The 57,671-nt window shown below is 66.6% G+C and carries 41 protein-coding genes and 1 tRNA gene; 20 read left to right on the forward strand and 22 right to left on the reverse strand.

Annotated elements, in window-relative coordinates; all coding sequences use genetic code 11:
- A partial coding sequence (locus F1193_RS00005) for an Ig-like domain-containing protein (protein ID WP_150095627.1) occupies positions 1–7,219 on the reverse strand: 7,219 nt, incomplete at its 3' end.
- 250 nt (positions 7,220–7,469) lie between these two features.
- Positions 7,470–8,888: a polysaccharide biosynthesis/export family protein gene (locus F1193_RS00010; protein ID WP_150095628.1), complete on the reverse strand. Its 1,419-nt coding sequence runs from the start codon at positions 8,886–8,888 to the stop codon at positions 7,470–7,472.
- 1,331 nt (positions 8,889–10,219) lie between these two features.
- On the opposite strand from F1193_RS00010, the gene F1193_RS00015 reads away from it, so the two are divergent.
- The 3 genes from F1193_RS00015 to F1193_RS00025 all read left to right on the forward strand — a co-directional run bounded on the left by F1193_RS00015 (position 10,220) and on the right by F1193_RS00025 (position 15,829).
- The gene (locus F1193_RS00015; protein ID WP_150095629.1) at positions 10,220–11,566 is read left to right on the forward strand and encodes a glycoside hydrolase family 191 protein; all 1,347 of its coding nucleotides are present in this window, start codon (positions 10,220–10,222) and stop codon (positions 11,564–11,566) included.
- Between the two features lie 107 nt (positions 11,567–11,673).
- Entirely contained in the window at positions 11,674–13,836 is a 2,163-nt protein-coding gene (locus F1193_RS00020; protein WP_281287221.1) for a type I secretion system permease/ATPase, read from the forward strand.
- 19 nt (positions 13,837–13,855) lie between these two features.
- Positions 13,856–15,829 (forward strand): HlyD family type I secretion periplasmic adaptor subunit, encoded by a 1,974-nt coding sequence (locus F1193_RS00025; RefSeq protein WP_150095630.1) that lies wholly within the window; start codon positions 13,856–13,858, stop codon positions 15,827–15,829.
- A 131-nt stretch (positions 15,830–15,960) separates the two neighbouring features.
- Here the strand turns inward: F1193_RS00025 and F1193_RS00030 are convergent, their stop codons facing one another.
- Both F1193_RS00030 and F1193_RS00035 read right to left on the reverse strand, forming a co-directional pair.
- Positions 15,961–16,788 (reverse strand): Crp/Fnr family transcriptional regulator, encoded by an 828-nt coding sequence (locus tag F1193_RS00030; RefSeq protein WP_150095631.1) that lies wholly within the window; start codon positions 16,786–16,788, stop codon positions 15,961–15,963.
- A gap of 468 nt (positions 16,789–17,256) precedes the next feature.
- Positions 17,257–18,141 carry a glycoside hydrolase family 191 protein gene (locus F1193_RS00035; RefSeq protein WP_170263192.1) on the reverse strand — a complete coding sequence of 295 codons (885 nt, stop codon included), beginning with the start codon at positions 18,139–18,141 and terminating at the stop codon, positions 17,257–17,259.
- A gap of 943 nt (positions 18,142–19,084) precedes the next feature.
- Here F1193_RS00035 and F1193_RS00040 point away from each other — a divergent pair.
- The 8 genes from F1193_RS00040 (at position 19,085) to F1193_RS00075 (ending at position 28,445) form a co-directional block, all read left to right on the forward strand.
- Positions 19,085–19,945, forward strand: coding sequence for a nucleotidyltransferase family protein (locus F1193_RS00040; RefSeq protein WP_246164038.1), 861 nt, complete (start codon positions 19,085–19,087; stop codon positions 19,943–19,945).
- Positions 19,927–20,850 (forward strand): NAD-dependent epimerase/dehydratase family protein, encoded by a 924-nt coding sequence (locus F1193_RS00045; RefSeq protein ID WP_150095633.1) that lies wholly within the window; start codon positions 19,927–19,929, stop codon positions 20,848–20,850. Before F1193_RS00040 ends, F1193_RS00045 begins: the two co-directional genes overlap by 19 nt.
- A gap of 14 nt (positions 20,851–20,864) precedes the next feature.
- Positions 20,865–21,962, forward strand: coding sequence for a hypothetical protein (locus tag F1193_RS00050; protein ID WP_150095634.1), 1,098 nt, complete (start codon positions 20,865–20,867; stop codon positions 21,960–21,962).
- Entirely contained in the window at positions 21,959–22,921 is a 963-nt protein-coding gene (locus F1193_RS00055; RefSeq protein WP_150095635.1) for a hypothetical protein, read from the forward strand. The genes F1193_RS00050 and F1193_RS00055 overlap by 4 nt, the downstream gene beginning before the upstream one ends.
- A complete protein-coding gene (gene pelF / locus F1193_RS00060; RefSeq protein WP_150095636.1) occupies positions 22,922–24,412 on the forward strand; it encodes a GT4 family glycosyltransferase PelF in 1,491 nt (496 codons plus the stop codon).
- 26 nt (positions 24,413–24,438) lie between these two features.
- Positions 24,439–25,788: an exopolysaccharide Pel transporter PelG gene (gene pelG, locus F1193_RS00065; RefSeq protein WP_170263194.1), complete on the forward strand. Its 1,350-nt coding sequence runs from the start codon at positions 24,439–24,441 to the stop codon at positions 25,786–25,788.
- A gap of 144 nt (positions 25,789–25,932) precedes the next feature.
- Complete coding sequence (locus F1193_RS00070) at positions 25,933–26,919, forward strand: GDP-mannose 4,6-dehydratase (protein WP_150095638.1); 987 nt, start codon at positions 25,933–25,935, stop codon at positions 26,917–26,919.
- 146 nt (positions 26,920–27,065) lie between these two features.
- Positions 27,066–28,445, forward strand: coding sequence for a tetratricopeptide repeat protein (locus F1193_RS00075; protein ID WP_170263197.1), 1,380 nt, complete (start codon positions 27,066–27,068; stop codon positions 28,443–28,445).
- A gap of 33 nt (positions 28,446–28,478) precedes the next feature.
- Here F1193_RS00075 and F1193_RS00080 read toward each other — a convergent pair whose 3' ends face one another.
- The 3 genes from F1193_RS00080 to F1193_RS00090 all read right to left on the reverse strand — a co-directional run bounded on the left by F1193_RS00080 (position 28,479) and on the right by F1193_RS00090 (position 32,134).
- A complete protein-coding gene (locus F1193_RS00080) occupies positions 28,479–29,678 on the reverse strand; it encodes a 3-oxoadipyl-CoA thiolase (protein ID WP_150095640.1) in 1,200 nt (399 codons plus the stop codon).
- 3 nt (positions 29,679–29,681) lie between these two features.
- Positions 29,682–31,274 (reverse strand): benzoate-CoA ligase family protein, encoded by a 1,593-nt coding sequence (locus F1193_RS00085; RefSeq protein WP_150095641.1) that lies wholly within the window; start codon positions 31,272–31,274, stop codon positions 29,682–29,684.
- A gap of 368 nt (positions 31,275–31,642) precedes the next feature.
- Positions 31,643–32,134, reverse strand: a complete 492-nt coding sequence (locus F1193_RS00090) for a MarR family winged helix-turn-helix transcriptional regulator (protein ID WP_246164039.1) — start codon at positions 32,132–32,134, stop codon at positions 31,643–31,645.
- 261 nt (positions 32,135–32,395) lie between these two features.
- Here F1193_RS00090 and F1193_RS00095 point away from each other — a divergent pair, with 261 nt between their 5' ends.
- From F1193_RS00095 to F1193_RS00110, 4 genes are read left to right on the forward strand one after another with little or no spacing between them, the layout of a single operon-like run.
- The gene (locus F1193_RS00095; protein ID WP_150095643.1) at positions 32,396–33,436 is read left to right on the forward strand and encodes a branched-chain amino acid ABC transporter permease; all 1,041 of its coding nucleotides are present in this window, start codon (positions 32,396–32,398) and stop codon (positions 33,434–33,436) included.
- 3 nt (positions 33,437–33,439) lie between these two features.
- Positions 33,440–35,230: a branched-chain amino acid ABC transporter ATP-binding protein/permease gene (locus tag F1193_RS00100; protein WP_150095644.1), complete on the forward strand. Its 1,791-nt coding sequence runs from the start codon at positions 33,440–33,442 to the stop codon at positions 35,228–35,230.
- A complete protein-coding gene (locus F1193_RS00105; RefSeq protein WP_150095645.1) occupies positions 35,227–35,940 on the forward strand; it encodes an ABC transporter ATP-binding protein in 714 nt (237 codons plus the stop codon). The genes F1193_RS00100 and F1193_RS00105 overlap by 4 nt, the downstream gene beginning before the upstream one ends.
- A gap of 14 nt (positions 35,941–35,954) precedes the next feature.
- A complete protein-coding gene (locus F1193_RS00110) occupies positions 35,955–37,688 on the forward strand; it encodes an acyl-CoA dehydrogenase family protein (RefSeq protein WP_150095646.1) in 1,734 nt (577 codons plus the stop codon).
- A gap of 258 nt (positions 37,689–37,946) precedes the next feature.
- Here F1193_RS00110 and F1193_RS00115 read toward each other — a convergent pair whose 3' ends face one another.
- The 6 genes from F1193_RS00115 to F1193_RS00140 form a co-directional block, all read right to left on the reverse strand.
- Entirely contained in the window at positions 37,947–39,128 is a 1,182-nt protein-coding gene (locus F1193_RS00115) for an ABC transporter substrate-binding protein (RefSeq protein WP_150095647.1), read from the reverse strand.
- Positions 39,129–39,303: 175 nt separating this feature from the next.
- A complete protein-coding gene (locus tag F1193_RS00120) occupies positions 39,304–39,735 on the reverse strand; it encodes an acyl-CoA thioesterase (protein ID WP_150095648.1) in 432 nt (143 codons plus the stop codon).
- An 8-nt stretch (positions 39,736–39,743) separates the two neighbouring features.
- Positions 39,744–40,505 carry an SDR family NAD(P)-dependent oxidoreductase gene (locus F1193_RS00125; protein WP_150095649.1) on the reverse strand — a complete coding sequence of 254 codons (762 nt, stop codon included), beginning with the start codon at positions 40,503–40,505 and terminating at the stop codon, positions 39,744–39,746.
- 13 nt (positions 40,506–40,518) lie between these two features.
- Entirely contained in the window at positions 40,519–41,772 is a 1,254-nt protein-coding gene (locus F1193_RS00130) for a thiolase family protein (RefSeq protein ID WP_150095650.1), read from the reverse strand.
- A 13-nt stretch (positions 41,773–41,785) separates the two neighbouring features.
- Complete coding sequence (locus tag F1193_RS00135; protein ID WP_150095651.1) at positions 41,786–43,639, reverse strand: feruloyl-CoA synthase; 1,854 nt, start codon at positions 43,637–43,639, stop codon at positions 41,786–41,788.
- 130 nt (positions 43,640–43,769) lie between these two features.
- Complete coding sequence (locus tag F1193_RS00140; RefSeq protein ID WP_150095652.1) at positions 43,770–44,609, reverse strand: crotonase/enoyl-CoA hydratase family protein; 840 nt, start codon at positions 44,607–44,609, stop codon at positions 43,770–43,772.
- Positions 44,610–44,840: 231 nt separating this feature from the next.
- On the opposite strand from F1193_RS00140, the gene F1193_RS00145 reads away from it, so the two are divergent.
- Positions 44,841–45,323 carry a GNAT family N-acetyltransferase gene (locus F1193_RS00145; RefSeq protein ID WP_150095653.1) on the forward strand — a complete coding sequence of 161 codons (483 nt, stop codon included), beginning with the start codon at positions 44,841–44,843 and terminating at the stop codon, positions 45,321–45,323.
- Complete coding sequence (locus F1193_RS00150; protein WP_150095654.1) at positions 45,320–45,769, forward strand: Rrf2 family transcriptional regulator; 450 nt, start codon at positions 45,320–45,322, stop codon at positions 45,767–45,769. Before F1193_RS00145 ends, F1193_RS00150 begins: the two co-directional genes overlap by 4 nt.
- A 134-nt stretch (positions 45,770–45,903) precedes the next feature.
- Here the strand turns inward: F1193_RS00150 and fabG are convergent, their stop codons facing one another.
- A complete protein-coding gene (gene fabG / locus F1193_RS00155; protein WP_246164040.1) occupies positions 45,904–46,686 on the reverse strand; it encodes a 3-oxoacyl-ACP reductase FabG in 783 nt (260 codons plus the stop codon).
- 118 nt (positions 46,687–46,804) lie between these two features.
- Here fabG and F1193_RS16970 point away from each other — a divergent pair, with 118 nt between their 5' ends.
- Positions 46,805–47,266 (forward strand): GNAT family N-acetyltransferase, encoded by a 462-nt coding sequence (locus F1193_RS16970; protein ID WP_170263201.1) that lies wholly within the window; start codon positions 46,805–46,807, stop codon positions 47,264–47,266.
- An 8-nt stretch (positions 47,267–47,274) separates the two neighbouring features.
- Positions 47,275–47,775, forward strand: coding sequence for a GNAT family N-acetyltransferase (locus F1193_RS00165; protein WP_150095657.1), 501 nt, complete (start codon positions 47,275–47,277; stop codon positions 47,773–47,775).
- 175 nt (positions 47,776–47,950) lie between these two features.
- On the opposite strand, the gene bcrD is transcribed toward F1193_RS00165, so the two are convergent.
- The 7 genes from bcrD to had form a co-directional block, all read right to left on the reverse strand.
- Positions 47,951–48,793, reverse strand: a complete 843-nt coding sequence (gene bcrD / locus F1193_RS00170) for a benzoyl-CoA reductase subunit D (protein WP_150095658.1) — start codon at positions 48,791–48,793, stop codon at positions 47,951–47,953.
- Between the two features lie 125 nt (positions 48,794–48,918).
- On the reverse strand, positions 48,919–50,211 hold the full coding sequence (gene bcrA, locus F1193_RS00175) for a benzoyl-CoA reductase subunit A (protein ID WP_150095659.1): 1,293 nt from the start codon (positions 50,209–50,211) through the stop codon (positions 48,919–48,921).
- A 12-nt stretch (positions 50,212–50,223) separates the two neighbouring features.
- Positions 50,224–51,507 carry a benzoyl-CoA reductase subunit B gene (gene bcrB / locus F1193_RS00180; RefSeq protein WP_150095660.1) on the reverse strand — a complete coding sequence of 428 codons (1,284 nt, stop codon included), beginning with the start codon at positions 51,505–51,507 and terminating at the stop codon, positions 50,224–50,226.
- Between the two features lie 3 nt (positions 51,508–51,510).
- The gene (gene bcrC / locus F1193_RS00185) at positions 51,511–52,704 is read right to left on the reverse strand and encodes a benzoyl-CoA reductase subunit C (RefSeq protein ID WP_150095661.1); all 1,194 of its coding nucleotides are present in this window, start codon (positions 52,702–52,704) and stop codon (positions 51,511–51,513) included.
- A gap of 3 nt (positions 52,705–52,707) precedes the next feature.
- Positions 52,708–53,478: a cyclohexa-1,5-dienecarbonyl-CoA hydratase gene (locus tag F1193_RS00190; RefSeq protein ID WP_150095662.1), complete on the reverse strand. Its 771-nt coding sequence runs from the start codon at positions 53,476–53,478 to the stop codon at positions 52,708–52,710.
- Complete coding sequence (gene oah, locus F1193_RS00195) at positions 53,475–54,611, reverse strand: 6-oxocyclohex-1-ene-1-carbonyl-CoA hydratase (RefSeq protein ID WP_150095663.1); 1,137 nt, start codon at positions 54,609–54,611, stop codon at positions 53,475–53,477. The genes F1193_RS00190 and oah overlap by 4 nt, the downstream gene beginning before the upstream one ends.
- Positions 54,612–54,639: 28 nt before the next feature.
- On the reverse strand, positions 54,640–55,707 hold the full coding sequence (gene had, locus F1193_RS00200; RefSeq protein ID WP_150095664.1) for a 6-hydroxycyclohex-1-ene-1-carbonyl-CoA dehydrogenase: 1,068 nt from the start codon (positions 55,705–55,707) through the stop codon (positions 54,640–54,642).
- Positions 55,708–55,912: 205 nt separating this feature from the next.
- Here had and F1193_RS00205 point away from each other — a divergent pair, with 205 nt between their 5' ends.
- Positions 55,913–57,100 (forward strand): acyl-CoA dehydrogenase, encoded by a 1,188-nt coding sequence (locus F1193_RS00205; protein WP_150095665.1) that lies wholly within the window; start codon positions 55,913–55,915, stop codon positions 57,098–57,100.
- A gap of 216 nt (positions 57,101–57,316) precedes the next feature.
- On the opposite strand, the gene F1193_RS00210 is transcribed toward F1193_RS00205, so the two are convergent.
- A tRNA-Lys gene (locus F1193_RS00210) sits at positions 57,317–57,392 on the reverse strand.
- Between the last annotated feature and the right edge of the window lie 279 nt (positions 57,393–57,671).

Genomic DNA, 57,671 nt, shown 5'->3' on the forward strand with positions numbered 1-57,671 from the left:
TCGCCTTGCCGGTCAGCGTCAGGTTCTCGATGTCGCCGATGGCGTGAACAGCGTCGGCCAGACTGAAGGTCACCGAGGACTGCACCAGGTCGGTACCATCGCCGCCGGTCTCGTCGACCACGTCCTTGGCGCTGTCGACCATATAGATGTCGCTGCCGGTGCCGCCGATCATCGTGTCGGCGCCCGCGCCGCCATTCAGGATATCGTCGCCGCCAAGGCCGGTCAGCACGTTGGCGCCGGCATTGCCGATGATGATGTTGGCCAGGGCGTTGCCGGTGCCGCTGACGCTCGCCTTGCCGGTCAGCGTCAGGTTCTCGATGTCGCCGATGGCATGCGCGCCGTCCGACAGGCTGAACGCCACCGACGACTGCACCAGGTCGGTGCCATCGCCGCCGGTCTCGTCCACTACGTCCCCGGCGTTGTCGACCACATAGATGTCGTTGCCGGTGCCGCCGATCATCGTGTCGGCCCCGACCCAGCCATTGAGGGTGTCGGCACCGCCGCCGCCGGTCAGCACGTTGGCAACCTTGCTGCCCGTCAGCTTGTCATCGAATTCCGAGCCGGTCACGTTCTCGAAGCCGGAGAGCGTGTCGCGGCCGGCGCCGATCGTGTTCTGCGACTTTGTCGACGCAAGCGTCACCGTCACGCCGGCAGTGGCATGGGCGTAGGAGACGGTGTCGGTGCCGAGGCCGCCGACGAGATAGTTGTTGCCCGCATCGCCTTCCAGCGTGTCGTCGAACGCCGAGCCGGTGAGATATTCGATGCCGACGAGGGTGTCGCCCTCGGCGTCGCCGCCGCTGGCCGTCCCATTCATCAGGCTGACATTGACGCCCACCATCGAGGCCGCATAGCTCGCGGTGTCGATGCCGAGACCGCCGTCCAGACGGTCGGCGCCGCCGAGGCCGGCCAGCACGTTGTTGCCGATGTTGCCGGTGATCTCGTTGTCGAGCGCATTGCCGGTGCCGTTGATCTTCGCCTTGCCGGTCAGCGTCAGGTTCTCGATGTCGCCGATGGCGTGAACAGCGTCGGCCAGACTGAAGGTCACCGAGGACTGCACCAGGTCGGTACCATCGCCGCCGGTCTCGTCGACCACGTCCTTGGCGCTGTCGACCATATAGATGTCGCTGCCGGTGCCGCCGATCATCGTGTCGGCGCCCGCGCCGCCATTCAGGATATCGTCGCCGCCAAGGCCGAAGATCGAGTCGTTGCCGCTTCCGCCATTGATCTTGTCTTCCTCGTCCGTCGGCATCGGCTGGCCGGCGACCGGGGTCTTGCCATTGATGACATTGGCCGACGACGTTCCGTTGATCGTGACGCCAACGACGTTCGTCACCGAGACCGCGAGCGTCCGGACGCTCGCATTGACGCCATCCGAGGCGGACACCTCGACGACATAGACGTTGTCATGGTCGGCGTCGGTGGGGGTCTCGTAGTCCGGCGCCGTCTTGAACACCAAGCTGCCGTCGACGATGTCGAACAGGGCCGCGTCGGCGCCGCCATTGATCGAGAAGGTTGCCGGCGTGTCGTCGACCGTGTCCGCGTCGGACGCCAACAGCGTCGCCACGACCGTCGAGTTCTCGGCCACGTCGACCACCAAGTCGCCGGACGGGTCGTTCGGGCCGATGACCGGTGCGTTGTCGTTAATGTCAATGAGGGCGACGGTGATCGTCTTGGTGGTGGTGTTCACACCGTCATTCGCCGTGACCTCGACCACATAGCTGTGCGGATCAATCTCGAAGTCCGGCGCCGTCTTGAACGCCAGCTTGCCGTCGACGATCTCGAACAGGTCGGCATCGGCGCCGCCGGTGATCGACAATGTCGCGGGATTGGTGCCCACGGTGTCGGGATCGGTCGAGGTCAGCGCCGCGACAAGCGTCCTGTTCTCGGCCACCGACTGCGCCGCCGCCGTGGTGATGGTCGGCGCCACGTCGTTGAGGTCGGTCACGCCAACCGTGATGTCCTGCGTGTCGGTGCCGCCCTGGCCGTCCGACACCTGCACGGTGACCTGATAGCCGGGCGTCGTGCCGGCACCCGGCAGCGCCTCGAAGTTGGGCGCGGACTTGAACGCCAGGTTGCCGTCGACGATCTGGAACAGGTCGGCATCTTCGCCACCGGCGAGCGCGAAGGTGAGCGTCTGCCCCTGGTCGGGATCGGTCGCAGCGAGTGCCGCAACGACGGTCGTGTTCTCGGCCACCGACTGAGCCGCCGCCGTGGTGAGGGTCGGCAGCTCGTTGACGTCGGTGAGAGCGACGGTGATCGTCTGCGACGTGGTGTTCACGCCGTCATCCGCCGTGACCTGCACCTCGTAGCTGTGCGGATCGGTCTCGTAGTTCGGTGCCGTCTTGAACACCAGGTTGCCGCCGACGATCTGGAACAGGTCGGCGTCGGTGCCGCCGGTGATCGACAATGTCGCGGGATTGGTGCCCACGGTGTCGGGATCGGTCGACGCGAGCGCCGCGACGAAGGTCGTGTTCTCGGCCACCGACTGCGCCGCCGCCGTGGTGATGGTCGGCGCCACGTCGTTGAGGTCGGTCACGCCTACCGTGATGTCCTGCGTGTCGGTGCCGCCCTGGCCGTCCGACACCTGCACGGTGACCTGATAGCCGGGCGTCGTGCCGGCCGCCGGCAGCGCCTCGAAGTTCGGCGCCGCCTTGAACACCAGATTGCCGTCGACGATGTCGAACAGGTCGGCGTCCTCGCCACCGGCGATCGAGAAGCTTAGCGTCTGCCCCTGGTCGGGATCGGTGGCGGCAAGCGCCGCGACGACGCTCGTGTTCTCGGCCACCGACTGCGTTTCCGCCATGGTGATGACCGGCGCTTCGTTGACGTCGGTCACGTCCACCGTGATGGTGCGCGTGTCGGTGCCGCCCTGACCATCGGACACCTGCACGGTGACCTGATAGCCGGGCGCCGTGCCGGCACCCGGCAGCGCCTCGTAGTTCGGCGCCGTCTTGAACGCCAGGTTGCCGTCGACGATGTCGAACAGGTCGGCGTCCTCGCCACCGGCGATCGCGAAGGTGAGCGTCTGCCCCTGGTCGGGATCGGTCGCGGCAAGCGCCGCGACGACGCTCGTGTTCTCGGCCACCGACTGCGTTTCCGCCATGGTGAGGGTCGGCGCCTCGTTGACGTCGGTGACGTTCACCGTGATGGTGCGCGTGTCGGTGCCGCCCTGACCATCGGACACCTGCACGGTGACCTGATAGCCGGGCGCCGTGCCGGCACCCGGCAGCGCCTCGTAGTTCGGCGCCGTCTTGAACGCCAGGTTGCCGTCGACGATGTCGAACAGGTCGGCGTCCTCGCCACCGGCGATCGCGAAGGTGAGCGTCTGCCCCAGGTCGGGATCGGTCGCGGCAAGCGCCGCGACGACGCTCGTGTTCTCGGCCACCGACTGCGTTTCCGCCATGGTGAGGGTCGGCGCCTCGTTGACGTCGGTGACGTTCACCGTGATGGTGCGCGTGTCGGTGCCGCCCTGACCATCGGACACCTGCACCGCCACCTGATAGCCCGGCGTCGTGCCGGCCGCCGGCAGCGCCTCGAAGTTGGGCGCGGACTTGAACACCAGATTGCCGTCGAGAATGTCGAACAGGTCGGCATCTTCGCCACCGGCGAGCGCGAAGGTGAGCGTCTGCCCCTGGTCGGGATCGGTCGCAGCGAGTGCCGCAACGACGGTCGTGTTCTCGGCCACCGACTGAGTTTCCGCCATGGTGAGGGTCGGCGCCTCGTTGACGTCGGTGACGTTCACCGTGATGTCCTGGGTGTCGGTGCCGCCCTGGCCGTCCGACACCTGCACGGTGACCTGATAGCCGGGCGTGATGCCGGCCGCCGGCAGCGCCTCGAAGTTCGGCGCCGCCTTGAACACCAGATTGCCGTCGAGAATGTCGAACAGGTCGGCGTCCTCGCCACCGGCGAGCGCGAAGGTGAGCGTCTGCCCCTGGTCGGGATCGGTGGCGGCAAGCGCCGCGACGACGCTCGTGTTCTCGGCCACCGACTGAGTCGCCGCCATGGTGATCACCGGCGCCTCGTTGACGTCGGTCACCGCGACGCTGATCGTCTGGACGGTGGTGTTCGTGCCGTCGGTTGCCGTGAGCTGCACCTCATAGCTGTGCGGGCCGGTCTCGTAGTCCGGCGCCGTCCTGAACACCAGATTGCCGCCAACGATCTCGAACAGCGCCGCGTCGGCGCCGCCGGTGATCGAGAAGGTCGCCGGGTTGGTGCCGACGGTGTCGATATCGGTCGAGGTCAGCGCCGCGACAATGGTCGTGTTCTCAGCCACCGACTGTGTCGCCGCCGTGGTGATGGTCGGCGCCACGTCGTTGACGTCGGTCACGTTCACCGTGATGGCCTGCGTGTCGACGAAGCCCTTGCCATCCGACACCTGGACAGTGACCTGATAGCCGGGCGTCAAGCCGGCATCCGCCGGTAGCGCCTCGTAGTCGGGCGCGCTCTTGAACACCAGATTGCCGTTGTCGATGGCGAACAGGCCTGCATCCTCGCCGCCGACGATCGAGAAGGTCAGCGTCTGCGGGTTCAGCGCCAGCCCCAGGTCGGCGTCGGTCGCGACGAGCGCCGCAACCACCGTACCGTTCTCGGCAATGCTGGCCGCACCGGTGTCGCCGCCGCCAAGCGAGGTAATGGTGGGCGCGGCATCCTGGATGATGTTCACCGTGTGCGTGCCGTTGGCGCCGACATCCAGAACCAGGATATCGCCGGTCTGGCTCACCACCGTCGCGCCGCTGACGCTCAGCGTCCGGCCCGCCGTGCCGCCGAGATCGACCGTCAGCTTGCCCTCGCCGACCAGCGAGAAGGACAGGTTGACGCCGTCGCCGACGACGGAGGCCAGGTCCGCGCGCATCGGCAGCGCGGTGATGTGGGTCACGTCGGCGGCGGCGGTGCCGAGATTGATGGTGTAGGTGGCCGTGGCACCGCCGAGCGTCGGCGTGAACACGCTGTCACTGTCGTAGGCGTACCAGCCGGTGACGCTCGCGATCACCTTGCCGCTGAGATTGTCGAGGTCCAGCGCGAACTTGCCAGCGTCGGCGGAGGTCACGGTCGCGGTGATCGTATCCCCCGACACCGAGTAGGCAATGCTCGACTGCTCGAACGTCTTGATGCGATTCGCCAGATCGGCGAGCGTCACGAACTCCGCCCCGGAATTGTAGACGTACTCGATGAACTGGGTGAACATCTCTTCGGTGTAGCCGCCATTCTCCCAGTTCGTCGGGCCATAGTCGTGCCAGGGCCAGACGATGACCGCCGCCTCGGCGTGGCTGGTCAGGCTGTTGAACTCGCTCATCCACTCGGCGAGCGCGGCCTCGGGCGTGTAGTGTTGATATCCGACGAGCGTGAAGTCGAACTTCATGTTCGGGGCGAGATAGACCTTGCCCGCCTCGGCGTCGGCGGCCGACAGATAGCCGAACGCACCGGGATAGCCGGCGCCGTTACTCGAATAGCCGCCCGACAGATAGCTGTAGTACTGCAGGATCTGCTCGGCGGTACTGGCGTACTCGGTCGCGCCCGGAACCGCCGCACCAATGCTGGTGAGCGTCGTCAGGTGCTGCAGGATGGCGTCGCGCGACTGGCCGAACTCATACTCGAAGGTGCCGGGCCCCGTGCCGTCGGTCAGGATTCGGGTGTCCTCGGCGGGATCGAGATTCAAGAGATGGGTGAGCGAGTGGCTGCCGATCTCGCCGCCCAGCGCCAGAAGCTGCTGGTAGTAGGGCAGCGAGATGGTCCAATCCGTGTATCCACTCTCCCCCTGATTGTCGCCGATGTTGATGTAGTACGAACTGACGAAATTGTACGCGGCCTTCCACGACTCGACGATGGGAATCAGCTTGTCGTAGATGCCGGCGCTGCCGTCGGTCGGGTTCACCTGAGCGGCGAACTGCGACTGGTCCATGTCGGTCCGCGAGGCGAAGATCGAGTCCTGGCGGGTGAGCTGCAGCCCGACGGTGGGACCGCTTGCCCCTTCGACCGCGTATTGGATCGCCTGCGACAGCTGGTTGTTGTCGCCGAGCAGCGCCGTCGTCGAGAAGTGGACGTTGCGGTCGCCATTGACCGTGCTGGTGACGATGGCGTCATAGGTTCCGGCGCCCGTTCCCGTCACCGTCTGCGTGGCGATCACGGAGTGCGTCGTCGTTCCCGGCGTGGCATCCGTGAAGGCCTGCCAGCCGACGCCGGCGCTGTTGGCATAGGTGTTGATCACCTCACCGGCGGTGTAGCCGCCGACGCCGTCGAAGCCGGTGCCGGCCGAACTGACCGTCACCTCGGTCGTGCCCGTGAAGCCGAAGGCCTCCGGCGCGAGATCGAAGAATTGCGCCATGCGCGCATAGGCATCGGGTAGCGCCGCGCCGGTCTCGTCATTGGTCATGAAGTTGCCGGCGGCGATCAGGCTGACGTCGTAATTCTCGGCCAGCAGCGTCAGCGTGTTGGTGATCGCCGTGACGTCGGCCGAATTCACGTTCTCGAACGACGGGAACACAATGGCGTCGTAATTCACCAGCTTCGACAGGTCCTTGAGGTCGGCCTCGGTGATCACGTCGAAGGGGATGCCGGCCATCGCCGCCTGGTTCTGGGCGGCAAGGAAGAGCTGGGTGTAGGCCGTCTCGGCAGCGTCGCCGGTCAACCCGAAATAGTTCGCCGCCGTCGTCTCCGAATAGACGATCGCGACCTTGGTGGTCGTGCCGGCGTCCACCGGCAGGTCGGCGGTGTCGACGATGGTGAAGGAGTTGTTGTAGCTTCCCGGTAGAAACGTCGCGTTGTTGACGTCGATCAGCGCATTGAGGGCGGCGGGGCTGCCGATCGCAGTCTTGGGCACTGCGAACTCGATGGTGGTGCCGTCGCCGCTCAGACCGAAATCGAGAGTCTGGATGAGGGTGGCCACCTCATTGCCTGATGCGTCGGCGGCGACCGAATAGAGCGTCAGCGTGCTCCCGCTGAGTTCCACCTTGTACTCAACGCCGCCGGCGCTGCCCCAGATCTGATAGCCGGTGCTGCTGTCCTGATCGGTGTTGAGCCAGATGGTGGTGTTGTTGCCGATCGTGATGGCGTCACCGTTCTGGTCGACGGCGGACGCCTTGATCGCGAACACGTAGCTGTCGGCCTCGACCTTCCCGTAGACTTCGTAGTCCGCAACCGCATTACCGGTGTCGATCCGATCGCTCGGGGTCCAATCCGAGAGAGCCCCATCGAGCGTGACGCTTCCGACCGTGCCGGACATAACTCAACCTCCGAGATTAACGACGTGATCGTTTCGCGATCATTCCGGGAATGAATGTCCACCACGGTCTCAAACTGGCCGGCCCGAGCGGCACGGCAGCGTTGGTCTTGCGTCTCGGACACGGCTGGCTTCGGGCAATATCCGGCCGTGAGGGCGTGGTGCCCTTCGTGACCCATTCGCCGCTGGTGGACAGGCGGCGACAGGCCTCGGATGGGGACGCGTCCCCATCCGACCTGAAAAAGGGAAAGCTCTAGAAACCTTGCTTCAAAAGATTCGCCACCGGCTGTTCTGGCAGGATCGCATCCTCGTCTTCGCCGACCTTCAGCACGTCGCCCGGCATCAGCACCGACGTGTCGGTGGCGGGCACCATCTTCGGGCCGTCCTTCGTCTGCCGGACGATCGAGTGGCTCGGCGGCTTGCTGCCAAACGTCATGGCCACCAGCCGCTTGGCCTTGTCCAGCACGCCCGGGAGCATGTCGGCAGAGGCCATCACCGAGATCTGCACGTCGCCGATGGACTGCTTCACCTCGGCGATGGACTTGGTGAGCGTAGCCGTCCTCTCGGCAGCGAGGCCCGCCTTGGCACGCTCGGCCTGCTCCAGGCGGCTCTTTGCGTGCAGCACCGCGAGCAGGTGATCCTGCCAGCGAACCTCGATATCCGACAGCTCGGTGCGCAGCGTGACGAGCGTATTGCTCGACACCATCGCCCTCTCTTTGAGCTTCATGATGGTATCGATCCGCTCGAGCCGAAGCTCCTTCTGCTTTTCGATCTGCACCGACTTGCGCGCAAGCGTATCGAGTTCGTTCTGCACGGACTTGATGGCCGCCGCCGCCTCTTCCACCCGCTGCTGATGCTTGACGCGGTCGAGCTGGCTCGATGCCATCTCGGCGGCCAATGCGAGCCGCGCATCATTCTCGCCGACGAGCGACAGAAGCTGCTCGGGTGCGCGCGGCACGCCGCCATCGCGCTCCGCTTCCAGCACGGCTTGGCGTGCGAGGAGCCGCTTCAACTGGTCCGCCGCCCTGCGAAGCTTCTCGAACTCCTGGACGCGGTCGCCCCTGTCCGTGCCCATGAAACCCAATTTGTCGAGGCCGCCCGCAAGCGCGATGGCCTGAAGCGCCGTCATTCCGGGCGTGTGCTTGTAGGCGCCGGGGCTGCGAAGGGGCCCGACCACATAAACCGGAGCCCGCTCGATAATGGTGATGCTCACATCGGCGCCCCGGCCCATGGCCTTCGAGAACGCTTTCACCAGATCGCGCTGGATCTCGTCGAGTCGCCGGTCCTGAACGACGAATCGCCCGAGTCGCGGGAACGAGATGGAGCCGTCGACCTCGACGGCGTACTCGCCGGAGAAATCCATGCGCTGATAGAATGTGCGCAAGGCCGACCGCGCGCCGGCATCGAGCGACCCGTTCGCGGGAACGTCCATCGTCTCGAAGAACGAGATCTTGAGTCGGTCGCCGATCACCACGGTCGAACCGCCGAGAGAATCAGCGCCCGAGCGGGAGACGGGAATCGACGAGGTCGGACGTTCATCCGCGCCGGCACTGTACTCCTGTGCCTTTCCGCTCTCGCCAATGCCAAAAATGGCGACGAAGACTACAAGTGCCGCAGCGCTCCCAACGAGCGCTCCCCTGCCCGAAAGCCTGTGCGGATAGAACTCGAGCATAATTCCGGCTCCTCTTCTTCGAACGCCCGCGACCAACCCCCATGGTTCACACGAAGGTTCTTCACTTGCTTTCGCCAGATATGTCTTGATTGCGCCGTAGCGCGATGGTTAATTTTTCGTTAACTTACAATGTTCTACAAGAAACGATTGTATCAAACCGACTATGCGCGGGCTATTCCTAATGTCTGATCCGGATCAGACTTAGGCTTCAGCGGCGACCGATCGCAATCAGCGTTAACTTCGCAAAGTCTGACCTAGATCAGACTATGGCCACTTGAGTTACCTTTGGTCATCGACGTAGATTCGATGCTGGCACAGGTGGGTCGACGCAGCGCCAGGGTGCGCAGTCGAGTCGTTGGTTCCGTGCGAGTCGCTGGCTCCCTGAGGCGGGGGCCAGAGATGAGAATGCCGCGCGCGAGGTTGCGTCGGGTGGAGTGAGCGGCCGTCCGTCTTCGAGATGGCCCGGATGGAGGTGGTGCGGACGGAGCGGCCGGTTCGATGCGCCAACGCAGTGGCGTGACCTGATGTGACGGAGGAGAAAAATACCGTCAGACGGCAACTGGCGGCACGGTGCGATCTAACCGCTTATGTTGTGGACAATTTTCTGGTGTGGACCCGCTTCGCGGTGCGCCCTGCCCGCCGGCGGTTCGGCACTGAGGATCGGCCCGGGAATCAGCGTTTCAAGACATAACCGCCTTCGGGAATCACCGTCTTCAGGAGTCAGCGTGTCTGGAGTCGTCGTCTTGGCGGTCACGATCTCACTAGGCGTCCTGGGCGTCATCTGAGGGGGGCGTTATCCCTGGGCTTGGCTTCAAGAATCGTTGTCCGGAAGCTTATTGCGAGATCAATGATGCTGCCTCTACGGCCCGCAGCCCGTCGATCATGTCGATTGGCCGCTTGCGGCGTCGCATTCTCATTTTTGCCAGGATCTCGTTCACCATGCGGAAGCATCATTGCACGTAATTCTCAGCGATGCCCCGCCCATTGACGCCTTGTGCGCGCATCGATTTCCCGTTGACTTCCAGTTAGTTCACGACACCCGACCGTGACTTACTCTTGACTCGCGAATGCCGTTTCCAATTCGAGGCGTTGCTGAGAAGGCTGATCAGATGGCGGCGCGCCGGAACGCCACGCTCATTTAACAAAATATCTCGAAATACATTATGGTTAATAAAGTTAACGTATGTCTACTATTACATTATTTATTGGTGTACAGTCTGGAGGTTTTGTTATTTTAGACAATCAATGGCACACTTTTGACATTATACGAAAATAATTTTGCCCTACGCCTTCGCGACGATTGATCGCCATTCTTTGAGGGAGCCTCCGTTATGGCAGTGACAGGGATGTACGTTCTTCAAGGTGTCGTACCGTCCGAGGTGGCATCTGCACCGTTTGATGTGAAGGTCGTTGAAACATACAACGACAATGGCGTTGCTTTTTCCAAGACAAACGTCGCGACGATGACGGCCGGCGCCGGCTCCGTTCTTGGCTATTTCTGTCTTGGCGAGGCGGAAAATTACCGCACCTATTTCAAGTCTCTGCCGAAGTCGGTGTTGGGCCCCGTCGATCCCGACTGGGCCGGCAATTATCAGGTCGCTTATTGGTCGTCGGAGTGGAAGAGCATCGCGAAGGCCGAAATCGCTCGTATGGTCCAGGCTGGCTACGATGGCGTCTATTTCGACGTCATCGACGAATACGAGATGGCCTGGGCAAAGAAGAATGCTCCGGGCGGCGATGCTGCCGGGGCGATGAAGTCTCTCGTCAAAGAGCTGTCGGCCTATGCGAAAAGCCTGAACCCCAACTTCCAGGTCTGGGTCAATGGCGGGGAAGGCCTGCTGACGGACAAGACCTACGTCAACGCCATCGACGGCATGCTGAAGGAAAATCTGTTCTACGACTTCGACGGAAGCAGCAAAATCGCCGCTGCGGAGACGCAGTACTCGCTCAACCTGCTGAAGAACGCGATCAACGCCGGCAAACCGGTCATCGCCGTCGAATATGTCGCGGGCAACGCGACCAAGGTTGCCGACGTTCACGCCAAGGCGGCTGCCGCCGGAATCGGAAGCTACGTCGCCGAGCTCGAGCTCGATGGCATCAATTTGGTCGACAACCCGGTCACCACGTCTGGCGGCAGCACCGGCAGCTCGACCGGCACGGGCACCGGCGGCACCGTGACCACAAGCCCCGGCTCCACCGATTCCGGCTCGGACGGCGGCTCGACCGATGCCGGCTCGGGCACCGGCACCAGCGGCTCCAACTCCGGGCGCCGCACCGGCTCCGGTTCCACGAGCTTCGGCCGGCGCAACACCAATTCGGTCACCGACACGGACTCCGGCACGTCGTCGTCCGGAGGCGGCTTCTCCACGCGGCGAACCTCCCTCGGATCGTCGCGGAGCAGTGCGTCCGCCACGTCCGCCGGCGACAGCACCCGCACCTCCTCCGGCACCAGCCGCCGCCTGCTCGGCACCCCCACCACGCTGGGCTATTCGTCGGACGCCACGTCATCGGACACCACGTCGGCAGCCCGCGCCGGCACCAGCCACTCGCGCCTCGCTTTGCTGAACCAGTACGCGGCGTCGAGCTTCGACACGGCAGGCGCCTTCCAAAGCAGGACCGCGTCGCAGGACCGGGCCTCAGAGAGCCTGATCCAGATTACCCAGTCGCAGCACAGGTGACACGCCGGAGGCATCGCCGCCGCGGCGATCGCCGGCGGGGATTTTGACGGTGCGGCCCCGCCGGCCGCACCGCCTCCCGCCGGATCCGGAGGACGAGGCGCGTCGCAGTGATTGACAGCAACGAAGTGGCCTGCTCGTCCGAACCCGGGTTCGCCCACGATCCCGGCCTCATCGCGCTGGTCATGATGCTCGGGTTCCACGGGTTCGGGGTCGATCCCGAGCAGGTCCGCCATCAGTTCGGCGGCCGGCCGATCGGCGTCGCCGAAATGATCCGCGGCGCGCAGCAGTTCGGGCTGAAGGCGCGGGCGGTCCGCAGCAATTGGAGCCGTCTGGCGAAGACGCCGCTGCCGGCCGTCGCCCTGTTGCACGACGGCGGCTTCCTTCTGCTCGGCAAGGTGGGCGAGAGCGAGATCCTGGTGCAGGCGCCGGACCGCGCACGGCCGGCGATGCTGACGCGCGAGGAGCTGGAGCGGGTCTGGAGCGGCCAGCTCGTGCTGATGACCAAGCGCAGCTCGCTCACCGACCTGACCCGCCGCTTCGACATCACCTGGTTCTTCGGCGCCGTACACAAATATCGGTTCCTGCTGGGCGAGGTGCTGATCGCCTCGTTCTTCCTCCAGCTCCTGGCGCTGGTGTCGCCACTGTTCTTCCAGGTGGTGATCGACAAGGTGCTGGTGCACCAGAGCATGCGAACGCTCGATGTGCTGGTGATGGGACTCGTCGCCATCGCCGTGTTCGAGACGGTGCTCGGCATCCTGCGCACCTATCTGTTCGCGCACACCACCAATCGAATCGACGTGGAGCTTGGGGCACGGCTGTTCCGGCATCTGCTGGCGCTGCCCATCGCATATTTCCAGGCGCGTCGCGTCGGCGATTCGGTGGCGCGCGTCCGCGAGCTGGAGAACATCCGGAACTTTCTTACCAGCTCCGGGCTGACGCTGGTCATCGACCTGTTCTTCACCTTCGTGTTCATCGCGGTGATGTTCGTCTATTCGCCGTTGCTGACCGCGGTCGTGCTGGCGTCGATTCCCATCTATGTCGGCATCTCGGCGGCGGCGACGCCGCTGTTCCAGCAGCGTCTCGACGAGAAGTTCGCCCGCGGCGCCGAGAACCAGGCGTTCCTGGTCGAGAGCGTCACCGGGGTCGAGACGCTCAAGGCGATGGCGGTCGAGCCGCAGATGCAGCAGCGCTGGGAGGAACAGCTTGCGGCCTATGTCACCGCGAGCTTCAAGGTGCTCAGCCTCGGCAACACCGCCAGCGAGAGCGTCCAGCTCGTCAGCAAGCTGGTCACCGCCGCCCTGCTCTATCTCGGCGCGCAACTCGTCATCGAGGGCCGGCTCACGGTCGGCGAGCTGGTGGCGTTCAACCTGCTGGCCGGGCGGGTCAGCGCGCCGGTGCTGCGGCTCGCGCAAATCTGGCAGGACTTCCACCAGGCGCGGCTGTCCATCGCCCGCCTCGGCGACATCCTGAACACCGCGCCCGAGCCGCTCTACAGCCCCGGACGCATGACTCTGCCGATGATTCGCGGCGATGTCAGTTTCGAGAACGTCACCTTCCGCTATCGCATCGACGGACCGGAGATCCTGCACGACATCAATTTGCACGTTCCCGCAGGTCAGGTGATCGGCGTCGTCGGGCGCTCGGGGTCGGGAAAGAGCACGCTCGCCAAGCTTGTCCAGCGGCTCTACGTGCCCGAAACCGGCCGGGTGCTGGTGGATGGAATCGACGTGGCGCAGGTCGATCCCGCCTGGCTGCGCCGCCAGATCGGCGTGGTGCTGCAGGACAATGTGCTGTTCAATCGCACGGTGCGCGACAACATCGCGCTCGCCGACCCGGCGCTGCCGACCGGGCAGGTCATCGCGGCTGCGACGCTGGCGGGCGCGCACGACTTCATCATGCAGCTTCAGCAGGGCTACGACACCATCGTCGGCGAGCGCGGCAGCAGCCTGTCCGGCGGCCAGCGCCAGCGAATTGCCATCGCCCGCGCGCTGATCACCGATCCGCGCATTCTCATCTTCGATGAAGCGACGAGCGCGCTGGACTATGAGAGCGAGAGCATCATCCAGCAGAACATGGCGCAAATCGCCGAAGGGCGGACGGTGTTCATCATCGCCCACCGCCTGTCGGCGCTGCGGCATGCCGACCGCATCATCACCATCGAGCGTGGGCGGCTGGTCGAGGACGGCACGCACCATGAGCTGATGGTCAAGGCCGGCGGCCGCTATGCGACGCTGTACCGGCTGCAGGCCGGGCTGCACGAGGTGATGTGAGGGCAACGCCGAGGGCGACATGAAGACGAAGCCGCACGCCGCGAACGATCCGGGACTGCTCGTTCTCGGCATGCTGTTTCGCCTGCGCAACATCCCTGCCGATTTCGACGCGCTGGCGCATTCCGCTGGCGTGGTGGACGTGCCGGCCATGCTGCGCTTCGCCCGCGCGCACGGCCTCAAGGCCCGCGCCGCCAGGATGGGCTGGAAACAGCTCCTGGGCGCGCCCCTGCCTGCCATTGCGGCGCTGACGGATGGCGGCTTCCTGCTCGTCGGCCGGGTGGTGGATGACAGGGCGATCGTCGTGGCGCCGGGCGCCACGCGGCCGGTGCTGATGACGCGGGACGAATTCGAGGCGGCCTGGAGCGGGCAGATCGTCCTGATCACGGCGCGCAGCGCGGCCGACGCCCGCCTGCGGCGCTGGGCCGGCGCCGCCATCGCCGCGCCGATGCGCCTCGCCCGCGCCCTTGCCGGTCGCATCCGCTCCCTCGCCAATCCCGGGGCGGCGCGGGAGGCGGCGCAGCGCGGCGCGAATGCCGCGAGCGGCATCATCATCGATTTCGCCGACCGCGCCCGCAAGCTGCAGAACGCCGTGGCGACGAGGCCGCGCTCGCCCGCCCGCCGCACGGCCGAGGAACTGGCCTTCCTGCCGGCGGCGCTGGAGATCGTCGAGACGCCGCCCTCGCCGATCGGCCGCGGCATCATCTTCAGCCTGATCGCCATCATCGTCGTGGCGCTGGTCTGGTCCACCGCCGGCACCGTCGATATCGTCGCGGTCGCCCAGGGCAAGATCATCCCGAGCGGACGCACCAAGACGATCCAGCCGTTCGAGACCGGAATCGTGCGGGCGATTCATGTCAGCGACGGCCAGAGCGTGAAGGCCGGCGACGTGCTGATCGAGCTCGACCCGACGATGAACGCGGCCGAGCTGGGGCGCCTGGGGGCCGACCTCATGGCGGCGCGCCTGGAGGTTGCGCGCCTTCAGGCGGCGCTGAACGGCGGCGACGACCCGGTGGCGGCGTTCGCGCCGCCCGCAACCGCGCCGGCCGAGCTCGTGCAGATGCAGCGCCGCTTCCTGCTCAGCCAGGTCACCGAGCAGAGGGCCAAGATGGCCGCCCTCGACCGGCAGGTGGCGCAGAAGGAGGCCGAGCGCGCCACGATCCGCGCGTCGATCGACAAGCTCAAGGCGACCATGACGCCGCTGCAGCAGCGCGTCGAGATTCGCGAACACCTGTTCCAGAAGGAGCTGGGCTCGAAGATCGTCTATCTCTCCGAAATGCAGGAGCTGATCGGCCAGCGCCAGGAGATCCTGGTGCAGGAGAGCCGCTACGGCGAAGCGGAAGCCGCCATCGCCTCGCTGATCGAGACGCGCAACCGCGCCGTGGCGGAATACGAGCGCAGCCTGTTCGACGAGTTCGCGAAAGCCGAGCAGCGCATGGCTGGGCTCACGCAGGAGATCATCAAGGCCGAGCAGCGCACCAGCCTGCAGAAGCTCACCGCGCCGGTCGACGGCAAGGTGCAGCAGCTCGCCGTTCACACCATTGGCGGCGTGGTGACGCCGGCGCAGACCCTGATGCTGATCGTGCCGGCGGAAAGCCGGCTTGAGATCGAGGCCATGATCTCAAACCGGGATATCGGCTTCGTCGAGGTCGGCCAGGAGGTGGCGATCAAGGTCGACGCCTTCAACTTCACCCGCTACGGGCTGCTGCATGGCCAGATCCTGTCGATCTCGCAGGATTCCATCACGCGCGAGCGGGGCCACGACCGCGGCGATGCGGCGAGCGGCGAGCCCAGCAGCGAGCCCAAGGGACAGGAACTGGCCTACGCCGCCCACATCTCCCTCGACCGGACCGAGATGGACCTCGGCGACAAGCGCGTCAGCCTCTCACCGGGCATGGCGATCACCGCCGAGGTCAAGACAGGCTCGCGCCGGATCATCAGCTACCTGCTGTCGCCGCTGGTTCGCTACAAGCAGGAGAGCCTGCGCGAACGCTGAGCGCCGGTGCCGCACTTCGACTGCGGCCGGCGATGGCGGCGGGCCTGGAATGCGGGTTTTCTTTCAGGAAATCAGCGATTTCGCGAGAATCCGCGACCGGAACCAACGGTCGGCCATCGCTGCCGTTGGCATCAGTTCTCCTTCACGGCGCGCTTCAGGATGCCGGCAATCGTCGATGCTTGCATCAGCGCGTCGACATCCTTGACCAGAACGTCGTTGCGTCCGGCTCGTTCGATGATTCCAGATGTCGCGAGCTGGACCATGATCCGGCTCAGGGTATCGGCATTGATCGCCAGATAGCTTGCGATGTCATCCCGCGACGGAAGCTTGATGACCGGCTGCTTTTCATCATGGCGCAGGAACAGATAGAGCAGGAAGGAGCACACCCTCTGCTTGGAGTCGAGGACGCTGACAATGAGCTGATGCAGGAACGACCGATACAGATGCTGCTTCACGAATAGCTGGTTGGCGGTGAACACGTTGCGGACGAACGCGCTCTCGGAGCTGTCGTCATTGTCGAAATAGAACAACTGGACAGGAGTCGACGCCCGGAAGAAAAAATCCTTCCAGTATTGATATCCTGGGATAACCAAGGTGTCGTTCGGAAGCAAAAAGTCGATGATGTGAGACTTTCCTTCGCCGAACGTTGCACCAAAGGCGAGCATTCCCTTGCGAATGACGATGGTGCTCATGGAGGAGCTGGGAAGGATCGACAAGGACTGGTTCTTGCGCAGATCGAGAACGCGACCATACTTATCGATCGCCGCATCCAGGAGTGGCGCTTCCGGTGTGAGTTGAACCGTGTCGTCATCGAGCGACAGGTTGAGCGGCAGGGCCCGCTTGCCAACCTCCGGTTTGCCGGCATCTCCCTTTGGTTGTATAGCGCGCCGCTCCGCGACTGCCGCACCAGTCTTGGTTGTCTTGATGTGCTTATTTCCGTGGGTAGCGTGCGGACGCATCTGAGTGCCCCAAAATTGTTTCAAATTTTCTGAAAACAGAGAATGGGCACGTCGACTCAACCCGTAAAGGGCGTTGTCTGAACATCTCTGATGATACCTAACCACTGTACTTAAAATTTGAGATTAATTTGGCTCGCGCTACTATGTTTAACATTAATGCTTAACAGCGCGGGCGCTCCACTGACCGGTTGCACCGCCGGGCGGTCGCGACTGTAACCGCCCGACGGTGCCGGCTGCTTCGGTACAGCGGGACACCTGCGCGGGGTCCACCGCGAGCGCCTAAACAGAACGTGTCCGGGCAACCCACCCCAGCGGCTGCCGGCAGCGAGGCGCTTTCATCGCCGGCGGGTCGGTTTTTCCGGTGGCAAACTCAGACGGCTTCCGCTCGATCCCTTCGGGATCCCGGAAACGATCTCCCTGGATCGGCGGCGATGACCGGGCCAGGCTTCGTATCAAGGATCCGAAGCGTCACAGGCTGGCTTCGCACGCGGGCTTGGGCACGACCCGATCGAGGAGGCGTGTCGCCACGTAGGGGTGATGTCCCAGCGCGCGCTCCCGGCCATAGATCCTGCAGATCCCATCCCTGTCCGACAGGTCCCAGTAATCGAGGGTCAGGATGGGCAGGGCCGGATGGCGATTTCGCGCGGGCTCAAGCAGCCGCATCTGGAGCTCGACGCTCCGCCCGTCGGCAAGCACGAAGCCTGTTCCGGCAAGATTCGGCGTCGTGAGCAGGCTTTCGGCGATGATGGCGTCGATGCAGTCGACGAGGCGCGGGAGAATGGCGTAGCCGCGGTTGGCGATGATCGAGATATCCGGCCACCGCTTGCGGATCGACTGCACGATGTCGACCGCGGCCGTTGCCATGCCCTTGTAGCGGCTTGGGTTCGTCTCCTCGAGGTATGGCGGCGTATCGAGCGTGTCCAACATCAGCCCCTTGAAGCCCGCGGACAGCAGGGCGGGGATCTGCTGGTCGAGAAGTGAGGCGCTCCAGGAGGGATGCCGGATGTCGACCCGCCGCGTTCCCGGCCAACTGGGATTCTCCTCCAGCAGCGCGTCGCGATCCAGGCTCGCGAAAGCGGGACTCGCCGTGCGGATCTCGCCAATGCTGAGATAGCCGCAGACGGACGCGCTTGCCTTGCCGATGCGCGCCAGCGAACCTTTGAAAGCCGGGTCAAGAATGACGATGTCGTAGCCGGCGAGAACGTCTTCGTTGGCGGTCTGCCCGTAGAACACCACCCATCGCAGGGGTGATTCGCCGCCCAGGGCCACACGCGCGGCAGCCGGCCTGGGTGCGAGAATGGACGACATTGCCACCCCGGCACCGCCCCCCAGGATCGTCCGTCTGGTCAGCATGGAGGACACAGTCCTGCAACCTCTCATCGAGTTTCCAGATGATCGCGTCGCGATACCCGGCAACAGCCTCGCCGAAAATCCGCCGTTGAGAACGGGATTTACGGCGAATGGACAATGACGCTCCGGCCAGATCAGCCGAATTTCGTATCAATTCGCGCACACAATCCTGACGCGGCCCGCGCGTCCGCGGCCGAAACGTGCCCTCAAACGGCTGGCCCTGTCGACGGATTTGTCCTGACGCAGCAAGCCTTCTCGGTTCGCGATCCGGTCGGTGAGCCGGCCTCGAATTCCGCTGCAGAAGCGCTCGCGCCTTGCTTCGACGGGTGTTTCGCGCAGCGCGTGTCCCGGCCAAGGCTGGCCATACGCGCCTCGGCCCGCTCGTCTTCGATGCCCGTCATCACACGTCGCAGGGTATCCGGTCCGTCAAACCGTGACTCCGGAAGCACACTCTTTAAGAATCCGTGCCCGTTAACGGAGTTCTTGGCGATCGGAAAAAGAGATTTCGGCCCTCTTGACCGCCCCTTTCATCGCGCCCGGCAAACTTAACCTTCAGCGTTCCGACGCCCGAAACGGGCTCGTCCGGCGGCGTCACCATGTGTCGCGAAGCGCCCTGGCGCGCGTGAATTACAAATTATTTCAACCGGTTCCGCCGCCTATTCGGAATCGCCTCGGCCCCTCCCAGCCATCGGCTGCCTTGGACCTCCGCCATTAACGTTAGGATTGGAAAGGGCCCGTTTGAAGTGTGGGTATTGGCGTGAATGGCTGTTTCTCTGATCCATGTCAGCCTTTTGTGTTGGCGCGCCCTTACTGAGTTCTCTAAAATTAGTACAAATTCGAAGTATAAATAAGCTACTGCTTGGATTGAGCGACAAATTCTCGATCCCATCCACACTAGCGACTGAGTTCAGCTTTCAGATTACTGCGCGAGCAGGAGGAAATTGAAATGAACGAACATGCCTCGAGGCTCGGATCATTTACCCTTCTCGACCGGGAAGATGCTGCGCATGAGTTTGCGCCTGAACGCGGCGCGTCGGCTGTCCGCGGCGCCAAGGACTCCGAGGCGAAGGTTCGTCAGGCGGTGATCATGGCCGGCGGCAAGGGAACGCGGTTGCATCCCTATTCGGCCGTGTTCCCGAAGCCGCTGATGCCGCTCGGCGACATGCCGATTCTCGAACTGCTGCTGCGGCGGCTGAAGGCGGCGGGCGTGTGCGACGTGATCGTCGCCGTCAATCACCTCGGGCACCTGATCGAGACCTATTTCGGCGACGGGTCCAATCTCGGCATGCGCATTCGCTACTCCAACGAAAGCAAGCCGCTGGGGACCGCCGGCGCTCTCGGCAACATGCTCGACATGCTCGACGAGAACTTCTTCCTGGCCAATGGCGATCTTCTGACGACGATGGACCTGTCGCGCATGGCGCAGACCCATCTCGCGGACGACGCCGACGCTTCGGTCGGCATCTTCGAGCGCGAGAACAAGATCGATTTCGGCCTGATCGAGTTCGATCACACCAACCGCCTGTGCGCCTACCGCGAGAAGCCGGTAACCAAATATTATGTCAGCATGGGTATTTACGTGCTCCGTCGCGAGGCGATCCGTCAGCACGTGCGCGATGTCGACTATCTCGACATGCCGACGTTGCTGGTGCAAATGAAAGATCGAGACACCAACGTCATGTGCTTCCGGGACGATTGCGTGTGGCTCGACATCGGCCGTCCTGACGACTTCGCTCTTGCGCAGCAGATGTTCGAGCAGAACCGCAACATTTTCCTGGGACAGCCCGAATGCGGCGCGCCCTTGTAACCGGGGGGCGGGGATTCATCGGTCGGCATTTGGTCCGGTCTCTGAGAGGGCTCGGATGCAGGGTGGCGACCGTTGGCCGCTCCCCCGCATCGGACCCTTCGGATATCGTTCTCGACGAGGCGTCCTGGACGCCATCGGCGCTTGGCGACATCATCGAACGCGAAGCGCCGGACTGGATTTTCCATCTTGCCGGATCGGCGACCGGGACGCGCGAGCAGCTCGACCGTGCAAACGTGCGGACGACACTCGCGCTCCTGGAAGGTCTCGCCCGCACCGCGCGGACGCCGCTGCTGGTCTGCGCCGGCAGCGCGGCCGAATATGGCGCGGCAATCCGTGACGGTGAGCCGGTGGCGGAGACGCTGGCGTGCGCGCCCGTGTCGGACTACGGCATCAGCAAGCACGCGCAAAGCTGCGCGGCGCTGCGGTTCGCCGAGGAGACCGGGCATCGCGTGATCGTTGCGCGGGTGTTCAATCCCATCGGCGCAGACATGCCCGCGCATCTCGCCTTGGGAAGCTTCGCGCGCCAGATCGCAGCAAGTTCCGATAGGTCATGTTGCCTCCGGGTCGGGAATCTTAACGTCCAGCGGGATATGATTGACGTCGAACACGCGGCGAAAATTCTAATTGATCTGGCGTTTACCGAAAATGCACGTGGTGTTGTTAATGTCTGTAGTGGCCAGGCACCGCTGTTGCGGGATCTGGTAGACTGCATGATCTCGTCCAGCGGCCGAAACGTGTCGTTGGAAGTCGATCCTGCGCGCGTGCGGCCGGGCGAGATTCGCACCATTGTGGGAAGTACGGCGCGGCTTGCGGAGTTCGGCTGCCTGCCGCCGCCGACGGATTTCCCGGCGGTCGTCGCCCGAATCTGGGAGGCGGTTGTCGACAGCACGGGCTCCCCAAACTAGGCGACGATCGATCCATGTTTTTCCTTCGGACCTCCGGTGCCAGAGACGACAAGGCTCACAGCACGGGGGAGGTTGGTGTTCGCGCCGCCCATCCCCAGCCAAGCCTGATCGAGCTGCTGTCGATCGAAAGCTGGCGGCGGTTCGTGCTCGAAACGCTGCTGCTGGTGGCGGCCGCGACGGCGTTCCAGTTGCTGGTGTACGGCAGCACCGTCGTGCCGGCCGGCGCCTTCCACCCCTACTGGGTGCCGGTGCTGCTGATCGCCTGCCAGCACGGCATGATGGCCGGCATGTTCGCCACGGTCGTCTGCTGCGTCGGCTATTTCGGCTTCGGCCTGCCGACCTATATCGTTGCCGAGGATTTCCATGCCAATGCCGCGGCGATCGCCGCGCGGCCGGCGGCTTGGCTCGCCGCAACGCTGGTCCTTGGCGGCCTGCGGACCCTGCACATCCATCGCCAGACCGAGCTGGTCGACCGCCTGAATTTGGCCGAGCACCGGACCGAGGACTTCGCCGACGCGCTGGTGCGCGCAACCGACGAGATCCGGTCGCTCGAAGTGCGCATCGCGGCCCAGCTCGCCGACGCGGCGACGGTGTCTCGCACCTTGGCCAATCTCGATCTCGCCAGCCGGCAGCGTGCCGTCGCAAGCTTCTGCGACCTTCTGCGCTTCTGTGCCGAGGCCTCCACGTTCACGCTCTATCTGATCGAGGGGCGCGAAGCGGCCGCCGCTCTCGCCGTCGTCGATGACGTCGTCTGCCCGGTGGAGCAGTTCGCCCCGCTGGACGCCGCCGCGCTGCAAGCCGCGCTGGCGCGGTCCGGTGGTCGCCTCCCCGTCGGACAGGATCCGGCATCGGCCGGCCAGCCGGCGCACGTGTCCATCCTCGGGCTCGACGAGCCGGGGGCTCAGCCTCTCGGCCTCATCGTCTGCAGCGCGTTCCGCGCCAACGAGGATGTCGGCCACGCCCGGCAGCGGCTCGACGAGCTGGGCCGCGCCTTGGCGAAAATTCTGAGCGTGTGCCCGCCCGCCCAGGCCGGCGGATACGTTCGCGACCGGCTCCAGACCGACCGCCTGCAGACCGACCGCCTGCAGGTGGTCCGGGAGGCGTCGCGATGAGTCCGCGCCTGGAGCAATCCGGTTTCGCCGCGGCGGCCACGCTCGGGCGGCATGCGCTTTCCGCGCTGCCCGGCGGTGTCCTTGCCGGTATCGCGGCGGCGGCCTTCCTGCTCCAGTTGATGCTGCTCGTCGGCCTTGCACGGGGTGCCCTCGGACTGGCGACCTATGTGGCGCTGCAGTTCCTGGTCGGCCTCGCCGCCTGGCTGGCGTTTCGCCGCTGGCTGACGCCGGCCGACGCTCCGCAGGGGCGCCTGTTCGCGGCACTGCAGTTCCAGGTGATCGTCTGGTCGATCCTCGCCGGTCCGTTCGGGGCGCTCGTCATCCTCGCCTATGCGTTCGCGCGCAAGGATCCCGCCTTCTCGCTGGCCGGGCTGCACGACCTGGACGACCCGCCATCCCCTGAGGAAGATCGCGTCGAACACCTCTACAGCGCCCTGCTCGATCACCGGCTGCGCATTTCCGGCGTCCACACAATCCGGCCGCTCGGTGAAGTCATTTCGCAGGGAACGCAGATCGAGAAGCTTGCCGCGCTGAGCATCATCGCGCGGAACTACCGCGCGCCGTTCGCCGCCGTTCTCAAGCGCGCACTGGCCGACTCCGAGGCGCCGGTCCGCGTCCTGTCGTCGACCGTGCTGGCCGAGCTCAACAGCCGCTTCATGCGCGCCATCGGCCAGCGGCTGGCGGCGGTGGAGCAGGATCCCGGCTCGGCGGCGGCGTGGGGCGAGCTTGCAGACGCGCGCCTCGACTATGCCGCAAGCGGGCTGCTCGACCTGTCGCGTGCTCGCACGGAAACCGCGGGTGCAGTGGAGGCGCTGTCGCGCGCCGTTGGAATTGCGCCGAACGACCACGATCTGCACGTTCGTCTCGACGGCGTCCGCCAGCGCCTCGCCCGCTTTCCCGATCTGAACGCGGGATCCGACGGGGCCGACGTCGGCCGGCCGGCGACGGGGGCCCGGTAGATGACACAGGCTGCCGATGTCTGCCTGATCATCGAAGGCGGCTACCCCTATCTGCTGGGGGGCGTCGCCTCGTGGACCGACGCCTATATTCGCACCTCGCCGCAGCTCAAGTTCCATGTCGTCTCGATCATGGTTTCGAGCCAGCCGCGCGTGCCGCGCTTCAAGCTGCCCGAGAACGTCACTGGCGTCACCGACGTTCTCCTGGACAAGTGCCGTCCCGGCACTGCGCCTTCGCCCTGGGACTGGCGCCGCGTCGCCGACCTCAGCAGCGCGGCCGAGGAAACGCTGGCGACGGGCGACGTGGTGGCGTTTGCGTCCCTGGTCGCTGGCCTGAAGGAGACGGGCTACGGCCAGGAAGCCCTTCTCGACTCCCGCCCGGCATGGCGGGCCCTGGAAGGCGCCTACGACCGGTTCCTGCCGGGGGGGTCCTTCCTCGGCTTCTTCTGGTCGTGGCGGTTTCTGCTCCAGGCCCTTCTCTCCATTTCCTCCGCGCCCGTGGCGGATGCTCGGGTTTTCCACGCCCTGGGAACGGGGTTCGCGGGCCTGATGGGCAGCTACGCCAAGGCTGCGAGCGGGCGGCCTCTCGTCATCACCGAGCACGGCATCTACACCAATGAGCGCCGCATCGACATGGCGACCGCCGATTGGCTGTTCGATTCCGGCAAGGGCGGCTTCGATGCGGCGGCCCAGGCGCCCGAGCTGCGACGCGTCTGGCTGCAGGCCTACAATTCGCTGTCGCGCCTCGCCTACGCCAGCGCCGACATCATCACCTCGCAATACAAGGCGAACCAGCACATCCAGCGCCAGGACGGTGCACCCGAGGAGAAGCTGCGCATCATCCCGAACGGCATCGATGTCGAGCGCCTCGCCGCCCTGACGCGGGACACGCGGAGCCGGCGGCCGACAGTCCTGATGATCGGACGGATCGTGCCGATCAAGGACACCCGGACGTTCCTGATGGCCGTTGCCCAGCTCAAGGCGATGGTGCCCGATGTGATCGCCGTGGTGATCGGCCCGGAGGAGGAGGATCCGGCATACGCGTCGGAGTGCCGCCAGCTCGTGACCCAGCTCGATATCGAGTCGAACGTCAGCTTCCTCGGCCGGGTTCCCGACGTCTTCGAGCACCTCCTCGCCGCCGATGTGATCGTGCTGACCAGCATCAGCGAGGCGCAGCCGATCGTCATTCTCGAAGCGGGCGCGATCGGCGTGCCGGTGGTGTCGACCGACGTCGGATCCTGCCGCGAGGTGATCGAGGGGTTCGACGAGGATCCGGTCAAGGGCGCGGGCGGCATCGTTGTCGACCCCTGCGATCCCGTCGCGACGGCGAAGGCGCTGGCGACGATCCTGCGCGATACCGAGATGCGCCAGAGCATGGGCGACGTGATGCGGCGCCGGATGTCCTGCTACTATCACCGCAACCGGGTGAGGAAGCTGTACGAAGGGCTCTATGACGAATTGAACGCTGCAAGCGAACGGGGTCGGCCGCAATGACGAGCATCAACCAAACGCTCGAAGCGATGACCCGTCAGCCCACCTTGACGAGCATCGCCCTCGCCTATCTCTACAGCGCCCTCATCGTCGCCGGACCCTGGATCTTCACGGTTCTCGGATTGGTCGGCCTGTCGATGGCGCCTTGCGGATCGTTCTGCGACCAGCTTCCGGTGTTCCGCTCGATCGTCATCTACAATTCCGCATTCGCGCTCATCGCCACGAGCCCGCTCGCCTTTCTTTGCGGGCGATACGTGTCCGGAAACCTGCACGAGGGCCGGCATGAGACCATCATGTTCGCCCTTGCCTTCGGCCTCCTGGTTTTCGCCGTGGTTGTCATTGCCCTGGCCGCGCCGTTCTATCTGTTCGCAACCACGCTTCAGCCGTCCGAGAAGATCGCCGCCATCCAGAATGTCGCGCTGATCGGCGCGTCATGGTTGCTGGTGCCGTTCTGCAGCGTCCTGCGGGCCCACAACACCGTGCTCGTCGCGTTCGGCGTCAGCAGCGTCGCGATGTTCCTCGGCAGCGGCCTTTTGCACGATCCCTCGGTCACGTCGCTGCTGTCGACGCTCAACGCCGGCTTTGCGATCACCGACGCGATCATGCTGGTCGGGCTTGTCCGCCGGCTTGGCCCCCGCATGGCGCCCGACGAGGGTCTGGTCGTGTACCTGCGCCGGATGTGGGAGATTCCCGCGGCAGGGCTGGCCTTCGCGCTCGGCCTGTGGATCGACAAGATCATCATGTGGCACGCCGCGCCGGCCGACAATCTCATCGTCGCCAGCGTGCTCCGCACGATGCCAAGTTACGACACCGCGATGTTCTGGGCGCAGTTGTCGGCGATCCCGGTCATTTCGGTGTTCTTCGTCCACGTCGAGACCCGCTTCTCCTCCTCCGTCGAACGTGCGCACGAGCGTTTGCGAAATCATGCGAGCCTGCGTGAGATCAAGCTCCTGATCAGTCACGTCAGGACGGCGGCGCTGTCCGGCATCGTGACGATGTTCTCGGGGCTGGTGATCATCGGCATCCTTGTCATTCTGTCGTCGTTCGTCTTCATGAACGAACTGGGACTCCGCCCGAGCTACATGGGTGCGCTGCGAACGGCCGTGATCGCCACCACGTTCTACACCAGCGCGATGTTCTGCTTCTATTTTCTGATGCACTTCGATCTGCGCCGGCAGGCGCTGGTCGTCGTCGTCACCTATGCGGTGCTGAACGCCAGCCTGACGCTCGTCTTTGTTCGGGCGGGCGAGGATTTCTACGGTTACGGCAATCTCCTCGCCTCGGCGATCGGCTTCCTGTTCAGCTTCGCCGTGCTGTTGCGCGAGCTTTCGTGGCTGCCATTCCACGTCTTCGTCACCAACAACGCCTCAGTCCGATGATTGGGATGAACCATGATGCAGCAATCCTTCGTGCTCGGATACGCAAGAGCCTCACCTTTAGGTCGTTCACCTATATTGTTTCTCCACTGAGGGTGCTTGCACCCAGGTCGCCATAAGCTTGAAAACTGATCGGACAGGCAAAATATGTTGAACGGTAAGAAGGTCGTTGTGACCGGCGCGGGTGGTTTCATCGGCAGCCACCTTGTCGAAGCCCTTGTCGCCGCGGGCGCCAGCGTGACCGCCATGGTGCGCTACAACTCGTCGTCCTCGATCGGCAACCTCGCATTCCTGCCGCCCGACATGCGGCGCTCGGTGCGGATCGCCAGCGGCAATGTCGAGGACAGCGACTTCGTCTTCGGCGTCGCGAAGGGACAGGACGTCATCTTCCACCTCGCGGCGCTGATCGCGATTCCCTATTCCTACGAAGCTCCGCGCAGCTATGTCCGCGCCAATGTCGAGGGCACCCTGAACGTGCTCGAGGCGGTACGCCGGTTCGACATCGCCCGCATGGTCCACACCAGCACGTCGGAGGTCTACGGCACCGCGCTCTATGCGCCGATCGACGAGAAGCATCCGCTGCAGGGCCAGTCGCCCTACTCCGCCACCAAGATCGGCGCCGACAAGCTGGCCGAGAGCTATTTCCGCTCGTTCGAGACGCCGGTGGTCACCGTACGGCCGTTCAACACGTTCGGCCCGCGCCAGAGCGCGCGCGCGTTCATCCCGACCATCATCTCCCAGGCCCTGGCGCGCGACGAGATCCATCTCGGCTCGCTGACGCCCGAGCGGGACATGACCTTCGTGAGCGACACCGTCGCGGGCTTCCTGGCCGCGGCGACGGCGCCCGGCGTCCCCGGCATGACCCTCAATCTCGGGACCGGCGTCACGCACTCGGTAGGCTGGTTCGCAAAGCGGATTCTCGAACTTATGAAGCTGGACAAACCGATCGTTCAGGACGAAGACCGTCTGCGTCCGGCGCTCAGCGAGGTCATGAAGCTCGTCTCGGACAACGCGCTGGCCAAGACGGCCATGGGCTGGACGCCGACCGTGTCGATCGACGACGGACTTCTGCGAACCATCGAGTTCGTGACGAACAATCTGGGGCGGTACGACACGAGCGCGTACGTGCGTTGATCATCGGCCGGGGTCGTCCCGGCCCCGGCCTATCATGCGGTTTCCGGTTGACCCTTCGGGACACCGGAAACGGGCAAATCGGCCGACCGGTTCGGCAGAGCGGTGGAGGCGGCGACGTCTCGCATTCGGAAATCGAGGGCGCACTCATGAAGGCATCCGTCGCGTTCGGTGTTCTCGTTTTCACCCTGCTGGGCATCGCCGTCGCGACCCTGTCGCCGCGCGGCGACGAGCGCATCGCGATCCTGCTCGACAAGCACCGGTTCAGCGAGGCGGCCGCGGCCCTCGAGAAGAAGATCAAGGCCGATCCCAGCGATCAGGCGGCCCAGCGGGCGCTGGCCCAGGCCTATTCCGGCCTGGGCGATTACGAACGTGCCACGCCCCTGTTCGACAAGTACCTCGCCGACCACCCCGACGACGTCGCCGCCCGCGAGATGCTGGCCGAGGCGCTGCGGAAGCTCGGGGAGAGCGAGCGCCATATCGCCGAGCTTTCGCGCGTCGTTGCGACGCTGCCGACCGGCGCCCGCGTCGGCGCCCTCGCCGATGCCTATCGCGACGCCGGCCGGACCCAGGACGAGCTGACCCTCCTGCGCGCCCATGGGGAGGCGGATTTTCTCGATCTCGCGCACGCCGCGCGGCTTGGGCAGCTCCTGGCGGACGGCAACGAGCTCGAAGCCGCCCGGCAGCTTCTCGAACGCATCGACGCAAAGGCACCGCCGACCCTGAGCGGCCCGCGGCTCGTGCTGCTCGACGTGCTGGTTCGGCTGGACCGCACCGACGAGGCGGCGAAGAAGGCGACGGCGTGGCTGCAATCCTGGAAGACGCCCCATCTCGCGACCGGGGTTCTGACCCGGCTTGCCCGCTCCGACACGCGGTCGAAGGCCTATGAGGTCGCCCGGCTCTGCGCCAATGTCATGCCGGACAGCGTGTTCGACATCGTCGGGCAGCTCACGGCGGACGGCTATGGCGATGTGTCCCGCGAGATGCTGATCCGTTGGTCGGAGATCCATCCGAACCCGCATGGTCCGCAGCTAAGAACCTTCATGTTCGCGGCGGGCCAGGTCGGCGACGCGGCGCTGCCCTTCCGGATGTTCACGCGGCTGGTGAACATGGGCAAGGATCCGGCCGCCGAGGCGCAGATGGCGGAGGAGATCGCCGCGGTGTTCGGAATGGCCGCGGTCGAGCCGCTGCGGCCGATGCTGTCGTTCGAGGCGCTGCTGACGCGCCCGCTGTTCGCCGCGGAGCTCCTGGTCTTCGAACAGAGCCTCGAACTGGCCCGCTGGTATCTCGCCCAGGCCGATCCGTCGCAGCTCGACTCGCAAGGGCTGACCACCTGGCTCACGCTGTCGCAGCGCCTGGAGCCACGCGCCACCACGTTCGAGCGCATGGTCAAGCTGTGGCGGGCCGGCACCCTGCCCGTCGAGCTGTTGCGCCCGCTGGCAAACGAGGCGTTGAGCCTGGGCGACTACCGCACCCACGATCTGGTGCTGCACTCCATGGGCCGCCTGGAATCGACGCAGGAACACTGATCGCCGCCGCCCCGAGTGTTGGAGCCGGTTTGGTCAGCCGCGCTCGATGACCGCGGCAATGCCCTGGCCGACGCCGATGCACATCGCGACCAGCGCATAGCGGCCGCCGCTGCGGGCGAGCTGGCGCGCTGCGGTCAGCATCAGCCGCGCGCCGGTGGCGCCGAGCGGATGGCCGAGCGCGATGGCGCCGCCATTGGGATTGAGCCGGGAATCCGCCGCATCGAGCCCCATCAGCTGGCAGCAGCCGAGCACCTGGACGGCGAACGCCTCGTTGATCTCGATGACGTCCATGTCGGCCAGCGTGAGCCCGGCGCGGGCCAGCGCCTTGGCCGCGGCCGGCGCCGGGCCGATGCCCATGATGCGCGGCGGCACGCCGGCCACCGCGGCGGCGCGGATGGTGGCGAGCGGCGCGGCGCCCGATGTCTCGCCCAGCGCGCGCGAACCGATCACCAGCGCGCAGGCGCCGTCATTGATGCCGGAGGCATTGCCGGCCGTCACGGTGCCGCCCTCGGCCAGCGGCCTGAGCCTCATTAGCTGCTCCAGCGTGGTGTCGGGACGCGGGTGCTCGTCCTCGACGACTGTGACGGCCGCGCCCTTGCGCCCCGGCACCGCCACCGGCGCGATCTCCCCGGCGAAGAAGCCTTCGCGCCGAGCCTGCTCCACCCGCTGCTGCGAGACCAGCGCAAAGCGGTCGGCAGCATCGCGGCCGATTCCGAGTTCGCGCGCCACATTGTCGGCGGTCTCCGGCATCGAGTCGTTGCCGTGCGCCGCCACCAGTTGCGGATTGGCGAAGCGGGCGCCGATGGTGGTGTCGAACACCGCCACCTCGCGGCCGAACGGTGCCGGCGACTTGGCCATCACGAAGGGCGCGCGGGTCATCGATTCGACGCCGCCGGCGACGATCAGATCGGCCTCGCCCAACGTGATGGCGCGCGCCGCATCGACCACCGCGTTGAGGCCGCTGCCGCAGAGCCGGTTGACGGTGGCGCCGGCCACCTCGACCGGCAGACCGGCGAGCAGCGCGGCGTGACGTCCGATGTTGCGGCCGTCCTCGCCGGCCTGACAGGCGCAGCCGAGGATGACGTCCTCGACCTGATCCGGGGCGAACGGCACGCCGGCCAGCGCCGCGCGGATGATTTGGGCGGCCATGTCGTCCGGCCTCACCTGGGCGAGCGCACCGGCGTGGCGGCCGAACGGCGTGCGCACGCCGTTATAGATGCAGGCGTCGAGCACGGCTCACTCCTCGATGCGCAGGCGGAAGCGCTGGATCTTGCCGGTGGCGGTCTTGGGCAGCTCATCGACGAAGTGGAACTTGCGCGGGAACTTGTAGGGCGCCAGCCGCGACTTGCAGTGGACGACGAGGTCCGCCTCCAGCGCCGTGCTGGCCGGCACACCGCCGGCCAGGACGATCCAGGCTTCCGGCTTGACCAGACCTTCGCCGTCGCTGCGGCCGACCACCGCCGCTTCCAGCACGCTGGGGTGCTCGATCAGCGCCGCCTCGATCTCGAACGGCGAGCACCAGATGCCGCCGACCTTCAGCATGTCGTCGGAGCGGCCGCAGTAGAAGAAGAAGCCATCCTCGTCGCAGTAATAGGTGTCGCCGGTGTTGAGCCACTCGCCGAGCATGGTGGTCTCGGTCTTCTCCGGGCTGCGCCAGTAGCAGCGCGCCGTCGACAGGCCCTTGATGATCAGCCGCCCCGGCTCGCCCGCCGGCTGCGGCCGGTCCGCCTCGTCGAGGATCACCGCCTCATAGCCCTCCACCAGCCGGCCGCTGGAGCCCGGCTTGCAGTCGTCGACCCGGTTGGAGATGAAGATGTGCAACGCCTCGGTCGAGCCGATGCCGTCGAGGATCATCAGGCCGGTGCGCTCGCGCCAGCGCCGCAGGATGTCGGCCGGCAGCGCCTCGCCGGCCGACACGCACAGCCGGAGCGCGGTGAGGTCGGGCGTCGCGCTCTCCAGCGCATGAAGCTGCGCGGCATAAAGCGTCGGCACGCCGAAGAACAGCGTCGGCCGGAAGCGCTCGATGGTGGCGAATGTCGACTCCGGGGTCGGCCGGGCATCGAGCAGCACCGCGGTGCCGCCGACCCACAGCGGAAACGTCATGCCGTTGCCGAGGCCGTAGGCGAAGAACAGCTTGGCGGCGGAAAAGAACACGTCGTCCTCGCCGGCGCCGAGCGTGCGCACGCCGTAGAACTCGCTGGACACCACCATGTCGCGGTGGCGGTGCACCGCGCCCTTGGGATTGCCGGTCGAGCCCGACGAATAGAGCCAGAAGCAGTCGTCCTCGGCCGAGGCCGGCACCGCATCGAAGCGGTCGGACTGGGCGGCAAGCCGCGCGGCGACGGTGTCGCCCTCTCCCGCCGCGCGCAGCACCACCGACGGCTGGTGCGGCGATTGCGCCAGTCCCGCCTCGACCTCCGCGGCGAACTCGGGCGAATAGACCAGCGCCGCACATTCGGCGTTGGCGATCATGAAGGCGTAATCCTTGGCCCGTAGCATGGTGTTGAGCGGCACCGGAACGGCGCCGGCCTTGATCGCCCCCCAGAACAGGTAGAAGAACTCGATCGAGTCCTTCACCACCATCAGCACCCGCTCGCCGCGGCTGAGTCCGAGGGCGACCAGCAGATTGGCGCAACGGTTCACCCCGGCGGCGAGTTCGCCATAGGTCGTGTCGCCGGATGCCGTGCGCACCGCCACCTTGCCGGCGCGCCCCTCGGCCAGATGCCGGTCGATGAACACGGTGGCAACATTGAAGCCGTCCGGGAACGTCAAGACGCCCTCAAGGGCCGCGCCGCGTGCGCTGCCCCCCTCAATTTCGATCAACGTCATGGCCTTCCCCCCTCGTCGCTGTCCGCGCCATCCGCTATTTGCGCCATCCGTTATTCGCGCCATCCCTGGCGGAAAGGGAGGCGTCGCGCGGGTTCGGCGTGCCGGATGGTCGAGGCCACCGTCGCGCGAACCCTGCGAAGCGCATTCTGGTACTTTTTTGCTGATTTTCGCGACGGGTCGCCGCCCTGTCAAGCCGACGCTCGTCGGCCGGTGGCCGCCGCAGTCGGCATCGTCGGCCTCCGACCCTCGCCGGGCCTGTCGCCACGCCCCGAAAAAGGTTCGGCACGGACCGTATCAAAATCCTGCCACCGGCACCTTGAAGGCCCGCGCCCGTCGGCGATTTCCAGCCGGACAGGCCGGATTTCGCATCACATCAGCCGCTGCAGCAGCGCCACCAGCATCTCGCGGCCGCCGGGGCCAAGCTTTTGGGCGAGCTCGCGCTCCTGCTCGTCCTGCATCGCGCGGGCGCGGGCGAGCAGAGCGCTGCCGGCCTTGGTCAGCACCAGCGCGTGCGAGCGGCGATCGGTGGCGGACGGTAGGCGCTCGGCCAGCCCGCGCCGCTCCAACTCGTCGAGCATGCTGACGAAGTTCGGACGCTGGATGCCGAGCGCGGCGGCGATCTCGGCCTGCTTGCGTCCGGGATTGTTGCCGATCACCAGCAGCACCGAATATTGCGCCGGGGTGAGATCGAGCGTCGCGAACCGGGCGATGAAATCCTCGAACACCGCCAACTGCGCGCGCCGCAGCGCGTAGCCCACCACCGCGTTCAGGCCCGACAGGTCGAGCGCGTCGGGACCGGCGGTCGCCTCCTCGGCCTCATCGACCGTCGCGCTGCGGGCCGTGCTGCGGCCGCGCCGCATTCCCTCCGTTGAGGAGGCCACGTCACGATTGCTCTTTCTCACACCCATTTTCCGCCCCGGAGGCCGTGACCCGTTCACATTGCCGGCCACGTCACGCCTTGCTCTTATAGTCGATAATTGTTATGTCATATACCAATAACAAGCTCGTCGGAAGGGACTGCCGCAATGCCTGCGGACGTCCCCTGGATCAAAACCAATCCAGCCGCTGCGCTCGCGCGCAGCGAACCGAGCGAGGGGGGAAACCACGGGAGACCACGGGCGGTGGACGGCACGATTCTGCTCTTTCTCCTCCAGGATGGTATCACGAACGGGGCAATCTACGCCCTGCTCGGCATAGCCCTCGTCCTGGTGTTCGCGGTCACACGGGTGATCTTCATTCCGCAAGGTGAGTTCATCGCCTTCGGAGCCCTCACCTATGCGCTTCTTGAAGCGGGACGGCTGCCGGGCACGGTGTGGCTGCTCATCGTCTTCGGCGCGGTGGCGTTCACCTTCGACTTCGTGGCCATGCTGAAGGATGGCGGCGGCGTGCGGCGGCTCGCCAAGGCGGCGCTGCTCGATCTCGCCTTGCCGGCGGCGATCGCCGGCACCGCGATGCTGGTTGCCGGGCGCGGTTTCGGCCCGCTGGCGCACGCCGCCCTCACGCTGGCGCTCGTCACCCCGCTCGGACCGCTGCTCTACCGCGTCGCCTTCATGCCGATCGCCTCGGCCTCGGTGTTGACGCTGCTGATCACCGCGGTCGGCGTGCATCTGGTGCTGGTCGGGCTCGGCCTCGCCTTCTTCGGCGCCGAGGGCGTGCGTGCACCGGCCATATCCGACCTGATGATCGAGGCGGGGCCGCTTCTGGTGTCGGGGCAGAACCTCGCGGTCTATGCGCTGACCGCGGCCTCCATCGTGGCGCTGTGGCTGTTCTTCGAGCGCTCGCTGTGGGGTAAGGCGCTGCGCGCCACCGCCGTCAACCGGCTGGGTGCGCGGCTGGTCGGCATCCGCACGAGCTTCGCCGGCGCCCTGGCGTTCGGTCTCGCGGCGCTGGTCGGCGGGCTGTCCGGCATCCTCGTCGCGCCCATGACCACGATCTATTACGACACCGGCTTCCTGATCGGCCTCAAGGGCTTCGTCGCCGCCATCATCGGCGGGCTCGCGAGCCATCCGATCACCGCGGCGGCGGCGCTGGCGGTGGGCGTGGTGGAATCGATCGCCTCGTTCTTCGCCTCGGATCTGAAGGAGGTCATCGTCTTCAGCCTGATCCTTCCCGTCCTGATGTGGCGCTCGCTCACCCAGACGCATGTCGAAGAGGAGGACTGACCGATGAACCAGCGCCTTGCGCTCGGCACCTTTGCCGTCCTCCTCGCCGTCATCCCGCTCATTCCCGGCATGCCGGTGTTCTGGGTCACGCTGCTCGGCAATGTCGGGCTCGCCGCGCTCGTCGCCATCGGCCTCGTGCTGCTCACCGGCGTCGGCGGCATGACCTCGTTCGGCCAGGCGGCGTTCTGCGGCTTCGGCGCCTATGCCACCGCGGTACTCACCGCGACGCATGGCTGGTCGCCGTGGCAGGCCCTGCCGGTCGCGCTCGCCGTCTCGGGCTTTGCTGCGGTGGTGCTTGGGCTGATCACCGTCCGGCTCTCCGGCCACTTCCTGCCGCTCGGCACCATGGCCTGGGGCCTCAGCCTCTATTACCTGTTCGGCAAGATCGAGATGCTCGGCCGCCACGACGGCATCTCCGGCATTCCGCCGCTGTCGGTGTTCGGCATCAGCCTCGCCGACCCGCGCGCGGCGCATTACCTGATCTGGACGGTGGTGATCGGTGCCGCCATCCTCACCACCCACCTGCTCGACAGCCGCATCGGCCGCGCCATCCGGGCGCTGCGGCGCGGACAGATCGCGGCGGAGTCGTTCGGCATCGATGTCGCGCGCACCAAGCTCATCGTGTTCGTCTATGCCGCGCTGCTCGCCGGCCTGTCCGGCTGGCTCTATGCCCACGTGCAGCGCACGGTGACGCCGGCCCCCTTCGGGCTCAATGCCGGCATCGAGTATCTGTTCATGGCGGTGGTCGGCGGTGCCGGCCAGATCTGGGGCGCCATCGTCGGCGCCGGACTGGTGACGCTGCTGAAGGAGGCGCTTCAGCGCGTCGTGCCCGCGGTGTTCGGCACATCGGTGCAGCTCGAAGGCGTCGTGTTCGGCATCGCGCTGGTGGCGCTGCTGCAGGTGGCGCGCGAGGGGCTGTGGCCGCACATCGTCGGCCTGCTGCCGGCACGGCAACGCGCGGCCCCCAAGCCTGCCGACCTTCTGGCGCGGCGCGCGCCGGTCGCCGGCACGGATTCCGCGCTTGAGATCGGCCGGGGCGAGGCGCTGCTGGTGCTCGATCAGGCCCGCAAGCAGTTCGGCGGCCTGGTTGCGGTGAACGACGTGTCGTTCAAGGTCCGCCGCGGCGAAATCGTGGCGCTGATCGGCCCCAACGGCGCGGGCAAGAGCACCACCTTCAACCTGATCACCGGCGTCGCCGCGCTCACCGCCGGCACGGTGCGCTATGACGGCGTCGAGATCAGCGGCACCTCGCCGCGAGTCATCGCCCGCCACGGCGTCGCCCGCACCTTCCAGCACGTCAAGCTCAACCCGGACATGACCGTGCTGGAGAACGTCGCGCTCGGCGCCCATCTGCGCGGGCGCGCCGGCATCCTCGCCGCCATGCTGCGGCTCGACCGCCGCGACGAGGCGCGCCTGCTCGCCGAAGCCGCCCACCAGATCGAGCGGATCGGCCTTGGCGAGCATATGATGAAGCCGGCCGGCAGCCTCGCGCTCGGCCAGCAGCGCATGGTCGAGATCGCCCGCGCGCTGGCGATGGATCCCGAGCTGCTGCTGCTCGACGAGCCGGCCGCGGGCCTGCGCCACTTCGAGAAGACCGCGCTCGCCGACCTGCTCGACCGCCTGCGGGCCGAGGGCATGAGCGTGCTGCTGGTGGAGCACGACATGGGCTTCGTCATGGGGCTCACCGACCATATCGTGGTGCTCGATTTCGGCACCAAGATCGCCGAAGGCCCGCCCGAGGCGATCAAGACCCATCCCGCGGTGCTGGAAGCCTATCTCGGAGGCGCGGCATGACCGAAACCCTGCTCGCCATCGAAACCGTCTCCGTCGCCTACGGCAAGGTGCAGGCGGTGCGCGGCGTCTCGCTCGACGTCAAGGCCGGCGAGATCGTCACCGTGATCGGCGCCAACGGCGCCGGCAAGTCGACGCTGCTCAACGCCACCATCGGCGCGCTTGGCGCGCAGGGGGCCATCCGGTTCCTCGGCGAGGACATCACCCGGCTCGATGTCGAGGACCGGGTGGCGCGCGGCCTGCTCCTGGTGCCCGAGCGGCGCGAGCTGTTCTCCACCATGACCGTGGAGGACAATCTGGTGCTCGGCGGCTTCCGCGTGCCGCGCGGCGTCGCCCGCGACACCATGGCCGAGGTCTATGACCGGTTCCCGCGCCTCAAGGAGCGGCGCGACCAGCTCGCCGGAACCATGTCCGGCGGCGAGCGGCAGATGCTGGCGATCGGACGGGCGCTGATGAGCCGACCGAAGCTGCTGATGCTCGACGAGCCGAGCCTGGGGCTGGCGCCGCGCATCGTCGCCGACATCTTCCGCATCATCGCCGACCTGCGGGCAGGCGGCGTGTCGATCCTGCTGGTGGAGCAGAACGCGCGCGCCGCGCTGGCTGCTGCCGACCACGCCCACGTGATGGAGCTCGGCGAGGTCAGCGTGTCGGGCCCGGCGGCAGAGCTCGCCCGCGACGAGCGCATCGTCCAGAGCTATCTCGGCTTTCACTGATCAAGGACACGGCCATGAGCTGGCGCGCACCGATCGACGACATCCTGTTCACCCTCACCCAGGTCGCGCCCGGACCCGACCGCGAAAGCCCGATGGACCGCGATGACCTCGCGATCATTCTCGACGAGGCCGGCCGCTTCGCCGAAGAACGCATCGCGCCGCTCGACCGCACTTCCGACACCACCGGCGCGCACTGGCAGGATGGCGCGGTGACCACGCCGCCGGGCTTCCGCGAGGCCTATGCCGATTGGGCGGCGGCGGGCTGGAACGCGGTGTCGCAGCCGGAGGATTTCGGCGGCTCCGGCCTGCCCACCGCGGTCGGCACCGCGACGATGGAGATGATGACCTCGGCCTGCATGGCGCTGTCGACGCTGCCGGTGCTGTCGCAGGGTGCGGCCGACGCGCTGGAGGCGCACGCCACCACCGAGCTGAAGGCGCTCTATCTGCCCAAGCTGATTTCCGGCGAGTGGACCGGAACCATGAACCTCACCGAGCCGCAGGCCGGCTCCGATCTCGCGCTGCTGCGGACCAAGGCGGTGCCGGCCGAGGACGGTACGTTCCGCATCACCGGCTCGAAGATCTTCATCACCTTCGGCGAGCACGATCTTTCCGCCAACATCGTGCATCTGGTGCTGGCGCGCCTGCCCGATGCGCCCCCCGGCGTGAAGGGAATCTCGCTGTTCCTGGTGCCGAAATTCCTGCCCAATCCGGACGGCACGCCGGGCCGGCACAATGACGTGCGCTGCGCCGGCATCGAGCACAAGCTCGGCATCAAGGGCTCGCCGACCTGCACCATGGTGTTCGGCGACGCTGGCGGCGCAACCGGCTGGCTGGTCGGCGAAGCCAACAAGGGCCTCGCCTGCATGTTCACGATGATGAACAAGGCACGCCTGCTCACCGGCCTGCAGGGCATCGCGATCGCCGAGAAGGCGACGCAGATGGCGCAGGCCTACGCGCTCGAACGGCGCCAGGGCCGGGCGGCGGGGTTCGACGGCGCGGCGCCGATCGCCGCCCATCCGGACGTCGCCCGCACGCTGGCGCGCATGAAGGCGCTCACCGTCTCGTCGCGCGCCATCGCCTATGCGGCAGCGGCGGCGATCGACCGCGCGGCGACATCGCCCACCGCCGAGGCCCGTGCGCGGGCCGAGATGCGGGCGAGCCTGCTCACCCCGGTCGTCAAGGCGTTCTGCACCGATGCCGGCTGCGAGGTGGCCTCAAGCTGCGTGCAGGTGCATGGCGGCATGGGCTTCATCGAGGAGACGGGCGCGGCGCAACTCTTCCGCGACATCCGCATCGCCCCGATCTATGAGGGCACCAACGCCATCCAGGCCATCGATCTCGTCACCCGCAAGATCGGCCGCGACGGCGGCGCCGAGGTCGCGCTGGTGATATCTGAGGCGCGCGCCGATCTCGCCGCGGCGGCCGGCCTGCTCGGCGGCTCCGCCCGGCGGCTCGGCGAGGCCATCGACGCGCTGGAGTCCGCCACCTCTCATCTCTTGGCGTCCACCACCGCCGACACCGACCGGCTGCTCGTCGCCTCGACCTATCTGCGGCTGTTCGGCCTCGTGCTCGGCGGCGCGCTCTTGGCGCGTGGCGCCGCGCAGGCCGGGGACGCCCAGGCGCACTGGCCGCGGCTTGCCCGCGTGCACGCCGAGGACCTGGCGGCCGAAGCGCCGGCGCTGCTGGCACAAATCCACTCGCCCGATCGCCGAGCCGAGGACTACCGCGCGCTCGCCGGTCTCGCCTAGACGGACATCGGCCACCCCGACTGCTCCCGATGACAGGGCGCGGTCGTGGGAGGCTGGCGCTATATCCGGTGATCACGAAATGCGAAATCCGGCCCACAGGGCCGGATTTTCGTTTTCCGCCAAGTCATGCCCGCATCATAAAAGAGGGGCGCCCGGTCGGAGGCCCGGACGCCCCAAGGGCTCGTCACCTTGAGGAACGAAACTCAAAGCACGAGAGGAAACCCGCGTCGTACGGCAAGCCGGCGACCCGGTGATCGGTCACTCGACAACGGCCCAGTCGCCATCCTTGACGGTGACCAGGATGCGGCCGCGCCCGTCGACGCCGTAATGATTGCCCGGCCCGTAGCTATAGACGGCCTGCGACGCGGCCATCTCCACCTCGGTCTCCAAGGCGTCGCGCAGCGCGTCGCGGAACGCCTGGGTGCCGGGCTCGGCCGACTTCAGCGCCACCGGCACGGCGCGCTTCAGAAGCTCGAACACATCGTACATGTGCGCGCCGAACTGGGTGATCGTGCCGGCGCCGAACTTCGCTTCATAGGCCGCGGTGTAGGCGACGCCCGGCGCCTTGGTCAGCGCGCCATCGGCCTGCTTGGCGGCGACGATCACCGGACCCGACACGAAGATCACGCCTTCGGCCGCCTTGCCGGCAATGCGGATGAAGTCGCGCGTCACCGCACCGTGGGTCTGGTAGATCGGGCCGGTGTAGCCGCGCTGGCGCAGCGCGATCACCGGCAGTGCGGCGGCGGTGCCCGATGCCCCAACCAGCACCGCATCCGGCTTCGCCGCCAGGAGCTTGAGCACCTGCCCGGCCACCGAGGTATCGGCGCGGGCGTAGCGCTCGTCGGCGACCATCTTCAGTCCCATCGGCTCGCCGGACGCCTTGAACTCCTTCACCCACAGGTCGCCCCAACTGTCCGAGAAGCCGATGATGCCGACGGTCTTGACGCCCTTCGCCGTCATGTTCTCGAACAGGCCCTTGGCCATCAGCGGCACCGGCTGCGGCATCACGAAGGTCCACTTGTCGCGGCCGGGCTGGAACGCCATCGGCGACAGCGCGAAGTGCGGCACCGCGGACTCGAACGCCACATTGGCCACGGCGATCGTGGCCGGCGTCACCGACGAGCCGATCAGCACATCGACCTTGTCTTCGGTCGCGAGACGGCGGGCATTGGTCGTGGCGTTGGTGGGATCGCCGGCATCGTCGAGCTGGATGATCTCCAGCCTGGTGCCGCCGATCTCGCGCGCGACCACGTCGAGCGTGTTCTTCTCGGGGATGCCGAGCGCGGCGCCCTGCCCCGTCGTCGAGATCGTCACGCCGATGCGCAAGGCCGGCGGATCGGCGAACGCCGGCCCGCCAAGCCCCGACACGACAAGCCCCGCAACGGCAAGCGCCGACCCGGCGACGAGGCGGCCCAAGGTACGTCGGCAAATGGTCTTCATGTCGAACTCCTGGTTGGTCGCTTCCTCGAAGGCGTCCGCGTCTTGGCCGCACGGATCGCCACCTTCTTCCGCCTGGAGCGCGATCCGATCCGACGGCATCGGATCGGGCGCGCCCAGATTTCGCGTCGTCGCATTCTCTCCCGCAAGGCCGGTTTCAGGCCTTGCGTAGACGGCTCTAGCCGGCGGACAAGCGCCGGATCACCTCTTCAGGGATCGGCCGCGACTTGATGCGGCTGGGATCGTCGGGATGCTTCGCCACCCACACCCGCGTCTCGAACCCCTCGATCGCCAGCACCTCGCCCTGCGGATCGGGCTTGAACACCTTATGAATCACATCGAAGCTCGACTTGCGGAACTCCGTCACCTGGCTCTCGATGATGATGTCGTCGCCTGCGGTCGAGGGCACCAGGAACTTCCCCCTGGTGTCGACCATCGGATAGCCGACGATGTCGAATTCGCGGATCAGCTCGCGTTTCTTCCAGCCCGCCTTCTCGAACAGGTGGTGTGTCGAGGTGTCGAACATCTCGAAATAGCGTGGATAGAACACGATGCCGGCCATGTCGCAGTCGGCCCATTCGATGCGGACGGTTCGGCGGTTGACAAGCATGGAACACCTCAGCGGGGGGGCAGGCGAAGCGCGCCGTCAAGGCGCACCACTTCGCCGTTGAGAAACGAATTTTCGATCATGTGGAGAGCGAGCGCGGCAAACTCGGCCGGCTCCCCGAGGCGGGGCGGAAACGGGATCGATTTCGCCAGCGATGCCTGTACCTCCTCGGGAAGGCCGCGCAGCAGCGGCGTGAGAAACAGGCCGGGCGCGATGGCATTGACGCGAATGCCGAACTGCGCGAGCTCACGGGCGACCGGCAGCGTCATGGCGACGATGCCGCCCTTCGAGGCCGAATAGGCCGCCTGCCCCACCTGCCCTTCGAAGGCGGCGACGGAGGCGGTGTTGATCACCACGCCGCGCTCTCCGGTCTCCAACGGTTCGAGCTTCGCCATCGCCGCCGCAGCAAGGCGCAGCGTGTTGAACGAGCCGAGCAGATTGACGCGCACCACCTGCTCGAAATCGGCCAGCGGCTGCGGGCCCTCCTTGCCGAGCACGCGCTTGGCGACGCCGATGCCCGCGCAATTGACGAGGATGCGCGGCGCACCAAGCTCCGCGCCGACGCGTGCGAATGCCGCCTCGGCCGCGCTCGCGTCGGCGACGTCCAACGCCAGCGCCAGCCCGCCGATGGCACCGGCCACCTCCTGTGCCGCCGCCGCGTTGCGGTCGGCGACCGCCACGCGTGCGCCGCGCGCGGCGAGCGCTTCGGCCGCGGCCCGCCCCAACCCCGACCCGCCACCGGTGACGATGGCGACCTTGCCCTGAATATCCATCCCCACCTCCCGGTCATGCCGCCGGATTCTCGACCAGCATGGCGATTCCCTGCCCGCCGCCGATGCAGGCGGAGGCGATGCCGTAGCGCAGTCCGCGTCGCTTGAGCTCGCGCGACACCGTCAGCACCAGCCGCACGCCGGTTGCGCCCAGCGGATGGCCGATGGCGATGGCGCCGCCATTGACGTTGAGCCTGTCCTCGTCGAGCCCGAGCTCGCGGGCGCAGGCCATCACCTGGGCGCCGAACGCCTCGTTGATCTCGATGCGATCGACACTCGCCAGCGGAATGCCCGCCTTATCGCACACGGCGCGGATCGCCGGCACCGGGCCGATGCCCATGATGTGCGGCGGCACGCCGACCGACGCGGCGGCGACGATGCGGGCGAGCGGTTGCGTACCCGAACCAGCGAGCCAATTTTGCGAGGCCAGCACCACCGCCGCGGCGCCATCCACCACCGCCGAGGAATTGCCGCCGGTCTGCACGCCGCCGAAGGCAGGGCGGATCTTGGCCAGCGCCTCGATCGGCGAGGGCCGCACATGGCTGTCCTCGCGCACCGTCTCGCCGCGGCCCTTGAGACGGATCGAGCGTGTCACGTAGCCCGGACGCTCGAACGCCTCGTCGACCACCGGAACGATCTCGTCGTCGAAGAAGCCGTCCTCGCGCGCCGCGAGCGCGCGCACGAACGAGCGGGCGGCGAAGGCATCGACCTCCTCGCGACTGATGGCGTGCGCCTTGGCGAGGTTCTCCGCGGTACCGCCCATGGTGGTGTCGCACGAGGTGTCGCGCAGGCTCTCCCACAGGAAGTCGGCGAACTCGATCTGGCCGAGGCGGAAGCCACCGCGATGGGTGTAGGCGGCCACCGGGTTGCGGCTCATCGACTCGGTGCCGACGGCGAGCGCCACGCGGGCACGGCCGAGCGCCACGGCATCGGCCGCCTGCGATATTGCCTCGATGCCGGAGCCACAGATGCGCTGCACCAGATGCGCCGGCACCTCGATCGGCGCGCCGCAATAGATGCCGACATGGCGCGGCAGGAAATAGGCGTCGAAGCTCGCCTGCGCCATGTTGCCGGCGACCACGGTGCCGATCTCGGCCGGATCGACCTTGGCGCGGGCGATGGCTGCGCGTCCGGCCTTGATGCCGAGATCGATCGGCGACACGCCGGACAGCGCGCCATTGTAGTCGACGAACGGTGTGCGGGCGCCGTCAACGACGTACACGTCGTCGAATGCGAGAGCGATCGCTCCCGCAACGGGTGTCGTACTCATCTCGTGAACTTCCTCAGAGCCTGATGATGTGCGGCTTGATCTCGGCGGCGTAGAGCGCCTCGACATCCTTGGCGCGGTTGGCGAGCACGGCGCGCTGGTTCAGCGAACCCTTGTCGGTCGACTCGCCGAGGTCGATCGAGGCCGGCTCCGCCAGCAGCGCGATGCGCGTGACGCGGGTCGACGAGCCGGTGGCCGTGCGGGCGATGGCGGCCAGCCGCTCCTGGAACGCGTCCTTCACCACCTGGTCGACCACCACCTCGGCAAACGGCGTGTCGGGCTCAAGGTGCGGCGCCAGCTTGCGGGTCGCAGCCTCGTCCGGGAACACCAGCATGCCGACATCGTCGCGGTCGTGGCCGGTGACCACGGCGTCACGCACCAGGGGATCGAACTTGCCGATGAAATCGACCCGGAGCGGGCCGACGCTGACCCAGGTGCCGGTGGCAAGCTTGAAGTCCTCGGCGACGCGGCCGTCGAACTCGAACCCGGCGGCGAAATTGTTGGGCTCGGCAAGCCGAAGCGCGTCGCCCATCAGGTAGAAGCCTTCGGAGTCGAACACCGTCTGCGTGAGGTCCGGCCGGCGCCAATAGCCGGGCGTGATGTTGGGTCCGCGCAGCCGGGCTTCCAGCTTGCCGGCGTTCGGCACGAGCTTGAGCTCCACGCCCTTGTGCGGCACGCCGACGATGCCCGGACGGTCGGCGTCGCGGACGCCGATCAGCGCGCCGGGTGAAGTCTCGGTCGAGCCGAGCGAGGTGGTGAACACCACCGGGCGGCCGACCGTCTCGATGGCGAGCTCGCGGTAGGCGTCCCACACCGGCTTGGAGAGGCCGGCGCCGGCATAGAACAGCAGCTTGAGGCGCGAGAAGAAGTGGCGGCGCAGCGCGATGTCGTCCTCAAGGTGCGGCAGCAGCGCCTCGAAGCCCTTGGGCACGTTGAAATAGATGGTGGGCGCGATCTCGCGCAAATTGGCGATGGTGGCGCCGATGCCCTCCGCCACCGGCTTGCCCTCGTCGATATAGAGCGTGCCGCCATTGTAGAGGGCGATGCCGAAATTGTGGTTCGAGCCGAAGGTGTGCGCCCACGGCAGCCAGTCGACCAGCACCGGCGGCTCGTCCTTGAGAAAGGCCAGCGCCTCGGCCAGCATCGCCTGGTTGGCGCACAGCATGCGCTGGGTGTTGGTGACGGCCTTGGGAAAGCCGGTCGAGCCGGAGGTGAGCAGGAACTTGGCGATGGTGTCCGGCCCCACCTGGGTGCGGGCGGACACCACGGCCGAGGAGATCGGCCGCTCCTGCAGGCTGGAGAAGTGGGTGGCACCCAGCTCGTCGGCCGTATCGTCGGACACCACGATCTCGATGCCGCGCTCCTTGACCTTCTGCAGGGCGCGGCCGAACACGCGGCCGTTCGATGCAAACACCAGCCGCGGTGTCAGGAGATCGAGGGCGAAGGTGAGCTTGCCGAGATCCTGCGAGATGGTGGAATAGGCGGTGGACATCGGGCAGGTCGGCACGCCGACCGCCATGCCGGCCAGCGACAGCAGCGCGTGGTCGATGCCGTTGCCGGACAGGATCAGCACCGGCTCCTCTTCCGACAGATCGCGCGCCAGGAGTGCGGCGCCGATATGCAGGATCTGCTCGAAGGCGGCGCCGTAGGTCAGCGTGCGCCAGCCGCCCTCGCCGTCGCGCTCGGCGAGGAAGGTGCGGTGCGGCGTCACCTTGGCCCAGTGTTCGAGACGATCGACCAGCGAGGCGGAATAGTGCGGCAGCGGCTTGGCCGAGCGGACGACGATGACCCCGTCGGGCCGGCTCTCCACCACGGGGTCGAGCTTGCCGAACAGGCGCAAGGGTGCCGTCGCCGGAATGATGGCGTGCATGATGGTCTCCCCAAGACGGCCCCGACCTGGCGGGCGCCGCCCCCGACGTTTCCTCGGCATCGGCCGGTTGATCCGGCCCTTCTTTTCTGCCCGCAGCCGGTGCTCCGGCTCGCGGGCCTTGCCGTCCGGTTCAGGCCGGACGTGCCACCTTGGCGGCGCGCTTCTCCAGGAAGTCGCGCACGCGGGCCTTGGCTTCGGAATCGCCCTGGGCGACCGCCGCCACCAGCGACTCCATCAGGTAGCCGACGCGCGGGTCGGCGTCGGCGATGCGCGGCAGCGCCTGGATCACGGCGAAATTGGTGAGCGGCGCGTTGGCGGCGACCCGCCCGGCAAGCGCCAGCGCCTGTGCCATCCCCTCGCCTTCGCCGACCAGATATTGGGCGATGCCGAGAGAAACCGCGTCCGCAGCCGCGTAGGTGCGGCCGGTGAGCATCATGTCGGCCATGCGGGCGACGCCGATCAGCCGCGGCAGGCGCACCGACCCGCCGCCGCCGACAAAGATGCCGCGCTGACCTTCGGGCAGCGCGAAGAAGGCCGATGGCTCGGCGATGCGGATGTGCGCGGCGCAGGCCAATTCGAGCCCGCCGCCGATCACCGCACCCTTCAGCACCGCGATCACCGGCACGCGGCCGAACTCGATCTTCTCGAAGCAGCGATGCCAAGCGCGGGAATGGAACACGCCCGCCGTCACGTCGCGCTCGGAGATCTCCGAAAGGTCGAGGCCGGCGGAGAAGTTCGGACCGTGGCCGTGCAGCACCACCGCGCGAACGTCGTCCGGAATTGCCGAGAAGCAGTCGTCCAGCGCCGCGATCGTCTCGTCATTGATGGCGTTGCGCTTGGACTGGCGGTCGAGGCCGACGATCAGGACCTCGCCCTTCCGCTCCAGCTTCAGCGGACCGTGATCGAAGACATCGGCGATCCCAGCCGGTGCGGCCGACGCCCTGTCCCGCGCTGTCCCGTCCTTCGCCATCAGCCCCTCCCGTCTGTCTCTCTTATAATTGTTATTCTGTATAACAATTCGGTGGTGTCAAGCGCAACAATTCGCCGTCGCGCAGCGGCTTTGGTCGAAGACCCATCGGCTGCCGCCGCGCCGCGGTTCGACGGCCGTGCCGACGCAGGAGTTGAAGCAACGGCAAACTGGTACTAATTTGTGCAAAGGATTGGCCGCGCGCTCCGCTGCGGCTCTCAACGACAGCGAAGAATGCCGCGCCAGAAAGCCGTTCCGGCTGCCCCCTCCCTCATTGAACACGTCACCATCGGCCCGGTCGCGGCCGACGACCTCGCCCATGTGACGAAGCTCGATGCCCGGATCACCGGCACGGCGAAGCCCGACTACTGGAACCGGCTGTTCGAGGCGGCCCGGGCCGATCCGCGCACGCAGGTGTTCCTGGTTGCCCGGCGGGAGGCCAGGCTGATCGGCTTCATCGTCGGCGAGATTCGCGCCTGGGAGTTCGGCTCGGCACCGTGCGGCTGGATCTTCGCGATCGCGGTGGAACCGGACATCCGGCTGAAGTCGATCGGCAGCGGACTGTTCGAGGCGGTCTGCTCGCGGTTCCGCGATGCCGGCGTGACAAGGGTGCGGACCATGATCGCGCGCGAATCCCAGCTCATCCTGTCGTTCTTCCGCAGCCAGGGCATGATGGCAGGCCCCTTCGTCGAGCTGGAGAAGGATCTCGACGAATGAAGCTTCAGATTGCCACCCGGCACGCGCTGTTCGCCATTCTCGAACTCGCCTCGCAGCCGGACCGCCAGATGTCCGCCGCCGAGATTGCCGACAAATATGCCCTGTCACCGAATCACCTCGCCAAGGTGCTGCGCACGCTGGGCCGCGCCGGGATGGTCGAAGCCTCCCGCGGCGTCGGCGGCGGCTATCGCTTCTGCGGCAATGCCAAGCGGATGAACCTGCTCGACATCATCGCCATCTTCGAGCCGATCGGCCCCAATGCCGCCGGTGCCCGCGAAGCCGGCGACGACACGCGCGAAGGACAGGCGTTGCGCCAGGTTCTGAACGAGATCGAGGACTCCACCCGCGCCACGCTGTCGTCGATCACCGTCGACACCATGCTCAAGCTTGTCCGCCGTACGCCGGCTCCCGACGCCGCCCCGCGGAAGGCCGCAAGCGCACGCTGAACCGGGCGCCTCATGTGCGTTCCGGTCGATCCCTTCGGGATCGACGGACACGGTCTCGCCGAGAAATCCTGGAGATGGAGCGGATTTTCCGGCGAACGGAGGGCGGTTTTCCGGTCTGCAGGCCGGAAGCCGCATCAGATGTACTGGCCGGCATCGACCTTCAGCACCTGCCCGGTGATGAAGGCGGCGTGATCGGACAGCAAAAACAGCACCGCCGCCGCGACGTCGTCGACACCGGGCAGGCGCTTCAGCACGCTCTCCTCCAACGCCTTCTGGCGATGCTCCGCGGCAAGCGCCAGCGTCATCTCGGTCAGCACCATGCCGGGAGCCACCGCATTGACGCTGACGCCACGCGGCCCGAATTCGCGCGCCGCGGTCTTGGTCAGCGCCACCAGGCCGGCCTTCGAGGCGGCATAGTTGGCCTGGCCGAACTTGCCGCGCAGGCCGTTGATCGACACCACATTGACGATGCGGCCGAAGCCCGCCGCCATCATGCCCGGGCCCACCGCCCGGATCAGGTTGAAGGCGCCGGTCAGATTGACGTCGAGCACCGACTGCCACTCGTCGTCGGACATCTTGGCGATGCTGCGGTCGCGGGTGATACCGGCATTGTTGACCAGGAGATCCACCCCCGCCCCCAGCTCATTCAGCGCCGCCGACACGGATGCGGACTCGGCGACGTCGACCGCATGCGTCTCGATGCCGGTGAGCCCCGGCTCGGCCGCGCGATCAAACACGTGGACGCGCGCGCCCCCCGCCTTCAGCCCTTCGGCGATGGCGCGGCCGATGCCGCGCCCGCCGCCGGTGACCACCGCGGTGCGGCCGCGAAAGTCCCAAGCCCGAACCTCCGGGGCCGCGGCATGCGCGGCGTCGGCGATCGCCGCCGTACCGCTTGGTGCCGGACCACTTGGGGCCACACCACTTGGGGCCGGACTGTCCGAGTTCCGATCGAGCGTCATACATCCCCGCTGCAGCTTGACTTCCGTTATTTACGCATTAGCGTACCTTAATAACGTTTTCAAGCGGGGGGTTGCCGTGGGGAGCACCATCGAGGTCCGATCGATCGAGGCTGGCGACGTCGAGGCGGCGATCGCCCTCGACCAGCACAATACCGGCCAGTCGCGGCGAGGCTTCTTTCACAAGCGTTTTGCCAGCCTCGCCGCCCACCCCGAGCGCTTCGTCTGGCTGGCAGCGGTGGAGGCCGGCGGTGTCGCCGGCTTCGTCTCCGCCCACGTGCTGGACGGCGAATATGGCGGCCGGACCAGCGCCGCGGTGATCGACGCCATCGCCACCCGCCACGATTTGCGCGGCACTGGTGTCGGCGCCGCCCTCATCGGCGCGCTGGAGGACGAGTTGCGCCGCCGCGGCGTCGCGGAAATCCGCTCCGAGGCGGACTGGACCGAGCAGGACATGGTCGCGTTCTTCGCCCGCGCCGGGTTCCAGCTCGCGCCGCAGCTCGTGCTGCACCGCCCCTGCCTCGCCACCACCGAGCTGTGAGCCCGCACATGACCATCCTCGAGACCGATTTCAGCGACTCCTCCAGCGACGACATCGGGGCGCTGGCGCGCGACCGCATTCCCGTCCGGTCGATGACCGAGGCCGACCTGCCGGCGATCATCGCCATCGACCGCAAGCTCACCGGCACGGCGCGCCCTGTCTACTATCAGGGCAAGCTCACCGAGATGCTGGAGGAGAGCGGCGTGCGCATCTCGCTGGTCGCGGAAGTCGATGGCGTCTTTGCCGGCTTCGCCATGGCGCGGGTCGATTTCGGCGAATACGGCCGCACCGCGCCGTCCGCCGTGCTCGACACCATCGGCGTTGCGCCCGAGTTTCACCAGCGCGGCGTCGGCGCGGCCCTGATCAGCCAGCTTCTCGCCAATCTCCGCTCGCTCAATGTCGAGACGCTCTGCACGCGGGTGGAGTGGAACGCCCTGCCGCTCATCGCCTTCTTCGAGCGGGCGGGATTCCGGCCGGCACAGCGGCTGAGCTTCCAGCGCAGGCTGTGATCACGCGCATCGAATCGCAGGCTGACTCTTGCACTGGCCGGAACGACGTTCCGGCCAGCGTCGTTTCAGGTCAGGCTACGGCTTCCGGTTGATCCCTTCAGGACACCGGACGCCAGAACGAAAAAGGCCACGCAGGCTTGCGCCCGCGCGGCCTTGGTCCTTGTCGGTGCCGCCGTCAGGCCGCCAGCACCTCCAGACGCGACAGCTTCTCGTGGCGGAACGCCCCCCACAGCGCGGCACCGATGGCGCCGGCATAGATCGCGTCCGGGTGGCTCGCCGCCACCAGGCTGACCTTCTCTTGCGCCAGCGCCTCGCCAAGCGCATCGACCAGCCCGACGTCGAGCGCGAGCCCGCCGGTCATCTGCACCATGCCGTCGCGCGCGCCGATCGACTTCAGCAGCTTGGCCAGCCGCGCCGCCATCGAGACGTGGATGCCCTTGAGGATGTTCGAGGCCGAAATGCCGCGCGAAACCATGTTGATGACGTCGGTTTCCGCCAGCACGGCGCAGATCGACGACACCTTCTCCGGATTGTCGGCAGCTTGCGACAGCGTGCCGATCTCGTCCTGGGCGATGCCGAGATAGCGCGCGATGTTCTCCAGGAACTGGCCGGAGCCCGAGGCGCACTGGCTGGTCATCTTGTAGCTCAGCACTTTGCCGCTGCCGTCGACCTTGATCGCCCGACCGTTGAGCGCGCCGATGTCCAGCACGGCGCGCGCATCGGGATTGAGGAACACCGCGCCGCGGCCGTGCGTGGTCATCGAATAGAAATGGCCGGTGGCGAAGCGCAGCGCCTCGGCGTCGCCGGTGGAGGCGGCGTAGGCGACCTCCGACCGGGCAAGCCCCGCCCGCTTCAGCATCGCGTCATAGATCTCGTCCGCGAGCTGGAACGGATCGCGATTGCGGATGCGGGCGGTCTCCTTGTCGAGCCACTCGACATGGTCGCCGTTCACCCGAAACAGCACCGTCTTGACGCAGCCCGAGCCGATGTCGATTCCGGCCGTGACGATCTCGGTCATCTCACCTCCTCACAATCCCAAGCTCGGCGAAGCCGTTCCATCACCCGCTCCTCTCACTCCCGCGCGCAACGCGCGTGGCGGGAGGGGTCAGGGGGGGGGGAACGCCTCGCCGAAATGAACCGCCCTCAATTCACCACCGCGCGCACCGCGAAGGTGGCGGCACCCAGGGCGCCGGTGTAGATCGAGTCCGGATTGATGTTGATCTCGACGTCGCCGTAGTTCTCCTTGATCAGCTTGCGCAACTCGCGCACCGCCGCCTCGTTCTTGGCGACGCCGCCGGTGAAGGTGAACTGGTCCTTGACGCCGCCGGCACGCGACAGGATCGACATGGCGCGCAGGATGATGGCGCGGTGCAGGCCGGCCAGGATGTCCTCGCGCTTCTCGCCGAGCGCCAGGCGGTCGCGCAGCTCGGCGCCGGCGAACACCGTGCAGGTCGAGTTGATCCGCACCTGCTTGGTCGAGGCCATCGCCAGCGGCCCCAGCTCGTGCAGGCCCATGTTCATCTCGTCGGCGATGTAGCCGAGATAACGGCCGCAGCCGGCGGCGCAGCGGTCGTTCATCTGGAAATTCTCGACGATGCCGGCGGCATCGACCTGGATGCCCTTGGTGTCCTGGCCGCCGATGTCGAGCACGGTTCGCGTGCCGGGATACATCATGTGGGCACCGAGCCCGTGGCACAGGATCTCCGAGCGGATGTGCTCCTTGGGGAACGGCAGGCGCACCCGGCCATAGCCGGTGCCGACGACGTAGGTTTCCTCCAGCGGAATGGCCAGCGCCGCGCGCACCGGCTCGGCGATCGCGCCGGCATCCATGGTGCCCTTCTCCAGCGCCCGGATGAACTTGCCCTCCATGTCGCCGGCCGGCGGACGGTTCTCCACCTCGAGGATCGATTTGTCGTAGACGTTGAGGATGACGTCGAAGCCGAGCCCCGCCTCGCGGCACACCGTCTCGCCGACATGCATGAAGTCCGAGCCGGCGAGATCGCGGAAGAAGTCGGACTTTCGCCGCGCTCCCGGTATGAACAGCGCCGCCGATTGCGCCCGCAGCCGCCGGAACGTCTCCTCCAGCACGTCGACCACCGCCCGCTCGCGGCCGGCAAAGCGCGGCCCCTTGATGTTGGCGATCGCGGTGCGCTCCAGATCCTCCAGTTGCTCCAGGAATTGGATATGGCGGAAATTGCGCTCGAGGTCGGCGAGGATGGTGTCGACCTCGCCCGCCACCGACGGCACCGAAGCCAACGCGCGGCGGAACAGCGTGAGGCGGGTGTCGATCAGCGCCTCCTGCTTGGAGACGGCGGCCGCCGTGTCGTAGTTGGAGCGCGAATTGGTGATGCCGCGCCCGAGCACGTCGAGATTCTCATCCATCACCACCGCCTTGGTGGTGGTCGAGCCGAGGTCGATGCCGATGAAGCAGCGCATGAAGCCCTCCTCTCACGCCGCGCGGGCAGCGCCGCGGCGCTTCTGCTCGATCATCTGGAAATAGCTCTCCAGGCGGTTCTTGACGTTGGCCGCCGAGAAGTAGCGCGGGTCGACGAGGTCGGTCTCGATGAAGGCGCCGGGCTTGCTGGTTCGCCGTTCGACCTCCTTCATGATCATCAACTGGCCGGCCGAGAAGCTGTTGCAGCTCTTGATCGAGTTGATCAGCAATCCGTCGGCCTGATAGTCCTCGACGTATTTCGTCAGGATGTCGACGCGCGTGGGCAGGTTGCGGTTGGTGTAGCAACCCAGGCAATAGTCGGCGAGGCTCTCCAGCGGATGGTCCGGATCGTGGCGGAAGCCGAGGTCGTACATGCCGCCGACCTTGGTGTAACTTGAGGCCACCACCACCGCGCCCTCGTCATAGAACATCTTCCAGAAGTCGCGGAAGCTGGTCCAGTTGGGCGGGCCCTCCACCACCAGCCGGTATTTCTGGTCGGAGAAATTCGAGCCATCCGGCGTCACCGGGCCAACGCCGGCATCGATGCGCGCCTGCACCTCCTTTCGCAGCGCCTGGTAATAGGCGATGGCCTCGGGCGTGCCGCGGAAGGCGGTGAAGATCGGGCCGATGTAATAGACGCCGCCGAAATAGGCGTCGATCGGGGACGGCGTGCGCTTGCCCTGCTCCAGCACCCAAACCAGATCGTCCTCGGCCTTCGCCGAGTTGCGCAGCGCCTCGCGCAGCCGGTCGATGTCGAACTTGACGCCGGAGACCTGCTCAAGGCCGGGAATAATCACCTCCTTGAGCTGGCTCACGATGTAGTCGCGCATGTTCTTGGTCGAGTGTCCGTCGCCCTCGTAGGGCACGTGCAGCATCAGCGTCGGGCACTTGTACTCTTCGCGCAGTAGCTCGAACCACTTCATGAAGGTGTAGCAACCGGTGTAGGACAACAGCAGCACGTCCGGATCCGGAAACGGCTTGCCGTTGGGCGCAATGTTGCCCTTGCCCATCATGCCGATATCGGCCTTCACATAGGTGCAGACGTCCTCGGAATGGCCGGACTTCTCGGCTTCCAGGATGTAGTCGCCCGACAGCTTGCGCATGCCGTTCTGGATGGCGTTGATCTCCGGCAGATTGTTGAGGATGCCGAACGACGCCAGCAGCTCATTGAGGTTGCCCGGCACGAAGGTCGACGACACCTTGCGTCCGCTTTGGTGCTTGGAGGTGATGGCGTCGTAGTTCTTCGCGATCATCTCCTTCTGCAGGAGCATCGACGGTTCCTTGACGGCCTCGCTCATGTCTCAGCTCCACAGCTTGAGTGAATCGGCAAACGTGCCGGCCTGCTCGCGGATCGGCTGCATCTGACCGGAGTTCTCGGCGTACTTGAAGGCGATGTGGGGAATGCCGGCCTCGGTGAGACGGCGGCAGATCATCGGCCGGTCGAGCAGCGCAGGATCGCAGAAGCTCGGCGTGGCGTAGATCACGCCCTCGGCGCGCGCCTTCTTCACCTGCTCGATGTGGAACTTGCCCTTGTCCTCCTCGCGCGGCACGTACTTGCAGGAGGTCTCGACCGAGGTCTCGATATAGGCGCGTGCCAGCGCGGCGATCGGATCGCCCTCGACCGGCACGTCCTCGGTGAGGAAGCGGTTCACCAGGGCGTAGTCGTCCTCGACCACGTAGCAGCCGGCCATCTCCACCGACTTGATCAGGTTCAGCGGCGGCTGCTCGCAGAACGAGCCGTAGACCGCGATACGGACATTGTCGCGCTTGGGCCGGTCCTCCGCCTCGGCGGCGGCGAGATAGGCGGAAAGCAGCCGATTGTGCTCCTCGACCTCCATCATCAGGCCGGCGCGCATCAAGAGGTAGACTTCCGAGGTCGGCGCCTTCCACGGCGTGCGGGCCCGGAAGTCGTACACCGCGCGCACCAGCCGCCGATTGTCGTTGTAGAGCGCGATCGAGCGGCGGATGTCGTCGTCCGAAATGGTGCGGCCGGTGAGCGCTTGCAGCCCTTCTCGCAGCTCCTGCAGCTCGGCGGCGTAGTAGCGGCCGCCGATCTCGGGATCGAAGTTCTGCGGCGTATCGAAGAACTTCGACCACACGTTCGGGAACATGATCTTCCACATGCCCGAGAGGTTGCGGATGACGTCGCACACGAACGGAAAGATCATGCCGTCGACGAAATCCAGCCGCCCGGTGACGCCGAGCTCGACGGTCGAGCGCGGGATGCGGCAGATGTAGCTCTGGTAATAGGCGTCGCCGTGGATCACCTCCATGCGGTCGCCGCCGCCGAACAGGCCGAGCGGCAGGCAGCCCGCCGCGTGGATCAGCTCCAGCGGCGCGTAGACCGGCAGGAAGCCGACCACCTTGCGCCCCGGCACCGCGTTCTTCCAGGCGCGGGCGGCGGTGAAATTGAGGTCGTCGAACAGCGCCTGGCAGTGGGCGATGATCTCGGCGGTGGAGGTCGGCGCAGTCGCCGTATCAACGATCGCGTTCATCGCTCAACGGGCCTCCCATTTGGCCGGACGCTTTTCCAAGAAGGCGACGAGACCCTCGACGGCATCGTGGCTGGACATCAGCTCGTCGAGATAGAGCCGCTCGACCGCGGCGAGTTTCGCCGTCACCCGCTCAACGAAATCGAACCGCGCCGCGCGCACGGCGAAGCGCAGCGAGGACGGGCTGAGGGGTTTCAGCGCGCGGTCGAACCAGTCGAGCGCCGCCTGTTCGGGATCGTCCGACACGGCGTGGACGAGGCCGATGCGCCACGCCTCCTCGGCCCCGATCGGCTGGCCGGACACCAGAATCGCCTCGGCTGCGCCGCGGGCGATGCGCTCGGGCAGGATGCAGGATGCCGGCGGCGCGAACACGCCAAGCTGGATCTCGGGCTGGCCGAATTTCGCGTCCGGCGCGGCGAAGATCAGGTTGCCGGCGATCGCTACCTCCATGCCGCCGCCGAGGCACTGGCCGCGCACGGCCGCCAGCACCGGCACCGGCGACGAGACCAGGCGCACGACCAGCGCATTGAAGCCCTTCAGCATCGCCTCGAACTGGCCCGGCAGGTGCTCCTGCACGCTGGCACCGAAGCTGAAGTGCGGACCCTCATGGTCGATCAGCACCGCCTTCAGGCGGGCATCGCCGAGGTTCTCCGCCAACGCGGCGTCGAGTGCTGCGATCATCGCGGCATCGACGATGTTGGCCTTCGGCCGCGCCAGCCGCAGCCGCAGCAGGGCGCCGTCGCGGTCGTGCCAGACCTTCAGCGGCTCATCGCTCATCGTGCCGCCCTCGCCTTGGGCAGCAGGCTTTCGGTGAGGTCGTCGGTCCACGGCGTGCCGGCGGCGAGCGCCTGGCGCAGCGCGACGAAATCGATCTCGCGATCCTCCTTGGTGCCCTCGTTGAAGGCGCGGAAGCCGGCGCGCGCCTCGGTCATCATGTTGAGCGCCAGCCAGGCGCGGCTGTTCTCCTTGTTGGCATTCCAGGCGTCGATCTTGGGCTTGCGCAGTTCCTCGATGGTCTTGGTGAAGCAGTCGGGGAAGGTGAGCAGGATCTTGGCGCACAGCTCCTCGACCTTGGCGTCGAGCAGCGACAGATCGACGGCGCCCTTCTTCAGCACCTCCTTGGCGGCGGCCAGCTCGGCCCCGGTCTTCGGCTCGCCATGGACGATGCGGCCGTAGGCGTCGAGCCAGCGGTCGGTGATCACCAGCGGATTGGCGACGAATTCGCCATCGACCTTCAGCGCCGGCACGATGTCGGTGATCATGCCGAAGCGATAGGCCTTGTGCGCCGACCACGGCTCGCACAGCGAGCCCGACACCATGGCCATCTCGCAGCCGATCATCACCGGCAGGAAATCGGTGGCGCCGCCGATCGGTGCCGAGCCGTGCTTGGGGCCAGCCTGGCCGAAGCGCGCCATGTCCTGCGCGACGGTGAAGTCGCAGGCCATGCCGATCTCCTGCCCGCCGCCGATGCGCATGCCGTTGACGCGACAGATCACCGGCTTGTCGCAGCCGAGGATGGCCGACACCATGTCGTTGAACAGCCGCATGTACTGCCGGTATTCCTGGGGATTTCCGGCGTAGTATTCGGCGTATTCCTTGGTGTTGCCGCCGGTGCAGAACGCCTTGTCGCCGGCACCGGTGAACACCACCGCCACCACATCGCGGGCGTTGGAGGCGTTGCGGAAGGCGGAGATGGTGCCCTTCACCATCTCGGTGGTGTAGGAGTTGAACTGCGCCGGATTGTCGAGGGTGATCCAGGCATTGAACAGCCCCGGCACCACCTTGCCGTCCGGCGTTCTGGCCGGGCGCTTCTCGTAGATCACGCCGGGCGCGTCGATGTCGGCGACGAGGTCGTGGTTCTTGAGTTCGAGCGGCGCGATGCTGTCGCGGGCGGCGCTGGTTACGGGCATGTCTTCCCCCTCGTTCGTCTTGATGGCGTTACGGCATCAAAATGGCGCGCCGCGTCAGCTTGTGAGCGTGGGCGTCGGCGAACACCTGGTTGATGGCGTCGAGCGGGCGGCGTTCGATGAAGGCGGCAAGCTCGATCCTGCGGTCGAGCACCAGATCGAGCGCGCCGGGATAGAGTTCCGGCGGACAGCCCCAATTGCCGAGAGCCGAGGCGTGGAACGCCATCAGGTTCGACAGCCGCACCTCGACCTTGTCCATGGTGAAGCCGACCACCGCCAGCGTGGCGCCGTGCACCAGCAGGTTCCAGGCGGTGCCCTGCCCGGCCGCGGTGCCGGAGCATTCGAAGATCGCCCATTCGCGCGTCGAAAGCCCGCGCTCCTTGGCGAAGGCGACGATGTCCTTCTTGAGGGTCTTCGGGTCCGCCTCGCGGGCATTGATGGTCTTGGCGGCACCGAACCGGCTGATGGCGTCGAGCTTCGCCGGGTCGACGTCGATCGCCACCACGGTGCCGCCGAACGCCGCGGCGACCTGCACGCAATAGCCGCCGACGCCGCCGGTGCCGATGACGATGCACAGCGTGCCCGGGCGGACGCCCGCCTGCACCACCGCCTGATAGGGCGTGGTGACGGCGTCGGCGACCACCGAGACGTCGGCAAGCTCCAGGCCGGCGGCGGCAAGCCGCGCCTCGTCCACCGGGCACAGGCCTTTTTCCGGCACCACGATGTGGCTGGCGAAACCGCCGTCGATGTCGTTGCCCGGCATCATTTGCGCAGCACAGATGGTGCCCTTGCCGCGCTTGCAGAGATCGCATTCCCCGCACGGGATCACCGCTGGGACGATGACCGCCCGGTCGAGCCAGGATTCCGCCCCGGCGCCGGCCTGGACCACGCGGCCGCTGATCTCGTGGCCGAGCGTCAGCGGCAGCGCATGATTGGTGCGCACGCCGTCATAGTAGAAGCCGAGGTCGGTGTGGCAGACGCCGCAGCCTGCGACCTCCACCACCACCTGCCCGGCTGCCGGCGCGGCCAACGCCAGGGCCTCCCGCACCATGGGTTCGCCTGCGGCTGTCATCACCCATCGATAGGGTGCCTTGGACATGTCTCTTCCCCCGGTCTTCCCAAGCCGACGGCGTCGAGGCCGCAGCGTTATTATTGCATTAGCGTACCATAATGCGCCTTTGTCAAGACGGCCTTCTTGCGCGATAAATCGGCCCTTGGTCGCCTTGACGGACCAGTGCGGCCATGGCACGGGTAAATGTATTTTCGTACTATAATGCGCAATTAACCGACCGGGAGAACAGTCGATGTCCGCCGACCAAAGCCGCTTCCTGTGGGACGATCCCCTGCTGTTCGACGACTGCCTGAGCGAGGACGAGCGGCTGGTGCGCGACAGCGCCCGCGACTACTGCCAGGACAGGCTGATGCCACGCATTCTCGCCGCCAACCGGCACGAGACCTTCGACCGCGAGGTAATGACCGAGATGGGCGCGCTCGGCTTCCTCGGGCCGACCCTGAGCGAGGAGTATGGCGGCGCCGGCACCAATTACGTCAGCTACGGCCTGATCGCGCGTGAGGTCGAGCGGGTCGATTCGGGCTACCGCTCGGCGATGAGCGTGCAGTCATCCTTGGTGATGTACCCGATCGATGCCTACGGCTCGGAGGCGCAGCGGCGGAAATACCTGCCAATGCTTGCCAGCGGCGAGTGGATCGGCTGCTTCGGCCTCACCGAGCCCGACGCCGGCTCCGATCCCGGCGGCATGCGCACCCGCGCCCGCAAGACCGATGGCGGCTGGCTGCTCAACGGCACCAAGATGTGGATCACCAATTCGCCGATCGCCGACGTGTTCGTGGTGTGGGCGAAGGATGACGGCGGCGTCATCCGCGGCTTCATCCTCGACAAGGGCATGAAGGGGCTGTCGGCGCCCAAGATCGAGGGCAAGTTCTCGCTGCGCGCCTCGGCCACCGGCGAGATCGTGATGGACCAGGTGTTCGTGCCCGACGACAATCTCCTGCCCAACGTCACCGGCCTCAAGGGCCCGTTCGGCTGTCTCAACCGCGCCCGCTTCGGCATCGCCTGGGGCGTGCTCGGCGCCGCCGAGTTCTGCTTCCACGCCGCGCGGCAATACACCCTCGACCGCAAGCAGTTCGGCCGGCCTCTGGCCGCCAATCAGCTCATCCAGCTCAAGCTCGCCAACATGCAGACCGAGATCACGCTCGGGCTCACCGCCTGCCTCAGGCTCGGGCGGCTGTTCGACGAAGGCAAGATGGCGCCGGAGATGATCTCGCTGCTCAAGCGCAACAATTGCGGCAAGGCGCTGGAGATCGCCCGCATCGCGCGCGACATGCACGGCGGCAACGGCATCTCGGACGAGTTCCATGTCATCCGCCACGCCATGAACCTGGAGGCGGTCAACACCTATGAGGGCACGCACGACGTGCACGCCTTGATCCTGGGGCGGGCAATCGCCGGGCTCAGCGCCTTCGCCGGATGATGCGAGGTCCGGCCTCAGGGCCGGAATGCGCGCGATCTTCGGGGCACCCGGCGCCCCGTCGTCGCGCCGGGTTGCACCAGAGATGGCGGCGCGATCAGCGGTTCCGTCTCACGGAAAAACAACGGATCGGAAACAAATCGTCTCATATGAGACGTGAGACGCGTCTCACGTTCCGCGTCCGTTCTCCACCAACAACATTTAAGTCTTTGATTTTATTGGTGGGCGCACAAGGACTCGAACCTTGGACCCGCTGATTAAGAGTCAGCTGCTCTACCAACTGAGCTATGCGCCCGCTGGGAAACGGCTCTCGTTTCCTGCGAATGACGCGTTGGTAACAGAGCGAAGGTGGGGTGTCCAGCCCACCAATGCGCCTCGCCTGCAAAGCCTGGGGAGAGGTTCGAACTTCACCACGGCAGCGGCGAACCGGGCGGGTCCAGACCACCCTCATTCTAGCGGGCCCGTACCTGCCGTCGAGCGCGCGATCCGCCCGTCGCGCGACCGGCCGGGGACTTTGTCGAGACGGTCGGGGGCGCGACACCGGCACGGCGGGTTCCCTTCCCCTCGCCGCCTT

Origin of the sequence: Blastochloris sulfoviridis, assembly GCF_008630065.1 — a bacterium.
Taxonomy (GTDB): domain Bacteria; phylum Pseudomonadota; class Alphaproteobacteria; order Rhizobiales; family Xanthobacteraceae; genus Blastochloris; species Blastochloris sulfoviridis.

Coding starts and splice junctions, on each gene's coding strand:
- F1193_RS00010 (WP_150095628.1), bottom strand. CDS start 8,888: ATGCTCGAGTTCTATCCGCACAGGCTTTCGGGCAGGGGAGCGCTCGTT.
- F1193_RS00015 (WP_150095629.1), top strand. CDS start 10,220: ATGGCAGTGACAGGGATGTACGTTCTTCAAGGTGTCGTACCGTCCGAG.
- F1193_RS00025 (WP_150095630.1), top strand. CDS start 13,856: ATGAAGACGAAGCCGCACGCCGCGAACGATCCGGGACTGCTCGTTCTC.
- F1193_RS00030 (WP_150095631.1), bottom strand. CDS start 16,788: ATGCGTCCGCACGCTACCCACGGAAATAAGCACATCAAGACAACCAAG.
- F1193_RS00035 (WP_170263192.1), bottom strand. CDS start 18,141: ATGCTGACCAGACGGACGATCCTGGGGGGCGGTGCCGGGGTGGCAATG.
- F1193_RS00040 (WP_246164038.1), top strand. CDS start 19,085: ATGAACGAACATGCCTCGAGGCTCGGATCATTTACCCTTCTCGACCGG.
- F1193_RS00045 (WP_150095633.1), top strand. CDS start 19,927: ATGCGGCGCGCCCTTGTAACCGGGGGGCGGGGATTCATCGGTCGGCAT.
- F1193_RS00050 (WP_150095634.1), top strand. CDS start 20,865: ATGTTTTTCCTTCGGACCTCCGGTGCCAGAGACGACAAGGCTCACAGC.
- F1193_RS00055 (WP_150095635.1), top strand. CDS start 21,959: ATGAGTCCGCGCCTGGAGCAATCCGGTTTCGCCGCGGCGGCCACGCTC.
- pelF (WP_150095636.1), top strand. CDS start 22,922: ATGACACAGGCTGCCGATGTCTGCCTGATCATCGAAGGCGGCTACCCC.
- pelG (WP_170263194.1), top strand. CDS start 24,439: ATGACCCGTCAGCCCACCTTGACGAGCATCGCCCTCGCCTATCTCTAC.
- F1193_RS00070 (WP_150095638.1), top strand. CDS start 25,933: ATGTTGAACGGTAAGAAGGTCGTTGTGACCGGCGCGGGTGGTTTCATC.
- F1193_RS00075 (WP_170263197.1), top strand. CDS start 27,066: ATGAAGGCATCCGTCGCGTTCGGTGTTCTCGTTTTCACCCTGCTGGGC.
- F1193_RS00085 (WP_150095641.1), bottom strand. CDS start 31,274: ATGACGTTGATCGAAATTGAGGGGGGCAGCGCACGCGGCGCGGCCCTT.
- F1193_RS00090 (WP_246164039.1), bottom strand. CDS start 32,134: ATGCGGCGCGGCCGCAGCACGGCCCGCAGCGCGACGGTCGATGAGGCC.
- F1193_RS00100 (WP_150095644.1), top strand. CDS start 33,440: ATGAACCAGCGCCTTGCGCTCGGCACCTTTGCCGTCCTCCTCGCCGTC.
- F1193_RS00105 (WP_150095645.1), top strand. CDS start 35,227: ATGACCGAAACCCTGCTCGCCATCGAAACCGTCTCCGTCGCCTACGGC.
- F1193_RS00110 (WP_150095646.1), top strand. CDS start 35,955: ATGAGCTGGCGCGCACCGATCGACGACATCCTGTTCACCCTCACCCAG.
- F1193_RS00115 (WP_150095647.1), bottom strand. CDS start 39,128: ATGAAGACCATTTGCCGACGTACCTTGGGCCGCCTCGTCGCCGGGTCG.
- F1193_RS00120 (WP_150095648.1), bottom strand. CDS start 39,735: ATGCTTGTCAACCGCCGAACCGTCCGCATCGAATGGGCCGACTGCGAC.
- F1193_RS00125 (WP_150095649.1), bottom strand. CDS start 40,505: ATGGATATTCAGGGCAAGGTCGCCATCGTCACCGGTGGCGGGTCGGGG.
- F1193_RS00130 (WP_150095650.1), bottom strand. CDS start 41,772: ATGAGTACGACACCCGTTGCGGGAGCGATCGCTCTCGCATTCGACGAC.
- F1193_RS00135 (WP_150095651.1), bottom strand. CDS start 43,639: ATGCACGCCATCATTCCGGCGACGGCACCCTTGCGCCTGTTCGGCAAG.
- F1193_RS00140 (WP_150095652.1), bottom strand. CDS start 44,609: ATGGCGAAGGACGGGACAGCGCGGGACAGGGCGTCGGCCGCACCGGCT.
- F1193_RS00145 (WP_150095653.1), top strand. CDS start 44,841: ATGCCGCGCCAGAAAGCCGTTCCGGCTGCCCCCTCCCTCATTGAACAC.
- F1193_RS00150 (WP_150095654.1), top strand. CDS start 45,320: ATGAAGCTTCAGATTGCCACCCGGCACGCGCTGTTCGCCATTCTCGAA.
- F1193_RS00165 (WP_150095657.1), top strand. CDS start 47,275: ATGACCATCCTCGAGACCGATTTCAGCGACTCCTCCAGCGACGACATC.
- bcrD (WP_150095658.1), bottom strand. CDS start 48,793: ATGACCGAGATCGTCACGGCCGGAATCGACATCGGCTCGGGCTGCGTC.
- bcrA (WP_150095659.1), bottom strand. CDS start 50,211: ATGCGCTGCTTCATCGGCATCGACCTCGGCTCGACCACCACCAAGGCG.
- bcrB (WP_150095660.1), bottom strand. CDS start 51,507: ATGAGCGAGGCCGTCAAGGAACCGTCGATGCTCCTGCAGAAGGAGATG.
- bcrC (WP_150095661.1), bottom strand. CDS start 52,704: ATGAACGCGATCGTTGATACGGCGACTGCGCCGACCTCCACCGCCGAG.
- F1193_RS00190 (WP_150095662.1), bottom strand. CDS start 53,478: ATGAGCGATGAGCCGCTGAAGGTCTGGCACGACCGCGACGGCGCCCTG.
- oah (WP_150095663.1), bottom strand. CDS start 54,611: ATGCCCGTAACCAGCGCCGCCCGCGACAGCATCGCGCCGCTCGAACTC.
- had (WP_150095664.1), bottom strand. CDS start 55,707: ATGTCCAAGGCACCCTATCGATGGGTGATGACAGCCGCAGGCGAACCC.
- F1193_RS00205 (WP_150095665.1), top strand. CDS start 55,913: ATGTCCGCCGACCAAAGCCGCTTCCTGTGGGACGATCCCCTGCTGTTC.